We start from the raw sequence: 57,671 nt of genomic DNA on the forward strand, positions 1-57,671 counted from the left end.
GCTGTCGCCGCGATTTGCCAGGGTCTTCAGGACGATAGCCGTGCTGCTCAGGGAGATCATGAAACCCCAGAAAACCCCCTCCTGCCATCCGAGGCCGGTCGGCAGGATGGCCAGACACGCCACGACCAACACCCCGCCGACTTGAATGGGCGCCGCCACCAGCAGCAGCCGTTTCAAGGACGCGAGCTGCACCAATGAGAACTCGATCCCGATGGTGAAGAGAAGCAGAACGACGCCGATCTCGGCCAGAACCTGGACCGTGCCCACGTCCGAGATGAGGTTCAACCCGTGAGGCCCGATCAGCGCCCCTGCGACGAGGAATCCGGCGATCGACGGAAGCCTGAATTGATGAAACACGAACACGACGGCGATCGAGACCGAAAAAATGACCAGCAGATTGCCCAGCACTCCATAATCTGTCATATGGACTCCGAACCAATAATGACGCGGAGGATACCGCAGCATGGCCCCAGGGACAAGGCAAAGCTTGTTCCGGCTGCAGCCGTTTTTGTAGAGTGCCCGGGTGACACCGGACGCGCGTCAGGCGATCGGCGCCATCATTTTCGACTTCAACGGGGTGCTCGCGGACGACGAGACGCCTCACGTCCTATGCTTTCAGCAGGCATTGGCGGAGTTCGGCCTGTCGTTGACGGTGGAGGACTATTACGGCACGTACCTCGGCATGGACGAGCGGACCTGCACCGCAACGCTGCTGCGGGCCAGCGGCGACGCCGGCGACCGACGCCTGCTCGACCGTATCATCGCCAGGAAGGCCCAACTCTTCGCGCTCCGAACCGCCGACGATCAGCTTCCGCTGTTCCCCGGAGCGGCCGACTTCGTGAAGGCGGCCCGATCCGGATACCGGCTGGCCGTCGCGTCGGGGGGCCGGCGTCACCAGATCGACCGAGCCATCCACGGAACCGCGATCGAGGAAATCTTCGACGTCATCGTCGCGGCGGACGACTGTCCGATCGGAAAGCCCGATCCCGCCATTTATCGCATGACGCTCGCTCGCCTCAACGACGGAGCACGGACGCCTTCCCTGTCCGCCTCGAACTGTCTGGTGATCGAAGATTCCCTTGCCGGAATCCGATCGGCCCGACAAGCCGGCATGAAGGTTCTCGCCGTGGCGTCGACCTATCCCGCAGAAAGGCTACGAGAAGCCGATGGAGTCCTGGCCGGCTTCGTGGGTCTGACTCCGGAAGAAGCGGTCCGCATGGTCGCCTAAATCGGTCGGCACGGCCTTGCACGTCCGTCCCAATCGCACGGCTCCGCCACGACCCCCTCGAAAGGTGAATAGACGCTGCGCGCACGGGTGGAATAGCTTGTCGGCACGATGATGGATCGTGTGAATCGACGATCCGTACAGGCCACGCTGATAATCTTTACAAATTCAGGGAGGTGCTTTATGAGGCCACGCGATGTGTACCGGGTCGTGGCGACCTTGGCAATGATTTGGACGGCGATGCCCGCGCTGTCGAATGCCTCTGAACAGGCCGACGTCGATCTCGGCACCATGTGGAGTTGTCCGCTCCCGGATGGAACGGTCCTCTACACCAACAAGGACAGGAAGAACAAGGACGGTTGCACGCCGATGTCATTGAAGCCCCTCTCGGTCGTCCCGTCTCTGGACGCGATGCCGACCTATCGTCCCCCGGTCGCCTCCGCCCCTCAATATGACATTCCCGCGATCGATCGGGGCGCCGGCCCGTCGGGATCCGCGGCTGCGCCTGATTGGGCCAAGGACTGGCACGCCAGCGTGACCTCATCCGGATCGGTGCAGGCGGAAGTCTGCTCCATATATAGCGAATGGCTTCAACTGAATCAGAAGTCGCGCGGAGGATTTTATTTCGGCTCCGATCCGTCCTACGGCGGGGATGTCTCAGCCCAAAACCAGCGGGGACCGAGCTACTCGTTCTACGACAATGCTCGTTATCATACCCTGGCCCGGATCTTCGGCACGGGATTCGTTCCGGTCGGCTGCCTCTAACGATTCTATTGAAGTAGCCGGCTCAATTGCCTGATCGTCGCCGGCTCGGAATGCGTCTGAAACGCCCGGGCCGGCCCCTGAATTCCCTACCCGTCAGACCTTGTAAAACTCCCGATACCATTGTACGAAACGTGGCACGCCGACTTCGATCGGAGTCGCAGGCTTGAAGCCGACGTCTCGAGCGAGGTCGTCAATGTCCGCATACGTCGCCGGAACATCACCCGGCTGCAGCGGCAGCAGCCGCTTCTCGGCCTTCTTCCCCACGGCTTCTTCGAGCACTTCGATGAACCGCAGCAGCTCCACCGGTTGATGATTGCCGATGTTGTAAACCCGCGCCGGAGCAGAACTGGTTCCGGGGTCCGGAGTGTCGCCTGACCATTGGGGATTCGACTCCGCCGGGCGATCGAGCGTCCGCACCACCCCTTCGACGATGTCGTCGACGTAGGTGAAGTCGCGGCGCATCTTTCCCTGATTGAAGACGTCGATCGGTTGCCCTTCCAGGATGGCTTTCGTGAAAATGAACAGCGCCATGTCGGGTCGTCCCCAGGGTCCATAGACGGTGAAAAACCGAAGCCCGGTACAGGGCATGCCATACAGATGCGCGTAGGAATGGGCCATCAATTCGTTGGCCTTTTTGCTGACCGCGTAGAGCGAGACCGGGTGGTCGACATTGTCGTGGATGGAAAAGGGCATGTGGGTATTGCCGCCGTAGACGGAGCTCGACGAGGCATAGACGAGGTGTTCGACCTTGGCATGCCGGCAGCCTTCGAGCACGTTGAGGAACCCTTCGATGTTGCTGTCGGTATAGGCATGGGGATTGATCAGGGAGTATCGGACGCCGGCCTGCGCCGCAAGATGAACGACCCGCTTGATCGGGTGCTCGGCGAACAACTCCTTCATGCCCAATCGATTAGCCAAATCGAGCTTGACGAACTGGAACCCCTCCAACGGGGTCAACTGGGCCAAGCGGGCCTGCTTGAGCCGAACATCATAGTAATCGTTGACGTTGTCGAGGCCGATCACGGAATCGCCCCGTGCGATCAACCGCTTGACGACGTGAAACCCGATGAATCCGGCGGCTCCCGTCACGAGAATCGCTCTGTTCGAGTCACCCATGCGCCATCCTCTCCCCGGCTGTCGACTCCGGCCGCTACGTCCGCCGTCCCGTCTTCGCAAAAGACGGTTCTCCGAACACCGCCGTATATAGGGCCATCGGCTCGAGGCTTGATCCGGTCGACTGGACGTCGATCGTTCCGTCCTGCGTCAGACGATACCGGTCGAATGCCTGGGCGTAATGATATCCGCAACCCAGAGGAGAGAGAAATTCTTTCAGATTTTGCGGAGGCTCCCAATGTGCCGTGAGCAGCGCCGTTCTCGCGGGATTTCTCCGGCTGAACATGAAGGACAGATGATCGGGGTACCAGTCGGCGCCTCCCGTGGCGTAGGAGATGAAGGTCTTCGCCCGCGCCGCTTCGCAGATCGCGGCCAGATAGGCATTGGTCAGGTAGCCGTTCTCGCCCACTTCGAGCCACTGACCCGGATGGGACAGGGCCGCGTGCGCGGCATGGCTCCGAAGCTCGAGCAGTTGCTGCTGCGACGCGAACACGAGCGGAATCGGTCCGTACTGGTCCACCAGACGAGCGAGGACATTTTCGTTCAGTGCGGAACGTCCGTCGTTGGTCGGGCCGCTGTCGGCGTGCACCAGGACGTTGTAGCCTCGGTCGCTGATCAAATAACAGTTGCGCGGCATCCCGAGGTCGCACGGATCTTCTCCGTAAAACGGAACGGAAACGACGGCCCCTCCTTCGAACGACCAGGCCTCGCCGTGGGCCAACTCGACGACGTGAGCGAACCCCAACTCCCGAAGCAACGATTGGTAGTCATAGAAAAACCGTTTGCGGTTGCGCCGGCTCGGCACGATGATGGGCGTTTCCTTTGGAACGTGCAGGAGCGTGCGAGGGTCCACATGGTCGTCATGGTCGTGAGTCAGAAACACGGCGGCGGGCTTGGGCAGCAGCGCACCCCACGGAGACGGCACGGACGATTCCGCATACCAAGGCAACAGCCACGGGTCGAAGAGGAGGACCTGTTCCTGTTGCCGATACAATAAGGCGGCATGGCCGAGGTGGACCGTGTCCTGATCCTGCACGGCGTCGAACCACCGCTGTCGCACCACGGACTGGGGCGAACTGGCAAGACATTCGTATTGATGCAACGCCTCCATCAATCGAATGAGCACGACCTGCGCCTCCCGCGGTGAGGTCGTGACCACCGTCTTGACTTCCTCCACTTGTCGCGTACCGTCCAGCATGCCCAGGACCTTTCCGATCACGGGACCGAGTGGACGCTGGTCGAAGCCGATCGGAATGGCCTGGCGCTTCACGGAATGAAAGATCCGCAGCCCCCCGTTGGTCACCGTGGAGGACCGGGCCGGATCGTTCGGGAAATCCCAGTGAAAGCTCCCGTCGGGCTTGCGCCCGCAGGCGATATGCCGCTGCAGGTACGGCCGCGCGGCGACGAGTTCCGCATAGGCGTCCTCCAATCGCCGGCGACGAGCCGGATCGTCCAGGGGGGCCCGTTTGGAGAATACGTCGCTGATGGCGGTATCGATGGAGCTGGCCAGCAGGCCATGGGCTTCGTGAAGGCTCGCAATGACGTCGGGGGCCGCGCCGCCGACGAAGGGAAAAGGACCGGGTGCTTCGCCGCTTTCCAATTGAACCCACACCCACGGCACCAGGCGAAGATATTGCTGCCTTGGATAATGGTCCCAGATCTTCATGGATGCCATGTGCGGAGCGGCAGGGATACAGACGAACCGACCTGCCTCGGCAGGCCGCTTCCGTCAGTCATGGCTGACCCATCGCAGCCTGCTGATGGTCGGCTCGTACAGCGCTTGGATGACGTTGCCGTCGGGATCGGAGAAGTAAAATGAGTAGCTGCCGTCCCGGTGCTGCTTCGGCTCCTTGGCGATGGCTCCCCCCAATGACACGATCTTCGGCGCCACCGCGGCATACATGCGATCGACCGCTTGGGGACTCTCCACGATCACGCCCAGATGATCCAACAGCTGCCGGGTCGCCGCGGCATAGGCCTGGAGCTCCCCCGGACTGATTTGATGCAATGCCAAGTTGTCCGCCCCCGAACTGAAATACACGTTGTCGGCATCCGGCTCCCACACCACGCTCATCCCCAACACTTGTTCATAAAACGCCCGGGAGCGTTTCAAGTTGGTGACGCGGAGCGCCACATGCCGTAAGCCACGATGCGCGGGAACATCCATACCGGTCTCGCTGCCCGTTATACTAGGTAACACCCGCTCCGCCGTCAATTCGATTTTCGCGTTTGCTGATCCGCTGCGAACGGCCGGATGGCTGTGCTACGATGCGTGCATCAGTCATCCCAATTCATGAAGGAGAATTGCATAATGTGGGGCTCGCTTTCGCTGCTGATCGCCGCCATCGTCTTGGGTCTGCCTCCCGCAATCCGTGCCGCCGACGCAGTGCCGCCCGGAAGCGACGGAGCTCCGATGGTGAAGGTTCCGGCCGGACCCTTCCCGATGGGCGTGCCTCCCGGCGATCGGGACGGAGGCCGGGACGAATATCCCCGCCATGAGGTCTCTCTGGATACCTATGAGATCGACCTGTACGAGGTGACGAATGCCCGATATCAGGCGTTCGTAAAGTCCACGGCCCACCGCGTGCCGCAGAATCCCAACAATCCCACAAGGAATCTCTGGCAAGGCGAGACGGTGTCCGATACGCTGGCCGACCGGCCGGTCGTGAACGTAGACTGGGCCGATGCGGATGCCTATTGCCGGTGGGCGGGCAAACGATTGCCTACGGAAGCCGAATGGGAAAAGGCGGCCAAGGGCAACACCGATCATCGCTTTCCCTGGGGCAACGTCGAGCCCACCAACAAGCATTTGAACTTCAACCAGAAGTGGATAGGCGAAAAGACACTCATGCCGGTCGGGAGTTATGAGGCGGGAAAGAGTCCTTACGGTGCCTACGACATGGCGGGAAACGTTTGGGAGTGGGTCCACGACTGGTACGACCCCCGGTACTACGAGAAGAGTCCCGGCAAGAATCCCAAAGGGCCCGACAGCGGAACCAAGCGGGTGCTTCGCGGGTCCGGATGGCAGAATGAAACCCCGACCGTCCGCATTTTTACCCGCGTCGAGAGCGATCCGACCGTCCGGAACGAATCGACCGGCTTTCGCTGCGCAAGGGATGCGAAATAATCGTTTGCGCTGAGGATCTCTCCGCCGGCATGGTACAAGAAGGCCATGACCCGATCCGACCAGGCTGAACGGCTCCGGACCAAGAGCCGGCAATTGGCCGTAGGCGTGCTCAAACTCTTGGGCGCACTTCCGAGAACCCCCGACATCCTCGCGCTCGAGCCATCGATCGTGAAAGCGGTCACTTCATTGGCCGCAGGTTGCCGGGCGCTCGTTCGGTCTGCTTCACAAACCGAGGAAGCGGTCGGGCGGCTCGATGCGACCAACGAGGCCGACGACTGCCTGTTTTGGCTGGACTTGCTCGTAGCGACCGCGCCGGAACACGAGGCGGCCATCCGTCCGTGGCTCGAAGAACTGGCGGACCTGACGGCGCTGCTGTCGACCGACGTGAAGCTGGAGGAAACGTTCTCCGTTGAACCCTCTCCCGACCGGCAATCAGCCTCCGATCCGGTCGAGCATGGAACGCAGGAGGGGGAAGCGACCGGACGCCCGCTGCGCATGTTGTCGTTTGAGAGCCGGATGGCCAAAGACATGGCCCGATTGATCGAGCACGCCGGCGGCACACCGTTGGTCGCCCCCGCCCTTCGCGAAATCTCCATTCCGCTCCAGGAAAACGGTGCCGTATTTCGGTTCGGCGTCAAACTGATGCTTCATCAGATCGACATTGTGATCCTGCTCACCGGCGTCGGCACCAGGGCGCTGCTCGAAACCCTGCAAATCCGCTATCCCCTCGCGCAGCTCATCGAGGCGCTGAAGCACACGATGATCGTCACGCGAGGACCGAAACCGTTGGCCGCCCTGAAACATGTCGGATTGGAAGCCAATCTCACCGTGCCGGAACCGAATACCTGGCAGGACGTCGTGGCCACACTCGACTATTACAGGCCCGTGCAGGGATTGCGGGTCGCCGTGCAGGAATACGGCGTGTCCAATCCGGATCTGATCAACGATCTCAAAACCAGAGGAGCGGAAGTCTTCGTCGTACCGCTCTACCGATGGGCGATGCCGATCGACACGACACCCATGACGGGCGCAATCGAAGACGTCTTACGCGGTGCAATTGACGTGCTGCTGGTCACGAACGCGGCCCAGATCGACCACGTCATGCAATTGGTGGAACGCGACGGAAAAACCGAGGCCTTCCGCATCGCCTGCCGCCGGCTGGTGATCGCCTCGATCGGCCCCACGGCCAGCGAGCGATTGCGGCATTACGACCTTCCCGTCGACATGGAACCTTCCCACCCAAAGATGGGCATCCTCGTGAAGGAAGCCGCCGCACTGGCGCCGACCCTGCTCCAACGCAAACGCTGCGCGTAGCGCCCAGAAGATCGGGCACGAGGGAAACCCGGGCCACGGGTTTCCCTCATGTCGATCGCGCCGGCTAACCGACTAGCGCATCACGGAAGACACAGGACCGATCCGAGGCGGAGTCTCGGCGTCGGCCTGCTTCACCCCCGGGCGAACGCCCGAAAGGGCCTTGATGCGTTGGTCGCCAGCCGGGAGCACACGCAGATAGCCCCATTGTCCTGACTGCGAATAGGGCAACCGCTGATTGCTCCACACATAATCGCCCGGCATCCGGAATGGGCCTCCGGCGCTGGGGAGGAAGGCATCCAGGGTTTCAGACCCGGAGAACTCCACCACGCTGATCATGTCGGCTCCGCGCATGAAGGGCTCGATCGGCCACTCATGGCGTTCGACGCTGAACATGCCGTTCTGCTCGTTGCTCGCCCCGAACACGTGGATCCGCACGGAATCTCCCGCGTGGGCCTCGATGATCGGGGTCGCGGGGTCTTCGGGTTTGTCCACCACGCAAGGCTGGAAGACCTTGCCCAGGCTGCACCCGGTGTCCTGGCGGAACTTATAGGGTTCCGCGCGGTAGTTGACGGCGGTCAGGCCCGCGGTGTTCTGCACGTAGGGCATGAAGCTCGTCCCGATGATGTTGTCCTCGTCCTGGAAGAACAGGGCGACGTCGCGGTAGTTGACGCGATTCTCATACCCCTGAATGGTCCGGTCGACGATGACGTCGGCCACCCAGCTGTTCTTGGTCGAGATATCCAGACCGGTCTTGGGATCCCGATACTGGGCTCCCCTCGGACCGATCACGACCGCGCCATAGAGCCCGTTCCGCGGATGAAGCATCACGTTGCCCCAATCCCACACCAGCGAAGCGGTTTCTCCCAGGAACGGATCCGCATAATAGGTGTACGTGCGGCTCTCTCCCGGCGCCACCGTCTGCTCGCCAGGATTGTTGCCGACGTTCGCCCCGAGCGAATCCTTGGGGTCGAAGGCCAATCCGATGGCGGAGAACGAAGCGCGTCCTTCCTTCATCTTGTTGGTCAGCTTGATCTTGAGACAGTCACCCACGTTGCCGCGCAACGTCAGCGGCATCGGCTGCACGCCGCCGCTTACCTTGGCGACTTCCTCTTCCAGCGCGTAGATCTTCGCGTTCGGATTCACCATTTGGATCGTCCGCTCGAAGTCGACTTCGATCGCATCAGGCGCCTTCGGATTCAGCTTCATCGAGGGATAATCCATCGCCACGACATTGAAGCTCTTCACCGGGGCGTCCGCCGGACAGATGGGGAGCGGCTGCGGAATGTTGTTCCTGCGGCTGTAGCCGGCAGGCAGCTTCTGCAGATCTGCCGCTTCCTTGTCCAGCACCCGCATGATGCCCCACGCACCTTCCGAGAACTTCGAGGTGCGACCGTTGAAGTGGATGTAGTCTCCCGGTTGGAGCCGCGGTCCGCCGGCCTGCGGCACCACGAGATCGTAGCGCTCCGCAATGCCGATGTGGATCGAGTTCTTCCGGTTCGCATCGCCGGCATAACGTTCGGTCAGATAGGTATGGCCGGACAGCGTCCATACCATCGTTTCGTTCGCCATGGTCTGAAGCAGCCGGAACACGACCGTGTCGCCCAGATATGCCCGCACCATCGGCGTGTACGGATCGCCGTGGACGGCGCTGCTGAACAGCTTGGACGAGTCCGGATTTGCTACCAGGCGGCTGGACACCGGCTCCGCCTTGAAATTCAACCCTCCGCCCGTCGTATGCGTTCCGCCGTTGAGGAACGGCATCGGCGTCATCGGGATCTTTTCCGGCATCGGGAACGACACGGTCTTGCCGGCTTCGAGGGCCACCTCGATGGGCTGCCCGGGAGGATTGCCGGCCGTGACGATGTTCACCGTATGCGGCACGGTGTCATTCAACTGCACGATCAACTCGCGGAAGCTGCCGTTGACTCCGTAACCCACCGGCTCGATGGTCCGGATGTCGGCCAACGGTCCGCTCCGGATCGGCTTGCCCGTCTTCGGATCATGGTAGGTCGAACCCACCGGTTCGATGACGATCGTCCCGAATCCCCCGTGCGGCCAGGTCACCCGACCCAACGCGTGGTCGTGCCAGAAGACCGTTCCCACGTCGGAATCCACCCAGAAGCGCTGACGGACGAATTCGACCGTCACGATATCGTTCACCGGATGATCGTTCTTCAAGGGCCTGTACAACGTGATCTGGTTCCCCTTGATGGATTTCACCCGTCCGATTTCGTTGCCTCCGACATTGTCCGCACCGATCAGCAGCTCCGCGTTCGTGTGGTACTGCGCGGCGTTCTTGAGCGTGATCACCCGCTCGCCTTTCTTGGCGGCCTTGGTGAACGTCGTGTTCATCGGCAGCGGGAGGCCTTTGTTGACTTTTTTCTGCAGCATCGTGAACGGACGCACCGACTGCTCATACGAGAAGCCGGTGATCACGCCGTCCGAGGACTGGTTGTCGAACTGAAGGAAATGCCAATGCGTGTTGATCTTCGACGAATGGAAATTGATGTGGTCGTCGTCCTCCCACTCACTGGTCAGCATCCAATCGATACAGTCGTAAATATTCGCCCGCACGACGAGCGGATACTTGATGGCGCTCTTCCGGACCTGGGCCTCTTCCTCGTGCAGCACGTAGATCAGGCCGTCCTTGTCTTCGATCGCCGGCGTATCGCCCTGCTTGTCGGCCAGGGTCATCGGCGTTTGGATGAAATGCACGTTGTACTTCTTGGAGCCCGCGTTCTCCGGGCACATGCTCCAGCGCCCGTTCTCTCCCGGCTTCGCCGGATAAGAACTGGGCAATCCGTCGTCATCGAGGTGGATCATGTCCAACCAGGGGGACGGATTGTGGTTCTGCGAGAACGGCACGCGCCGGCCGAAGTGCGGCTTCAGGTGAGGCCACGCGACTTTACCGGTCGCGCTCTCGAACAGAATCGGCACGCGCTTTCCGGGAGTGGCGGACTTATACCGCGGATTCTCCACGGTATTTTCACGCTCGGTCATCGCCCGCTCGCCCTGCCAGGCCCAATCCAGCACGCTGGCATCGTACGAGCTGGTCTGCGCCCGCTCGTCGGTCTTGTGGCCCGGCTGCCCCTGGGGAGGCAACTGCATGGTGACCCAATCCTTCACGTTGACGACGGCAGGCGAAGCCTTCCAATCCGTCTTCCCATTCTTGACGATGGTGAACTCCTTGCCGAACCAGTCCACCGTGCGACCGACGAGCTGATCCGACGTCACGCCGGGCTGAATACGACCCGTGCGGTCCGGGAGTTCCCGAAGGGCCGGCATCACGTCATTGTGGACTTCGCCCTGTTGCAGGGTGTTGTACACGCGCCAATACCCCCACATGCCGGCGATATAGTGGTGCGCGACGTGGCAGTGGAACAGAAAATCACCGGCCAGCTGCTGGCAGAGGCCCGATCCGCACTCCGTTTCCAGATCCATCGTCTCGGAGGGACCGATTACTTCCACGTCGACCCGGTCGGACTTGGTGCGGATCACGGGATACTTGACCGGGCCGTTTTTGGCGGCGTGCCACAAGGGCATTTCGTCGATTGCGCGCGGGCTCCGCGGCCAGCGGATCGAACCGCCGTGCGGATGATGGGAGTGAAATACCTCCGATCCGCCGTGTACGAGGCGGAACTTCGCCGGATCTCCCAGATAGCTGCGCGGCACGGTGGTGGCTGGATCACCGAACGTATAGGCGCTGTAGGCCATGGATTCGTCTTCGAATCCGAAATATTCGTGCTGCGTCTGCATGTTGTCGACGCCGAACGGCTCGCTGCGATAGTTGAGTGCGCGGGCGACCGGCCGGTAGACGTCGGTCAACGGATCGCGCTGGGGGAGAAAATCGCCCTTCTTGTTCAGCGGTCTGAACGCTTCATCGCCGACTTCGTGATACATCAGGACGAATTCACGGAAATCCGGTCCCGCACCGTTCTTGATGATCGCCTGCCATCCGCTGGTCATCGGGGTCGGAGTGCCGCTGCCGATCGGATCCAGGTACTCGGATCCCTTCGGTTCGACCACGAACGTTCCGAACAAGCCCATCACCGTCAATTCGCGATCGTTGCTGTAGGAGTGGAACTGCCGTCCGCCTTCCTGCTGCGTCGGCGGAATGTACCATTCGAATTCGACGGTCTTGCCCTGCGGAGCCACGCTGTCGGGGTTGGTCGTGGTTGCGGGCTGTCCGGTCGACGCGACGATCATGCTGGAGCCGTGGATGTTGAGACTGACCTCCTCGCCGCCATCGAGCTGATTGCGCAGCGTCATCTTGACGCAGTCGCCCTGGTTGCCACGGATCACCAGCGGCTGAATCCACTGGCTCTGCAAGCCGTTCTTGACCGCGCCCGGGTCGTAACCTTCTTTTTCGCGGGCCGCGCGATTGGTGGTCTCCTCTTCCCGTACTTTGTCGATGTTCTCGGTGAGGACGTACATGTACCCGGGATAATAATCGAGCCACATGTTGAGCGAAATCTCGACGTTGATCGCCGAAATATCATACTTCCTGACCGGGGCGGATGCGGGGCAGCGCCCGCCCGTCGCGGACACCGGCTCGGCACCGGAATCGGACATGAGGAGCACGTCCTGATTGCCCGCGCCGTATTGATGCATCATATTGACGTTGTTGAAATAGCCGCTGGTGCGCTGCGCCTCGGCGTCCCGCTCCATCTGCTCCATGACCCGATGATGCTGGCGCTCCATCATCGCCGCGCGGTCCGGCCGGCCTTCCATCGAATCCTCGACGATCGTCTGCCCCTTCAGCCGTTGAGTCCACGCGACGGGCGTCGCCGACTCGACCTCCTGATGGGCCTCGTGGGTGGATTCGGCCACCGCCTCGTTACCCATTAGCATGAGGGTCACTGCACATAGAATTCTCGCCCACGAACGATCCTGCTTACCTCTCCTCTGCATTATGGTTCCCCTCTCAAGAGTGTGGATCACACATCTGGCCCAAATGGCCTACAATTCCGGTCTACCGGTCGGCTGCGCCCGTCCAGGCCACGTCGCGGTCCTGTGGCGGCGGCAGAGCCTCGAAGCTGGTCTTTGATGTCTCCTCGTTGGACACATGAATGAGGCCCAGCGCCCCGGTTAACGCGTCCTGCAAGGAATGCGTTACCATCGGGTACATGCCCTCTTCAGGAAGCACGAGATCGAAGGTCGCACCTCCGCCCGGCGGCAGCGTGTACGTCTGGATGCCATGCTCGATATTCTTGGGATTGCCGCTGGCATACACGCGATCGAACACGGCGCCGATGACGTGAAACGCCGAAAAATGATTCGGCCCGGCATTGACGACGTGGAGGCGGATCAACTCACCCGGCTTCGCCCGGAGCGGCTCGTCGAGGTATTTGTTCGCACGGCCGTTGAACACGACGAGCTTCGGCTTGCCAGCCATCATCGTATCGACGTCGTGCGGGGTCGGATAAATCTCACTCTGGACGATGACATACTCACGGTCCGCTTTCACGACAGGCGTTCGCGGTTCCACGATCACCGCGCCGAACATCCCGTTGGCGATGTGCTGGATCATCGGATCGGTGCCGCAGTGGTAGTAGAACTCTCCGGGATAATCGGCCTTCCATCGAAAGCTGGACTCCGATCCGGTGGGCACCCCTTGAAAATGCAGGTTCCACGGGGTCTTGGCCGCGTGGAAATCGATCGAGTGGACGCGGTCGGCCTCGTTCTTCAGCGTAAAATCGACGACGTCGCCCTCCTTGATCCGGATCACGGGACCGGGGAACGTATCGTTGAAGGTCCAGGCTTCACGCTGGTCGTCTTTGGCCACTTCGATCTTCGTGACGCTCGCGCGCAATTGGACGGCGACCTCACCCGCGTCACTCGTCTGCGCGCAGAACAGCCCGACCGCCGACCACGCCAGGAGAGACGTGACGGAGGAGAGGCCCTGCCCTTGCCGAAATGACGGGCCGCGGAACCTTGTGTCGCTCATGACGCTCCCTGTTCGTGATCAGTGACGGATCGCTCGACCGAGGTCGGCGGAGGTCGAACCAAACACCATCGGGGCAGAATGCGAAGCAACAGATGTGCCGAAGGTCCCGTGGAGAGAGTGATCCAAAAGACCTAATAATATTCAATGGAAGGAGAGACGGTTGTCAGCGGTAGGATCGCAATCGAGGAATTGATCCGCGATATTTAGCAGTTGCTCGTGATATGTCGTGAATATTACCGGGTCAGACTACCGGAAAATTCACGGGCCGCTTGAGCCCGAGTTTCTTCATACGGCTTCGCAACGTACTGGGATTCATCCCGAGTTGAGCCGCGGCCCCGTAGGTTCCGTAGATCCGCCAATGTACCGATTCCAGCACGTGCTGAATATGGCGACGCTCGACGTCGATCAGGTTGGACGTCGATTCGGCCACTGCGTTTCCACCCACCAGGGCCTGAGGTTCGATGGTCAGGACCGGCGACTGGGCCAGGATGACGGCCCGCTCGATCACGTTCTGCAGTTCGCGCACGTTGCCCGGCCAGGAGTAGTTGGTGAGCCGCGACATGGATTCCTCGCTCAGCTCCAGCATCGGGCGTTTCAATTTCGCCCGATAAGCTTCAAGAAAATGCCGGGCCAGGAGCGGGATGTCTTCACGCCGTTCCCGCAGCGGAGGCAAAGCGATGGGAAATACGTGAAGGCGATAATACAGGTCCTGTCGGAACCGTCCTTCGTTGACGGCCGACACGAGATCGGAATTCGTCGCGGCGACGATGCGGACGTCGACGGGAATGGGGCGCGTGCCGCCGACGCGGTCCACCAGCCCGTCCTCCAGGACACGGAGCAGCTTCGCCTGGGCTTCAAGCGGCATCTCGCCGATTTCGTCCAGGAACAGCGTGCCGCCGTTGGCCAATTCAAAACGGCCCGCACGCCGTTGGTCCGCCCCGGTGAATGCGCCGCGCTCGTGGCCGAACAACTCGCTTTCGACCAATCCCATCGGCAGCGCCGCGCAATTGACGCGGACGAACGGTTTATCGCGACGGGCGCTCAACTCATGGATGGCCCGCGCCATCAGTTCTTTTCCGGTGCCGGTTTCACCGGTGACCAACACGGTGGTGCCGGTCGGTCCGACGGCCTCCGCCTGCGTCAAGGCGGTCCGGAACGCCGCGCTCAGCCCCACCATTGCGCCGAAGTTGTGCGTGAGCTTCAACTCCTCAACCAGATATTCATTTTCGCGTGCCAGCTGATGCCGCAACCGATCGATCTGTTCGTAGGCTTGAACGTGACCGATCGCATAGGCGATTTGCGTCGCCACGAGTTGAAGGAATTCCAGATCGGTCGGGTCGGGATCTCCGCACTCCACGCTGCCGATGTTCAATGTTCCGATGCAGTCGCTGCCCACCATGAGCGGGGAGTTGATCATACGGCCCAATCCCTCGCGCACGTAGTATTCGTCCTCGAGAAACAGCCGTTGCCGACGGAGATCCGGTCGGACGTGAATCGTCCGATTCTCATAGACCCACCCCACGGCGCTGCCGACCTTGGGAATGACCGCGTCACGCGGCAGCTCCCGGTGCGGCAGGGTCGTTTCCACCGCGTAAAACCTGAATGAATCGCTGTCTGAGTTGTAGAGGGTGACGCCGGCGCGCTCCCATGGAAGGACTTTTCGGATTTGCTCGGTGATCGCGCGCCAGAGGCTGTCGGTATCGCGCTGGGAGTTCAGAACATTGGTGACGGCCAGTAAGGCGCGATAGCTTTCATCGTCGTTCCGCATCCTCGTTCCTCCACCAAATGGAAAGGCTCCCTTCGGAGCCTCGTTTGACAGGATACGCGAGCCCTTCCCTCAATCGCAAGCCGAGGCTCATCGACTGCATCATGCCGTGCGCTTCCGCACATGACGCGCGCTGCCGCCGCTTGTCCGAAAATCCGCGACGCCGCGGAATCGTGCCGATCCCGTTCACGTTTCGACACGACGGGGAACGGCAAAGGCGGCCGACACGACCTTCATGAGGAGGAGCCCGACCAGTACGGCGCCGGCCTGAGCGGCGATAAGTTGCCACATCGCCTGCTTCCAATACCCGTCTTGGGCCTCATCCGTCTCTCGGAATTCACGCTCGATCTTGGAGTCCAAATCGTCGAAGACATTGGCAATCGTTTTCGCCAGCGCCACTCCGTCACCGCCACGAACGTAGTTGAGGACTTCTTGTTCCTGGCCCGACCCGATCTTGAACGTCAGCTGGCGCTTCGTCTCGATCAACTCGGCGAGCCGTCGTTTGAGCACCTGGACGCTTCCCTTAAGCGACGGAGTCTTCTCCGTCAATTCGGTCAACCGGTCCAGCGCCGGGGGAATTTCCGCCTCGGCCGCCACCACCGGCACCAGGAACACGCTCTGGCGCATTAATGCGTACCCGCGAAACCCGCTGTCGATATCGGTGGCCAATCGCCGAAGCTGCAGGACTTGCACCGTGATGGCGTTGCGGAGTTCCTGCGCGTCGGACACTTCGTGCCACTGCTTGAGAATGTAGATTTGCTCCGCTCCAAAAAACAGAAGGAGAAGGACGCCCGTGCACAGGTATGCCCATACTTTGTTCCGTTGTCGCACCGCTCGCTTCCTTCCAATTTCGACGCTCCGCACCGGCTCGAGGCCGTTCGAGCCGATGCCGAGAATGATGAGGGAACAGCCTGCAGATACACGAAGGGCAGAGTATTGAATCAATACTCTGCCCTTCCGCGCTCGACCGCCCGCGGCCCCGAGGCCGCGGGCTCGCCGGGCCGGCCTACAGCCAGTTCACCCGTTCCGCGGGTCTGATGTAGATCGGCTCTTCGACCTGAATGCGCGCCACTTCCTTCCCCGACTTGTTGAAGCCCAGCACGGTATCGTTGTACATCTCGAACCGCTTCCCGTGAATCTGGGTCTCAAACACCTTCGGGCCCGGAATGACGTCATACCGGAAGACGATCTGCTGACTGGCGCGCCACAGCTGCAGCACCGCCAACAACTCCCGGCTCGGCACCAGATACTTCTCAATGGCATTGTCCACGCCCGGACCGAACATCTGCCGGGCATAGCCCCGCGGGCTGTGCCGCGGCGGAATGTAATAGCCATTGGGCTCCGTGCCCCACTGCGGATACAGAGGCAACGCCACCTGCTCCACCCGAATGGTGTAGTACAGGGGGTGCCACCGGTCCTCCGCCCACAGGCCGTCCTCGCCGATGCGCACCAGGCTCTGCATGCGGATCTTCCCCACGCACGCCGCCATACAGCGCGTTTCCATCGGCTCGCCGCCCGTCAGCGGATCCTTCCCCTCGATCCGCGGATAGCACGCAATGCACTTCTCCGACACCCGGGTCGTCCCCCGGTACATCGGCTTCTTGAACGGGCACTGCTCCACGCACTTCTTGTACCCGCGGCAGCGGTTCTGGTCGATCAACACAATGCCGTCTTCCGGCCGTTTATAGATCGCCTTGCGCGGGCAGGCGGCCAAACAGCCCGGATACGTGCAGTGGTTGCAGATCCGTTGCAGGTAGAAGAAGAACGTCTCATGCTCCGGCAGCGAGCTGCCGGACAGCCGCCACGGTTCATCGCGCGAGAACCCCGACCGATCGATCCCCTCCACCAAGGAGCGCATCGACGTGGCCGTGTCCTCGTAGATGTTCACGAAGCGCCATTCCTGGTCCGTCGGAATGTACCCGATCGCCGCCTGGCCCACCTTGGCCCCCGCGTCGAAAATGGTCATCCCTTCGAACACCCCGTAGGGCGCATGGTGCTTGCGGCCCACCCGCACGTTCCACACCTGCCCCCCCGGGTTCACTTGCTCGATCAACTGCGTGATCTTCACGTCGTAGAACTGGGGATACCCGCCGTACGGCTTCGTCTCCACGTTGTTCCACCACATGTATTCCTGGCCCTTCGAAAACAGCCAGGTCGACTTGTCCGCCATCGAACACGTCTGACACGCCAAACACCGGTTGATATTGAACACAAAGGCAAACTGCCACTTCGGATGCCGCTCCTCATACGGATACAGCATCTTCCGTCCCAGTTGCCAGTTATAGACTTCTGGCATTGTGAATCCTCCTTCTCATGATCAGTTGGTTACGTGGTCTCATAGGGCATCGCAGCTCAAGCTGCAAGTCCAGTTGCCTTACACCTTGATCTTGATGTGCTCACCTTTGAGCCACTTGATCATGAACTCGTTCTCCTGTCCCGGGGTAAAGCCGGTGCGCACCGGTTCCCACGGGCCGCGCGCTCCGATGCCGCCGTCTTCCGCCTTGGTGATGCGGATCAAGCATTCCTTCGGCACCGTGTTGACCGCGTGGTGGTCGATTTCGAACCCCCACTTCCATTTCAACCCGTTGGCGTGTTTGCCCGGGAGCGAGTCGGTCTGGTGCATCGGCATCAGCCACGACCGGGTAAAGGACTGTTGGGCCCCGTACCGGAAGTTGGACTGATAGCCGGTGTCCACCGCGATGGCTCGGCCGTCCGGCCGGGTCTCGTGGCCCTTCACCGACTTCGCCGTCGACACGTACGGGGCGTGCTTCGCCATCGTCACGTGGTACGGATAGGCGGGGTTGTACTTCGCCCGGATCATCAGACGGGCGACTTTATAGTAGGGGTCACTCGGCTTCCAGCCACGATAGGGCCGGTCCACCGGGTTGCCGTCCACATAGACGTAGTCGCCGTCGTTGATGCCGCGGTCTTTGGCCGCCTGCGGGTTGATGTGCAACTGGTGCTCGCCGACGCCCGGCGTCCGTTTGTCCATGCGGTACGGATCGCCGAAGTTCGACTCGTAAATCTGCACCCAGTCGTTCACCGACCACTGGCTGTGCACCCGGTGCCGGGTCTTGGGCGTCACGCAGTAGAACTGGTAGCCCTTCTCCCACAACGGGTTGGCGTGTTGCTTGATTTCCCCCCACGGCAGCTTGATGTTGCGCACCGTCTTGTCGTCATGGTGCTGCGCCGTGATCGGAATGCCGTAGTCGTCCGGTCGGACGTACGGGTTGGTCGTGAAGATGGCGTTCGGCAGATACGGGGTCGCCTCCGGGCCTTCCCGGTGAACGATGAAGTTTTCCCCGTACTCGATCGCCTCGGGCTCCACCCGATACGTTTCCAACCGCCCGGATCGCGTCCACTGCGGCTTGCTCTCGTTGACCTCTTCCCAGAGCGGATGGCGCGGATAGGTTCGCACCATGACCATCCAGCCCTTTTCCGACTTCAGCATCACGTCGGCGCTATAGCCGTACAACGTGCTCGACGCATCGAACACGCGCTGCGCATAGACGTCGACGCGATTTAGGTAGACGAAGTGGAAGACGTCCCGTATCTTCGTATCACCGGTCATCTCCGACAACTTGGCCGCGACCCCGGCAAAGGTATCCAGGTCGTTGCGGGTGTCGTACAACGGCCGGATGCCGCCCTTCCAGACCTGAATCCAGGGATTCGACACCGTCGCCGTCATCTCCGGATAGGTGAATTCCATCCAGGAGTTGCAGGCAAACGCGATGTCGGCGTGGTTGACGTCCGAGGTCATCTCGATGTCTTGCGTGATGATCATCTCGATGTTCGGATCCACGTTGCGCACCATGTCATAGTGGTGCTTGGAATTGTTGAGGACGTTCACGTTGACGACCCACCGCACCTTGCTCGGGCTCGGCATGTGCGTCTTACCCGTGAACACCTTGCGTCCGTACTTCGGCGTATTGACGATCAGGGCGGTGTCGCCGTGGTTCCAATAGCCGGGCTCCTCGCCGTAGTAGTAGGTCTTGTAATGGATTTCCTTCCCGTGTGCGTTCGGATCCAGATTCGTGTGCCACGGGTCTTCCGACAGATGGACTCCCGCGCCGGCGCCTGACCACGGCGCCGCGTTCCAGATGCCCACCTTGTAGTTGCCGGACCAAGTATGACAACCCGTGCCGAACTTGCCGACGTTGCCGGTCAAAATCATAACCAGCGCCGCCGCCCGTCCCATCGACGTCATGTGGAAATAGTGACACACGCCTTCGCCGTTGTGAATCGCGGCGGGCTTGACCGTGCCACAGTCCCGCGCCCAGCGGACGATCAGGTCCTTGGGCGACCGGTTGATCTGATGCACCGTGTCCAGATCGTAATCCTGGAAGTGCACCATGTAGAGCTGATAAATCGGCGCGACGTCGACTTCGCGGCCGTTGAGCATCTTCACCCGGTAGGTCCCGGTGAGCGCCGCATCGACGCCCGTTTCCTGGTAGTGCACGCCCACTTGTTCACGATGGAGCGGCACCGCCTGCTTCTTGTTGAGGTCCCAGACCATCATGCCGCCAAGCCGCTGGATGTATTCCGGCTTGAGGCCCTGTATGCGGCCCGAATACGAGTGGCTGAAATCGGGCAATGCATAATCCTTGACGACGTCCCGCGGATCCAAATACTGCAGGGTATCGGTCCGCACGAGAAGCGGCATGTCGGTGAACTGCTTCAGAAAATCGATGTCGTGCAGATTCTCCTCGACGATGATCCGGCTGGCCCCGAGGAACAGGGCGCCGTCAGACTCCGGACGCACCGGAATCCAATAATCGGCGCGGTAGGCCGTCGGATTGTATTCCGGCGTGATGACCACGATGCGGCCGCCACGCTCGATGGACTCAAGCTTCCAGTGGGCTTCCGGCATCTTGTTTTCGGTGAAGTTCTTGCCCCAGCTCGTATTGAGCTTGGAGAAGCGCATATCGGAGAGGTCAGTGTCGCAATTCTGCGTCCCGTTCCACCACGGCTGGGACGGGTCCTGGTCGCCGTGCCAGGTATAGTTGTTCCAATACCGTCCGCCCTGGGCCTGGTCCGGACCGACTTTTCTGATCCAGGCGTCGACCAGTGGCAGAACGCTGTTATTAAAACGGGTATTGCCGTGCTTGCCCAGCAACCCGAGAATCGGCATACCGGCGCGATGCTTGAAGCACCGGACTCCGGCGCCCTTCATCATCTCGATCATTTCCGGCGCATAGCCCTGCTCGCGCAGACGCCGCGCGCCCGCTTCGCCGCTGTAGCGGGTCCCGATGACGATCAGGCCCTTGCCCGCATAGGTGAAGGCCGTATCCCAGGACACCCGAATCATATCGTCGAGGAAGCGGCTGTCGAACTTGTACTTCCGCTTCGTCTCCGGCGTGAGCTCCGGGGAGCCGTCGTCCATCCACTGCTTCCAGCCCTTCCGCATCAACGGTCCCTTCAACCGATACGGCCCGTAGACGCGGCGATGGAACGTGAATCCCTTCAAGCACATGCGCGGATTGTGCGCGAACGTCCCGCGGTTGCCGTAGAGATCTTCGTAGGTTTGATGGTCATAGTTCTGCTCCACCCGCATGACGACGCCGTTGCGGACGAACGCCCGAATGCGGCATGCATGGGTATCGTTCGGAGAGCAGACCCAGGTAAATGACGAATCGTACCGGTACTGATCGTGATACACCCGCTCCCAGGAGCGGTCCGGATAATCGCCCAGCGGGTTCCCGACTTCGATGACCGGCTGTAAGGCCGTCAACGCCAGGACCTTGTCCGCTACCGCCACCGCGGCCACGGTGCCCGCCGAGATCTTTAAGAATTGTCGACGTGACCAAACCATGAGGATAGTCCTCCTTGCTGTGAAAATAAAAAGCCCGATGATATGCGCCCCTACGTATCGAGAACCTTCTCGAACTCCACCTCCTTTCCCTCCACCGTTTTCGGACAGATCGCGCCGATTGCCGGTGGAGCCGTCGGTTTCGATATGGCAACTCCCATACCACCGCCTTATTCCCAAACGTGACTCACAAATTCATGATTACCCTAGGTAAATGTTGTGAACGCGCGGCGTGCGCGGCAGCGCACAGGACGGGCCATGGGCGATATGTCGTGATTTCAGTCGCGACTATCGCGATGATGCGCGGTCGCGAAATATGGCGAGGTCGCGATGCCACACGACCCGATACATGAGCGTGACGCGCCGTGACCTCTAACGGAGGTCAGAGGCTGCGACGAACCGTTGAAGTGCAACGGTCGGCTAGGCGGAAGGATCAGACATGAACAGGATTCACTCGGGGAGAGGATTGATACCGGTGAGAGTGCGGCAACCCGTGCTCGACAGCCGATGCCGACGAAGGCTGTTTCGTCGGCATCGGCTCGGCCTCATGCGTTTCATCTCGGAAGTGCCTGCTGAAGCGCCCTTAGCGGAGACCGGTCTGCTGGGGCTTGCCCTCGGACATCTGGTTTGCGTCTTTGACGTCGCGCGCGCAGCGGAATCCCAGCCAATTCATCGCGGTCTTGGGTTCCGTCCCATTTCGCTGCGAGACCCGTACGCTGGGCGTGCTGTCGATCCAGCCTCCTCCGCGAAAGCCCCGCTGCGTTCCTGTATCGGGCCCTTTGGGATTACGGTCCGGCGCCGTCTTATAGTAATCCTTGTCGTACCAATCGGCGACCCACTCGGCGACATTTCCACCCATCTGGAAGGCGCCGTAGGGACTGACGGCATTATCATACTTGTCGACCGAGATGATCGGCGGATAGAGAATCAGCCGCTCCGGCCTGTCTCGGACCGGACCTGAAAGACCGGTCCTTCCGAAGTTGGCACGCGAGAGCCCCGCCATCTCGTTGCCCCAGGGATAAATCCTGCCATCTTCGCCCCGAGCAGCCTTTTCCCATTCGGCCTCAGTTGGAAGCCGTTTGCCTGCCCATTTGCAATAGGCCTCGGCGTCGAACCAGGTCACGTGCATGACCGGATGGTTCACCATCGTCTCCTGGAAATTGCCTCCGTCGTATTGCCAATCGATGAGGGGATCGCGATTCTCGGCAAGCACGAACTTGAGAAACTGGACGGTCGTGACTTCGAATTTGTCGATGTCGTACGCATCCAGATGGACCTGCCGTTGAGGGAATTCCGGTTGATAAGCGTTCTTGTCGACTCTCTTGTTGCTACCCATCAAAAATGGGCCAGCCGGAACCCGCATCATCTCATCGTGGGCAGGCAGCTTGATCCGCTCCGCCGCCAACGCTTTCCCCTCCGGCGTCCATGTTCTCGTCACATCGGCCACGTCCAATGCGAGCACACTCCCTGCGAGCCCTCCTGCCATCATGAGCACAGCGCACGAAACAGCTCCGACCCTCACGATACGACCTCCCTGGATTTAGCACCCGCCGGCCGATCCCTTCATGGGGTTTGGTTGGAGAGGTCCTTGTGGAACTCTTCGAGCGGATGGAAGTTAAGCGGTAAGTTGAATAAATAGTCCGAGACCGACCTCAGCTTGACGTGCTGATATTCGACGATCCAGCTCCCGTCCTTCTTTGCCAGCTTCATGGGAAAGTGTATGTCTGTCGCGACCCATTGATAATAGTTTTCGATCCGTTCGCCGTGCTTGGTGCTCACTTCGTACAACACCGTTGGATGGCCCTCGCGCACTTCCGTGCCGATCTCCTGCCGTGAAATTTCTCCCTCCAGCTTTTCCGTCACCCGGAGGTCCTGGTCCGGATCGTACGGCACTTCCTTGAAGTGCTTCATCCTGGACAACAGCAGCCAGACAACCTGCTTGTCCTTTCTGACGATGCTCACGTTGACGGGACCCATCGAATGGTGCTCGATGCGCCACATCTGATCGCGATAATAGATGGAAGACTTATGGGTCCGGCCGTCGATTTTGGTGAACTGATCGGCCGTGAACTCCAATGCCGCGGCCGGCTGTCCCTGGCCGACCCATATCCCCGCGATCAATCCGGTCACAATCCATAGCCGCATCGCCTCATCCTAGCATAGCGGAGAGGCGCGCAGCCCGCGCAATCATCGCGATCGTCCGGTTCACCCAACCGTCAAGACCCCCGCCCCGGCGATGGTCCCCGCCTTGAGCGCCTGCAGCGCCTGATTAGCCTCTTCCAACGGAAACTCACGGCTGCGAGGCCGGATCGGAATCCTGGCCGCCTCCTGCAGCAGTTCCGCGGCATCCTGCCTGGTATTGGCCGTGACGCTTCGGATGACCCGTTCGCCGAAAAGGTCCCGGTCATAGTCCAACGGCGGAAACGCCGACATATGAATGCCCGCCAGCGCCAACGTCCCGCCGCGCTGGAGCGCCCGCAACGCCGGCGGCACCAATTCGCCGGCCGGAGCGAATATGATCGCACCGTGCAACGATACGGGAGGCGGCTCCGCCGCGCCGCCCACCCAACGGGCCCCCAGTTCGCGGGCCAGCCGCTGATGCTCCGGCTTCAATGAACAGACATACACCTCACAGCCCCAATGGCGGGCGATCTGAATGGTGATGTGAGCCGATGCACCGAATCCATACAAACCCAGACGCTGCCCCGGCTGAACCGCGCTTAATCGCAAGGCACGGTAGCCGATGATTCCGGCGCACAAGAGCGGAGCCGCTTCCACATCGCTGAACGTTTCCGGAATCGGATAGGCGAACGAGGCAGGCACCGCGGCATACCCGGCATATCCGCCCGGCACCTGATACCCGGTGAACCGCGCGCCGAGGCAGAGATTTTCACGTCCGCTCCGGCAAAATTCGCAGGAGCCGCATGTCCCCTGAAGCCAGGCGATGCCGACTCGTTCGCCGATCCTCCGGCTACTGACAGCGGAGCCCGCCTGTTCGATGATGCCGACCGCCTGATGCCCAGGAATCAGCGGCAGAACCGGATTCCTCAGTTCTCCCTCGATGACGTGCAGATCGGTGCGACAGATGCCGCAGCACCGGATCCGAACCAGCACATCCTGTGAGCCGATCGTCGGGAGAGGGACATCAGCACAGACGAGCGGACTGCTCTCAACGGCTGCCGTCCGATTCAGAATCATGGCCTTCATCGCCGGCGTCGTGGAGGTGTTTGAGGAGATCAGGCCGACGGTCGCCTCACGACTTCTCTTTGATACACTCGATATCGAGCTTGATGAAGACCTCGTCCCCGACGACCAATCCGCCGCTGTCGAGGGTCTTATTCCATACCATGCCGTAATCCTTACGATTGACCTTTCCCTCTCCGGTAAATCCGGCGCGCTGGTTGCCCCAGGGATCCTTGGTCGCCCCGTTGAAGTTTCCGGTCAGGGTGATCTCCTTGGTCACTCCCCGTACGGTCAGATCTCCGACCGCCGTGTAGCCATCACCCGCCTTCTTGGCGCTTTTCATCCGGTAGGTGATGGCGGGATGCTTCTCGACGTCGAAGAAATCGGGATTCCGCAAATGCGCGTCGCGTTTTTCATGATTGGTATTCACGGAGGCCGCCTTGATCGTCGCTTCGATCGTCTTGACCGTCCCGGCGTCCGCATCCATCTCGATGAATCCGGTATAGTCCATGAATCGCCCCGTGGTCTTTGAAATCACCATGTGCGAAACGCGAAATTCGATCGTCGAATGTTCGGGGTCCACGTTCCACCGTGCCGTTTCGGCATGGCCGGACAAGGGAATACCGAGAAACAGCACAGTGATAAGTGCCATGGAGCGGCGCGTCAGTCTTCCACACACCATCGATTGATCCTTTCTGCTTTTAAACGACTCCTACTTTTTCACCCCGCCGCCCGGAGCGTCGGGCCGGCCGGCGGATTGATTCGTCACCGATTGGACGTCGCGAGGCTTCGGCTTGGCTCCAGTCCGCATTCGAACGTGGACATCCACCGCTTCATCGCCCAATTCGTTGGGAAAAGGGGGAAACGGCTGCGCGTTGATGATGGTGTAAATTCCCGCCTCGTCGATCTCACGAGCTCCGGACCCTTTCTCGATCTCGATCAACTGGGCGCGGCCGTTCGGGAACAACTGGAAATGCACTCTGACCGTTTCACCACCGGGCCCGCGCCGCATCTCGCGCACCTGCCGTGCCCAACTACGGCTCACCAGATGGCTCACATGCTGCCAGTAGGCCCGTCCCTGGCCGGGATCCGCAAACGGCATCAGATCTTCTTCGGCCAATGCCTCGCCGGTAACGGGGATCACATCCGGCTGTACTTCGTCCGCGATCAACTCGACGGCCGCCGGCTCCTCCGGTTTGGTCGGCGTCGGATCGACCGAGTCGGCCGATGGTTCTTGCTGGTTCAGCGTGACGTAGACGACCCGGCGCATGAATCGCTCGAACTTGTCCTGCCGAAAGCGTGCGAAGCTGACTTGAATCCGCGCGGACTTGGGACGAACCGACGTCCGGCTCATCGGCATGGGCTCCAGCGTGACGGTCGTCTTGAGCGTCATCGAATCTCCCTCGGGGTCGAGCGTCGCGGTTTGGGACTCGAACAGAACCGACTCGCAGATGGCCACGACGGGGACAGAGCTCTGGACGACCCCTCCAAGGGTGATGTCGAGGGTCAGTGGCTTGCCGGGTTGAAGATCGCCTCCCGAACCGGTCTGGCTGAGTTCAAAGCGGGTCCAGCGTTTGGCCGGGCCGGCTGACGGAGACGTTCCTGAGGAAGAGCCTGGATCGGCGGAGATCGCGATCCCGGGTAGGCCGCTCATGCACACTGCGGCTAGAAGGATCAGGCCCATGTGAAGCAATGTGGCCATCATCGCATCCTACCCAGGGTCCGGAGCCGGCGCAACCCGTTTTTTCCGGATCGGTTAGGCATCCAGGCTCAATTGAGAGTAAGATGTTCGCATGCGGGCCCTCCTCAAGCGCGAAGCGAAGCCGGGTCTCGAGTTCACGACTTGTCCGGATCCCACTCCCGGCCCAACCGATGCCGTCGTCCGTGTGCGAGCGACCTCCCTCTGCGGAACCGACGCGCATATTTACAATTGGGATCCTTGGGCGCACAGCCGAATCCATCCCCCCCGTATCATCGGCCATGAAATGTGCGGCGAGGTAGTGGAGACCGGAGCGGACGTCACGTTGGTGGCCGTCGGAGACTACGTCGCCGCCGAATCGCACCTGACCTGTGGCCAATGCTTTCAGTGCAGGACGGGACAGGCGCACGTCTGCCGGAACTATCGGATTCTCGGGGTAGACCGGGACGGGTCGTTTGCGGAGTATGTGGTGCTCCCCGAGAACGTTCTGTGGAAAACCGCACCGACCGTGCCGCCGGAACTCGCGTCGGTGCAGGAACCACTCGGCAATGCCGTCGACGCCGCCCTCGTGGAAGATCTCACCGGTCACACGGTGCTGATCACCGGATGCGGGCCGACAGGACTCTTCGCGGCCGCCGTCGCGCGCACGGCCGGGGCTGCCACGATCATCGCGTCGGATGTCAGCGAGTATCGACTGGCCCTGGCGAAACAGGTCGGTGTCGATCACGTACTCAACGCCCGAGCGGAGGTTTCGGACACGCTGGCCTCGAACATCCGGGACATCACCGCCGGCGAAGGGGTCGATGCTTCTCTCGAAATGTCTGGGGATCCGAACGCCCTTCACCTGGCGTTCGGAGCGGTGAAGAACGGGGGGCGCGTCACGCTGTTCGGAATTCCCACCGGACTGGTCACCTGCGACTTGGCAAACGAGATCATCTTCAAGGGAATCCGCGTCCACGGCATTACGGGCCGTCGCCTGTTCAGCACGTGGTATCGGCTCGCCGGACTGTTCAAGGCCGGTCTCAATATCAAGCCGGTCATCACCCATACGTTTCCCCTGAGCGGATTCGCGCAGGGGTTCGACTTGATGCGTTCCGGCCAGTGCGGCAAGGTGGTATTGCTGCTGTAGCCACCGCGCCGGTCGTCGTCGGCCAACCGGATCCCGGTCGATCGGTTCCGTGGTACGCCATGGCCTATTCCTCTTTTAAAGACGCCCTCGACCGTGCGCTTGCGGAGATCCGCTCGCGCGGTACCCACAAGTCCGAACGACTGCTCCTCAGCCCTCAAGGATCCGAGATTCTCGTCGCTCAAGGCCTGGTTCTCAACCTGTGCGCCAACAACTATCTCGGTCTCGCCAATCATCCGCAGATCATCGAGGCGGCGATGGACGGACTTCGAACGCACGGATACGGATTGGCGTCCGTCCGATTCATCTGCGGAACCCAGGACCTCCATAAGCGGCTCGAGCGGGCCGTCAGCGCGTTTCTCGGTACCGACGACACCATCCTCTACGGATCCTGCTTCGACGCGAACGGAGGACTGTTCGAAGTACTCTTGGATGAGCGCGACGCCGTCATCAGCGATGCGCTCAACCATGCGAGTCTCATCGACGGCATCAGGCTCTGCAAGGCCAAACGGCTCCGCTATGCCCATTCCGACATGGAGGAACTCGAATCTCGGCTCGCGGAGGCTCAAGGCTGCCGCACGCGGCTGGTCGCCACCGACGGGGTGTTTTCAATGGACGGAGATCTCGCCAAACTCGATCGCATCGTCGATCTGGCCGAGCGGTATGACGCGGCGGTGATTGTCGACGACAGCCACGCGACCGGCGTCGTGGGTCGCCAGGGAAAGGGGACACCCGATCATTTCGGAGTGGCCGATCGAATCGAGATCGTGACCGGCACCCTGGGGAAGGCCCTCGGAGGTGCGGCGGGGGGCTTCACATCGGGCAAAGCCGAAATCGTGGAGCTGCTTCGTCAGCGATCGCGGCCGTACCTGTTTTCCAATACGCTGCCGCCTGCCGTGGCGTCCGGCGCCTTGCGCGCGCTCGAACTCGTCGCGGCCGGCGACGACCTGCGGGCGGCATTGCGCCGCAACGCCGCCTTTTTTCGCGCCAAGCTCAGCACGCTCGGCTTCCGGCTCGTCCCGGGCGACCATCCGATCATTCCAGTCATGGTCGGCGACGCCGCACTGGCGGCGGCGCTGGCCGAGGGATTGTTGGCGGAAGGGGTGTACGTGGTCGGTTTCAGCTATCCGGTCGTGCCGGAAGGCCAGGCTCGCATTCGCGTGCAGATGTCGGCCGCCCACACGCTTGAACAGCTGGAGACAGCGGTCCACGCCTTTGCCAACGTCGGACGGCAATTGCGGGTGATTTCATAGGGGGCCGACCCGCAGCATACAGACGGTTTTATTCCTTGATCTGTCTTGCCCGCTGCTGCAGATAGGCATTGCGGACGGCGGTATAGAGATCGAACGTCGCCTCCTCTACCCCCTGAAACTTCTGTAGATTACGGGAACGGTCGTTGACGATCTCGCCCACGCGCGCACCAAGCTGCACGATCGTACTGGTATTGCGGTTGGGATGGGAGATAACGGAAGGCACGCCTTTGACCTCGATGATCGGCGCGAACAGCCAGTTGATGGGATTGAGGAAGATGTCCCCGACATATCCGATGAGGTCTCTCAAGGTATACGGAGCCAGGAACGGCACGACGATGTACGGTCCCGGTTTGACCCCATAGAACCCAAGAGTCTGTCCCAAGTCCTCCTCCGGCGTCACCAAATTGACGTCCTGGGCCAGATCGAAGAATCCTCCGATACCGACCGTGCTGTTCAAGATGAAGCGACCGACTTCGATACTCGCTCCCTTCACCTTTCCTTGAAAGACATTGTTGAGAAACCGGGGGACGAAGCGAAAATTGTAGAAGATGTTGCCGACACCGATCTGAACGAGATCCGGCACGATGAAATCGTATCCCTGGGCGACCGGCTTCAGCACATACCGGTCCATCTGCCGGTTGAATTCAAAAATTTTGGTATTGACTGGTTCCCAGGGATCGTAGTCCTCCCCCGTGACTTCGTCAGACTTCGCGAACGGATCGAAGATCTCTTCGGCCGGTTCCCGGGAAGAGACCGGCGGTGACGTCTCCGCTGCAGCGCGGATGTCTCGCGAGCCATCCGCGGCGGGACCGTTCGCACTACCCAGCGTGTGATCCGGCGGCATCGCGCCCACGGCGTTCAATAGGCCGCCGTCACCGGTCAACCGGGGAGTTCCGGCGACTTCCAGTTCCGCACAACCTGACGTCACGATCAGCACGAGCCCGAGGACACAGGACACACGTCGAATGAGCACGAAATTCACCGGCCTCCTGATGACTTGTTCAAGTGATTGGACCGGCCCGTGAACGGGATCGGACCATTGGCGGCTCGCACTCTATCAAAACTCTCGCTGGTCGCCAATCACTTCTTCTGTCCTTGCCGACGGTGAAGCGGCGTTAGGAACGGACCGCGCTCAGTGCGAATTCGGCAAATCGGCTGAAATACGCACTGCCGCCGACCACGTAGGTATTATTATGTCCCGCGCCGGGGATGACATAGAACGATTTGGGCGGCAACGAACCGTCGAAGACTTGCCGCCCCAAGGCCAGGGGAATGATGTCGTCCCGATCCCCGTGAATGATCAGTTTCGGCAGAGACAGGCTCGGCAGCCGGTCGATCAGGCGGAATTCCGCTCCCAAAAGCCAGTGAAGCGGCAACCCCCCGTAGTGAACCTTGGCGACGGCCTCGATGGAAGGAAACGACGATTCCAGCACCAGGCCGGCCGCCGGATTCTGAGCCGCCAGATCGCCCGCAACCGCGGCACCGAGCGACCGGCCGAACAGAATCAGCCGCTCGGGACGTATCATCCTTGTTCTGGTCAGATAATCGTAGGCTCCGATGGCGTCGAGATACAGGCCCTCCTCCGAAGGGCGGCCTTGGCTGCGGCCGTATCCCCGATAGTCGAATACAAAGACCGAGAAGGCCGACCTGAACAGCCTTGCAAGGTTGTCCAGTCGGTTGATCACGTTCCCGGCGTTCCCGTGACACCAGAGGATTACCGGGCGATCGGCGAACCCCTCCACGTACCAGCCGAACAATTTGGTCCCATCAGCCGAAGAAAACCAGACGTCTTCCAACGGGATCCCGCTCCGTTGCTGCCAGTCCCGGTCGTCCCAGGGATCGGGGTGAAAGACAAAGAAGCGATCGAGAATGCCGCTCATCGAATTCCTCTACCGTAGGACCCGTCAGACCGTCAGACCTAAAACCGCAGGCCGATGCCGGCCCCCAAATACTGGGATCGATACTCCAAAGACAGCGACTGCCAGTGGTAGTTGGCCGACAAGTATTTGTATTCGCCGAAGAGGAAGATCCGCTTCGTCACGTTGGTCTGCAGTCCCCCGAAGAACTGATACCCGAATGTCGCCGAACTTTCAAAATCCTGATCCGAACGGCCCGGTATATTGGCCCCGCTCAGGACGCCCTGCGACAACCCTCCTCCGATGCCGATATAGGGAATGACGGGCAGGCCGGGATACCGGAGGATGAGATTCGCCATCGAGTTGAACACCCAGAGGTTGGTGCGCCCCACCGACCCCGCGCCAGGGCCGGTCGTGAGCGGAACGGAGAGATTGCTGCTGTTGCCCATGGACTCGAGTTCGATGCCGAAGAATCCCCTTCCCATGACGGGGAATACCGCCACCTTCAGCCCGGCCCCCGCTCCGCTTCCCACACTGGTGCCGGGAGCAGGACCGGTAAGCACAAAGGCGTCGCGGTCGTACGGCCAGCTTCCCAGCGCATACAGACTGATGTACACGTCCGTATGTGTTTCGGTTTCCGCTCGCACGGTAAATGGAAGGCTCAAGAGAGCCAAGAGGCCGAACGCCCAGATGGACCGTGCCATAACAGACGTCGGAGGAAAAGGAGGCCGTGGAACCGGCCGCCTCGGCAGCTCGGGAAAAGGAAGGGGCCCTTAGGAGAATTCTCCCAAAGGCCCCGACATCCGAATCAACGGGTCAAATCAGCTGCCCTTCACGATCGTGCAGTAATCGGCCACGATTCCGAGGATGTTCTTCGCGGTGTGGTCGACGTGGGAGACCGTGGTGATTCCTCCGGCTGCCTTGGCGGCCGTCAAGCTGGCGTCACCGGTGGCAACCCACCCCAGGATGGTCTGGGCGCAAGCCTTTCCTTCCTTCGTGGCTGCGGTGGCCGTCGTCGCCATGAAGCCGTACTTGACTTCGGTGAAGATGATACCGGTCACCGGCGACGCAACCGGCATACAACCGGCCAGGCTCAAACCGAATGCCGTGACGAACGCGGCGGACAAGAGCACATATGCCTTCTTCTTCATAGGTCCTCCTTTGAAAGGAAAGTTGAGTAATGAGTGACGCCCCGAGGAAACCTCGTCGTGGAAATCACCGAGCGCGAGTATATTCGGAGTTGTCTCCAGTGTCAATTTTTTCAAACCCCTGGAGGGTCTTCGCCTTCGGCCGCTCCCCGGTCGAACCTCTTCAGAAAAATCCCTGAACCGAGAAGACCACGTCGTTGTCCTGATCGCGATGACGATATTCCAAACGCAAGGCGACATTCTGCGAGAGCGTGACCCGCTGCCCCACGAACCACCGCACGTCGTCGGATTTGTCGCCGAGGGGATATTTGTAATAACTACCCGACGCCATGATCTTCCATCGCTCGGTCAGATCGGCCAGCAATCCCGCCGTTCCGCCTCCTCCCGCTCGATACCGATCGTCATAGGCCACGCTGTAGTTGGCCTCGACTTCCGCGAATGCAAAAAACACTTCCCGGCGAAGCCACTTGGATTCCAGCGCTCCTCCGATCCCTCCGTTCACCACGCCGTTGCTGCAAAGTTGGCATCCGTTGTACTTGATCGTGTTCATCCCGAGATCGAACTTCCACGACGGTGAATGAAAGACCGAGTCGATCGGTGACAATGACACGATGTTCGCCAGCGTGAAGCGCTCGATCCTCGCCTGGTCGGCCCGGTTGTAATAGCGGGCGGTGACGGACGCCAGTTCGATCTGTGCGTCCGGCGTATAGCCCGGCTCCGGATCGAGCAAGTCATGATAGCCCGCACGCACTGACAGTTCTTCGAACGTGTCGTTGTTGCGCCATCCGCCTCCGATGGAGGCCCGCGAGGTCTTGTGCCCCAGTTCGGGCTGAGTGGCGAAGGGTACGACGGGAAACTCCGGAGATGGAATACGCAAGCGGCTCCTCGCCGCCAAGATCTCCCGGTTACGCTCCTTCAGTTCAGGAATCGCCTTGTCGGTCGTATCCATACGATAGCGAAGATAATCGGACGCAAGGTCGAGGAGGAACGCCTGTTGCGCGGCCGGCAATCCGGCATATGCCGGATCGGCCATGGCGTCCGGATCGCCGGCGAGACGCTGCGCCAGGGCGCGCTGGCCCGAGGGAAGCGACTCGCGCTTTCGCCTGACCACGTTGCTCCGTGAAGGCCGATACGTCACGTTGGTGACCCGGCCTGGATCGGCGGCGATCAGCCGCACCGTATCGGCCGGAACCGTCCAGACAAAGAAGGAATCGGTCAAATGCAACGACGGGTCGGCGTACTCCAGGAGCCACAAGAGCTGATAGGAACAATTTTCTTTCAGAAAGAAGTAGTCGAAATAGGCGTTGCCCATTTCCCACGCGTGTTCGAGTAGCCGATGGACCTGCCGATCCGAGAAGTTCAGGCGATATTCCCATATGTCGCGATTCTCGATGTCCCGGTATTCCCGCACCTTCAGATAATAGGGCGGCGTCATGAAATAACCCTTGAACCCCCCGAACAGCCCTTTGATGGGGTACATCCATCCGGCATCCCGCGGCACTTCGGCCGCGTAGTTGATCGTATAGGCCAGGATTCTGGTTTGGTCCGTCTGCCCTCTCTGGTCCACGCGGAGAAACGTGTGGCCGAAGGACGAGGCGGGATTGTTGACGAACGCGGACGCGAAAATCAGGGTGATGGATTGCGGGTTGAGTTCCGCGAGCCATGCATCGAAACGCGTGCAGGTTTCAGGGGACAACCGCGCGGCGTCGAACGCCAGTTTGTCCTGTAGCCAGCGGTATCGGGCGATGAACGCGCACTGAGCCGGCTGCTTCGAACGTCCTACGGCCTCCGACGAGAAGAACTGGCGCAGGGTCGCTTCCAGCTCGGCTCGCGGCTCGGTCTTCCCGGCCTCGGACAGGAAGAATCCCGGATCGTCCTGCTCGCTGGCGAATCCACCGAAGAGTCCCGGCCGATAGTGCAGGAGGAGGTGCCATTCGCGTTCTTCGAACAGTTTTGCCGAGACGGCCCGTGCGATGAGTTCGTCGGCGTACGACGGATCCGACCGTTCCGCCGCACCGGCCGGCCATGACGACCACGCGAGAAAAAGAGAGAGGATGAGCGCGCAAGGTGCGGCTCCCCATGGCAGGCGGGACGCCCGTTTCGAAGCCGGCGCCCCGCAGTGCCGGACGGTGTCGTTACTTGGCCGCGACGGTGGTCGATGCCGGAGACGATGCCGCGGCCTCATTCAGAGCTTTTACCATGGCAACGGGAGAGGCTTCACCAGCATTCACGAGCGACAGATACCGCTCCTGGGTCACGGCGAAGAACTCGGGCTGCTTATCTTCGGATACACCCATCAGCGCGGCCATCGAGGCAAGATGCTCCCCGCCGCCTTGAGCCATCTCTTGTGTGAGGTTCTCGAAATTCAGGCCTGCAAACATGTTGGCCTTGTGTTCGGCCCAGAACTTCCCGCTGTTCTTGCATCCCATGGTCTGGCTCGTGATTCCAAAAGCCTGAAAGGGAACGATCGTATTGTTGGTCGTGGAAATGAGGATTTGGACACCCCATTTGTCGGTGTTGGGAGAGTCTCGCCAGAGATCCTTTCCGAGTCCGCACCCGGGACCGAGATCCGAGATCCCCTTGGCCTGTGCCGTATCGATCATGCCGGACAGTTCCGCCGTCACAAAGAAGGCGATCAAGAGCACCCATATCTTGCGGGACATACTCCCTCCTTCACATCAGAATTGTTGATCGATTCCCCTACCTCTCCGCGGCAAAGCGTACTCCACAAGCGCGGCGCGACGCCGCACTTTCTTATTCCCTCGTCGCGGATGCGGCCAGCATGCGTCGCTGCGACAGGTCGTGACGGACGGCCACCAACCGTTCCAGGAGAAGAGCCGGCTCCCCATGCGCCGCGAAAAAAGCCTCGCGTTGGACGAGAGAGAAAAAAATCGATTCTTCCTCCTGAGTGACTCCCAACAGGGCGGCCAGCGAGGCAAGGTGCTCGCCGCCTCCTCGAGCCATATCGTCCATGACATTCGCATAGTTGATGTCGATGAAGAGGCCGGCCTTCTGGCTGTCCCAAATGGTGCCGTCATTGCTGCAGCCCGACGTGCCGGACGTAATCGCGAAGGTGTAGCTACCGGTGACATTCGTGGATGCCATGAACAGCTGGGGCGCGATCTGCTTCTTGCCTTTCCAATCTTCCCACAATTGCCTTCCCAACCCGCATCCGGGTCCTGTGTCGGGATTGGTGGTAGCGGAATAGGCGATGGTCGCCGGCCAAAAGCTTGCACTGAGAAGAAATGCGATTGTGCCTTTGAACAGAGGGGTCACGCTTGCCTCCTTTTGCTTCGACTCTACCCGCGCGCTCGGATCGAACGGCCATGTGATTGGACGACGTGATTCGACCGGAGGCCCCCTGCCCCTCGTCCCTCGGCGGAGGGCGGGCGTTCCGCCCGACCGGCCAACGGGACGTGCACGACCTCTCGACCGTCGTTTCGGATCGTCAGCAGGCCGAGGGACCGCGGCAAACTGAATCGTCTCGGACCTGCCGACCCCGGATTGAACAACAGCAGGCGCCCGATCCATTCAATGCACGGCTTGTGCGTGTGGCCGAAGATGCAGATATCCGGCTCCACACGATCCAGAAAACGCCGCGCGTCCCGCCGTATCTTCCCGCCCTCATAGATGACGTGCCGCACGGCGATCCGGTATCCGGCAAGGTCGATCACTGTTTCCGCAGGAAATTTTCCGGCTTGTCCCCTGTCCACGTTTCCGGACACTGCGACGACCGGCGCGATCCGCTGCAGTTCATCGATCACGGCTATGTCCCCGATGTCGCCCGCATGGATGATGCGATCGACTCCCTGAAAATGCCTTCGAAGAGCCGGGTCGAAGAGGCCGTGCGTGTCGGCTATGATCCCCACGTGAACGTCCATGAGGCTCCTTACCGTGAGACGCTCAGTGAACCCTGCACCTGTTTCCAATCGAAAGTAAAGGGTTCGACGGTCTGCTTCGGCAGAGTCGCCATCTCCGCCTTCAGCCGCTCGACGCGCGCGGCACTCATCGGATGCGTCGACAGCATTTCGATCGGATCGCCCTGCTGTTCGGCCATGCGCTCAAAGAATCGCACGAGCCCGTTCGAATCGATCTTGGCCTTCCGGAGCAGTCGCAGGCCGGTCACGTCGGCTTCGGTCTCCTGCGCGCGGCCGAACTTGAGCGTGAGGAGTTCTCCGCTGATCTGTCTCGTCAAACCGATCAGGCCCTGCTGGTCGCCCAGCAGGATCGACAGCACCGCCGTCAATCCGATCTGCTTCACAACCCGCTCCAACCCGTGACGCTGGAGGACGTGATTGAATTCATGACTGAGGACACCGGCGACCTCCTCTCCGCTCTCCGCTTTCTGAAGGAGGCCCGTGAATACCACCACATAACCACCCGGGAGCGCGAACGCGTTGACGACATCGCTCCTGACGACGGTCACTTCGAAACGGTACGGGTCGTCGGATATCTGATCCGTCAAGCGGCGGGTCATTTCCCTGACTGCGTCGACGGCCGGTCCCTCCTTCACCACCGTCTGGCGTCCGAGAAAATCTTGATATGCGGCCTCGCCAAGTTTCTGCTCCCATTCCACCGGGATACGGGCGACCGCCAGATTCACGGCGAGATCCGAACCGAACCATACAGCCGTTCCAAGAGATACCGCCAGCACACTCGCGGCGAACCAGGAGATCCGCCGCCTATGTCGTTTCCGCCGAACCGCGGTAGCCGTCGCTTCCAGATTTTCGGTCACAGCAGTCGGCGCGGCGGCTCGAAGAGCGTGAATGACGGCAGGGTCGTTCAGATACAACACGCGCGCATCCGCCTCGGATCCGTACCGGATAATGAGTTGATCGTGATTGAGCCCGCCCGCCGAGAGGGACAGCCTGTCGAACGGCACCGTGTCCGCATCGTCCTGCGCATCGGTTGATCGGTCTTCGAACCGGACTGCAATGCCGATGGAAATCACCTCGACGCGGCACGGCAAACCCGTGGCGGGATAGTCGGATCCGAAGCAGAGGGCATTGGGATTCATGACGGGTGTCCGGGTCAGGAGGCGAAGACGAATCGATCCTCCTACTCGGAAACGGGGATAAACTGCCTGAGCCAATGGCCGAACCCCCCGGGATTTCGGCTTTGGATGTAAACGACGCCGGGTCCCTGGAATCGGCAGACAAACCCTTCTCCCGACGTGAAACTCGCGACCCACCCGGCGGCAGCCCGTTCGACATGGTAGGAAGTCGTCGCGGACCAAGCGACCAAATGGCTGTTATCGACGATGTATTCCTGATCGGGCTTCAGCTCGATTCGATGAATCGCGCCAAAGCTGTTCAACACCAAGGTCCCCTTGCCGCTGAGTTTGAGGATAAAGAACCCCTCACCGCCAAGCAGGCCGCGGCTGAGGCTTTGCATCTGGCTGTCGATCTTCACCGTTTCGGCGCCGGCGAGAAATCCGTCTTTCTGCACGATATATTCATTGAGCCCGTCGAGCTCGATCACCACGATGTCCCCGGGCACCGTCGGCGCCAGCAGGACTTCGCCCGCGCCTCGGGTGGCTCGCAGCGTCTGAAAAAAGAATTTCTCTCCCGTCAGAAACTTGCGCGACAGGGCCCCCAGGAATCCTCCCTCCATCTTGCTTTCGACGTCGATCGTCGGAGAGGACGCCACCATCGCGCCTGATTCGGCCTTGATGGTTTCACCCGCCGACAATTCGACGCGGACCATCGGAAATGCCCCCGGATAGAGAATCTCGCTTTTCATGTCTTGCGCCTCTTTGTATTCCCGTAACCTTGTTCCGCTAACCCGCCACCCAGCCGTACAGTCTGTGACTGGGCAACGGGCCTTCCTCAAGATAACTCATTCTCATTCGTCCCAGATAATCGCGAGGGACGTCCAGCCGAGTGGCCGTCACGTCGACGTCGAACACCCGTGCCGCATTCAATCCGAAGATCTTGGCTTTCACGTCACGGGTCAACGGCTGATAGCGATACCGCTCGATGAATTCGTCGGGCATCTGAAATCGCCGGAACGCTTCGATCTGCCACTGGGGCGATCCGGACCAAATTGAATCCGTTCCCCACAGGACATGATCGACCCCGAACGCCTCGACGATTTGTCCGATGAGATGAGCGCATGTTCCGGGATGAGCCGTCACCAACTGCGCGAACGTCGAACCAAGTTCCATGTAAATATTGGTCAGTCCCGGCTCATGCTTCTTCATACTGCAAAATTCCGTCGTCCATGGAATCTCACCCGACCGGGCAAAGACGTCGTCGATCCCGGCCACGGTTTTGAAACCGGAGTGATAGACCAAAAACGTGATGTCGGGAAAATCTTTGGCCGCCTTGATGAGATCCTTCGGATGGTTGTAGTCCGGCACGGGACCCAGCGGGAGGCCTTTGTGGACGCAGACCCGTTTGACGTTCAGCTTTCTCGCCTGTTCGAGCATCGGATATGCGACCGCCTCGTCGTCCATCCACCATCCACGTTCGAATCCCTTCGGGCAGGCTCCGGTGTAGCATTTCCAGGCTTCGACTCCCAACGTTTCGGCCTGCATGGCCATGAAGTCGAGGTCGGCCGAGCCCAACTGCGGAGTCGCCAGTCCGTGGGCGAGCATTCGGCGCGAGCCGGCCAGCCGGTTGATTTCGTCGCGGATGTGCGCCATTTCCCTCGGAGGAACGACCGCGGCCTGGGGATAGGGACCGGGGGGCGTGCTGATCAAGCCGATCGACGTCTCACTGTCGAGAAACACTTCCTTCACGAAGTTTCGCCATGACAGATCGTCAATTGTTCCGCGGTCTCCGGTCAAGGCGGGATTGACGCCGGTCTCGCGAACTCGCCGTCTCAGTGCGATCAATGCCTGCTTTGATACCGCGCCCTTCCGTTGACTCTCTGCATCGCTCGGATCGTACTCCGAGCTGACATAGTGATTCTGCACGTCGAAGATAAAATATGGATCGCCCCGTTGCTCGGCAAAAGCCGACGGCTCGAACAGCTCCACAGGTCCGATTCCGAAAAATCGGCCGAACACTCCGTTCATCGCCAACAGCACGGCGGCGAGGCCGCCCGTACCTCGAAGAAACTCGCGCCTGGAGACGCCGAGACGCTGGGCTGCCCGGTCAGCCAGGCGCTGGGCCCGGTATTCGACATGGCGTTGGTGGAGAGTCTGAGGAACGGGAAGGAATTCTCCGTTGGATACGTTGCGTGTGGGAATCGGCGTCTCAGACAACGATCCCTTGATGACTGGGCCCGATGTTCCGGTGCGCTGCGGCGGCATCGTGTTCCTCGTAAGGCGAGTGGACTGTCAGATTTTGTGGAATACCGAGCAGGGTGTCAAGCCGACTTGCGCTGAAGAATGATAGGCGATGTTACCGGGAAGCCCGTTTGGACTCGCCCGCGGGTTGCAGAGATGAAATGGCAACGACCACGTCCTGCGCGGGATCCCCCCCCTGATCCCTTCCGTCTCGACCCACACTGTACAAGAGCCGCCTCTCTTGATTGACCAGCATGGGGAATCCGGTAAACGGGTCATAATACGCCTGTCCGGCCTTGGCAAGACGCGTCATGACGTCTCCTTCCTGAGGCCCCCGGCGAACCCAGACTTGGAGGCTGGCCAGCCGCAATTGCGCATCGGTTTCCACCATACGGCCGACGTACGGTTCCCAGGAGGGCAATGGGTCGATTCCGACGATGTGCTCGAGGGGGTTGGCCCAGTAATCAACGATGCTCGTGGCGGAAGTTCTGACAAACTGCGAACGCTTGGGAAGATTCACGTACCGTCCCTCGGCAACGGCTTTATTGGCAGCTTCATAGTAGTCCGCATAGGCGTTCGCGCGCCGCTGCACCGGCAGAGGCATGGCAGCCGCCATCGACAGGTAGAGCGGATGGTCCTCCTGGGCATACTGCTCCAGGTCGGCCGGAACGCGTCCTGTGGCCCACACAAACTGGCTTTGCATCGGCCATCGAACGGACAATTCCAGTTGATCGAGCGGGCGCACGATCTTCGACAGGCGGTTGATCACCGTCGCATCCGCCTCGGGACGGGTCAAGACCGACGAGGCCAGCCTCACGTCATCCTGCACCGCCCCGACGGCCAACATCTTCATCATGAGCGTCTTGGATTGCCCCAATACCGTTCGCCATGACTCCATGTCTTTCTCCAGTCTCGTCACCCCCGATCCGACATCCTGATTGAAGCCCTCCATGAGATACAATCGGTGGGTCAGAAGAATGTGCGCACAGTTGGGACTGAGGATCTGCCCGAATCCCCAATCGTCAAAGGGCATCCCCATGAATTGTTGATATCGAGAGAGTGCCGTGGCCTCTTTGGCCAGAAGCGATCGGAATACATCCGACCCTGCCTTCGCTTGAGCGACCGGATTGGCGCTCTTGAACCAGCCGCCGACGACACTTGACGGCGAGGAGCCACCGGAAGCCGAGGGCGTGACATCCTGCTCCGACGCACAGACTTGGGATTGGAAGACATCTTGTTCGCCCGGCTTACGCTCATATCCGGCTTTCAGCGGATCACCGTCTGATGGAGTATCGAATCCCAGGAGCAGAAGAAACCCGTTATTCTTGGGGTCGGTGATCGTCCGCTGCGGACCCGCCGTGAGCGCCTGATAGCGCGGCGTTGGGGCCTCTTCCATCGCGATCCATGAGACGGCGAGCAGTCCCACGCCGAGCGCAAGGACGACTACACCGAATATCCCGAGGCTGAGGCACAACACGGCGAAAGCTCTGGTCGTCGAAAAGCTGGAACCGATGAGGGATACCACGGTGAACCGAAGTCGGCTCAAGCGGGCGGACCAACGCGGCCCGGATCTCGGTGGAGTTGTCCGTTCCATCGTGTGGATGGGCTGGCTTTGACCGGTGCTTCCGAAGAGCGCATCAACAGCGGCCGCAACCGGTGAGCGGCCCGGTTCTTCAACGGAGGGGACCGATTCGGACCGAAGCAGCGGGGTCACTGGTGTCTGGTCCACTGACGGCTCAAGGACGATCGCGTCACTGGCTTGCGCCCACTCCGGTCTCATGTCTTGGGGCGGCGGGACTACTTCTTCCACGACAGGTGCCGGAAGGACGGCGGCCACGGCTTCATCCGATCCAGGGGCTTCCCATCCCCGCGATAACTCGGAAACCGGTTCGATGAGTGATTCCGCCTCCGCCGCGGCTCGCGGAGGTTCGGTCACAACGGCCGGCGGAGCTTCCCATTTCTTCTTTTCGATGGTCGGACGATGATGTTGGACCGCGACCTCTCCGGTGCTCCATCGGGGGTCCATGTCGCTTGAGGGCATCATGGACTCGCTCGTCACATCCGTGATGGGAGCATCCGGCGCCGTGCTATTGAGGAGCGCGTCCGGAACAGGAGCCGGATCGGAAGCATCAGGACTTGTTTCATTGCCGGAGGCAAGTCGGAATTCCGGGGGAGTCATTGACGGAGCGGCATCGGATTGGGCCGGGTCCAACGGAACACGACTCATATCTTGCGCCTCTACGATCGGATCGCCGATTGCCGCAGAGGATGCAAGGGAGTCCGTATCCATCGAACTTAGAGTCCGAAGTTCCTCGACCGGACGAGATTCGTCACGCTCCGGACTCGACGGGAAGCTCGTCGACGGGGTCTCAAGGGGCTCCGGATCCGTGCTCGGCCAAAGTGCATCGCTCGACGGCGGCAAGGGATGAGGTGCCGGTTCGATCGAAAACTCCGGCGGTGGCTCGGGCACGGAAAGTTCGACTGCATGGCCACCGGCATGCGACGCTGGCGGCTCCTCGGAACTCTCCGACGATTCGCGCTGCTGCAACAGTGGCAGACTGTCCGGCATGGAGGGCGACGTCAATTCGGATTCTTTCGCCATATCCGGAGTGCTGGGCGCCGTCGTGCCGGCTGCAATCTTCCAGGCGGAATCGAAGATGGCATTCCAGGAAAAAGACAGGGGGGACGATGGCGTCGGAGTGGGCGAAGATTCAGTTTTGGATTCGGCTGGTTGAACGGTCGTCTCGGCTGCTGCCAAGTCTCGTTGCTCGATGGGATCACGATACTCATCAGAAGGAGGAAGCAAAACCGATGACGATTCGATGGGTACGGCCGGCGGCAAGGCCGGTTCGGATTCTGGAAGCACCGGCTCGTCGAACGATGACTCCGTCACGACCAGCTCGTCGGCAACAGGGGGAGGTTCCGGCTCGACAATTTGAAGACCCGCATCCGCCACGTGCTCCCAAGGCATCCGTGACAGCAACGTCTCAGGCTCGGGCATGGACGCATCGATCGAAGCCGCCGAATCTGTGAGATCGTAAACGGACTCCGGAGCGGAGAGGCTTGCCTGGGCAAATCCATGATCCGACTCATCGAGAGGTGCCATCGGGAGCGATGACGCTTCAGGCAGCCGGTCCGACGTCGTCAGTGATTCGTCGACGACTGCCTCATCCGCGGCGAGGTCGTCCATTGGCGTCACGCTCCAGCCGGAAGCGATGTCCGGGGTCTGAATTGGAACCGCGACTGGTGCAGGCGGCGATAATTCGCTCTCGGCGATGTGCTCACCCACATCAGCCACGCGAGGCTCAGGGATTGAGGCAGCCGGATGATCGTCGAGAACCGGAGGATCAAACGGCGATCCTGCGGCTGAAGAAGCCGGCGCGACAGGCTCCTCCAGGTGTTCCCACGGCATGACTTCCACTGAAGAATCCGTTCTATCCGAGAAGGTCGCCGTCTCGACCCGCGAGATCTCTTCTCCGCCGCGCGGCGGCTCGACTTCACGAGGCTGCCGTCGAAATTCGCCGGTCTGGATGTCAAATGAGGAGGCGAACTGAAACGCCACGAGGCTGGCCGGGGCCAGCTCCCTGATTCTTCCATAGAGCTGTGAGGGTTTCTGGGGGTGGTCAGGATCGGGATCTTCCAAGAGAATTTCGACTGCTTTGCCCAGTTCGGCCACGGCCGCCATGGCATCCCCTTTCTCCTCGTACACGTGCGCGAGGAGTTCAAGAAAGGGTATGCATCGAGGACCCGCGGCGAGATATTCCCTTAGAAGCGATTCCGCCAACCAGTAATCCTGTCGGCCGATCGCCTCGTTCGCCAAGGATTCGAACGCTTCTCTCGCCGTCACCAGGCTGCCCAGTCGGAGGTGCAACGTGGCAAAGAGTCGGCGCGCCTCCATATTCTGAGGATCGAGCGCCAGCAGTTCCTTGAGCGAGGCGGACGACCGGCCGTACTTGCCGGCGTTCATGTGGGTGATGGCTTCTTCGAGGAGAGCGCTTTTCTTGCTATACCCGACGACGCCCTTGATCCCCTTAGCCGCGGGTTTCTTATCGGTTTTGTGTGACGTTCGTTTGTCGGTCCGCACGTTTCAACCTTAGCAGATGATGGCTTGCGCGCAGCGGTTCTTGCGTGTGATCGGGCCGCCGCTCGATCACGCAATGGGAACATGCCCGTTGGGAGTGTGGAACCGGATTGGCTTGTGCAATCCTGATGCCATTGTGGTGCGAATATCAGCAAGGATGTGCCTTTAATTCCAGTCAGTTAGGCTGGTCATGTTCTCGCGGTTTCTCATTTTTCTTCCAAAAATGCACATCTCAGTCGAGAATGACCGAGAATCGTTAGACCCTTAGCCATGCAGGTGGCACCCTTCGCACCACGCGGTACTCGTGAACAGTTCTGCCAAAGACGCACCGTTGATGGTTGTGTCACACGGATACATATGGTAGCGTCATACGATTAACCGCTTCCTGAGTGCCATGCTTGAACTGGGTCAATTGCGAGAAACCTATGCGATTCCGCGTTTTTTCATGGTTTACGGTCTTGCGAGGAGCCATCGCTCTCGCGCCGTTGTTCACGTGCGACACCTTCCTGCCACCTACCGCTAGCGCAGAGACCGCGCCATCTTCCTCCGGCCGAGTCAGTCTGGATTTCAACGAAGTCGAATTACCCGTGTTCGTACGGTTTATCAGCGAACTCACGGGAAAGAATTTCGTTCTCGACGATAACGTCAAGAAGGCGGGCGGTAAAATCACCGTCTTCTCTCCGACCAAGGTGAACCAGGAACAAGCGTACAACCTCTTTGTTTCCGCCTTGGAGGTCAGCCGGCTGGCTGTCGTTCCAAAAGGCTCCGTCTATCAGATTGTCCCGATGGGAGAATTGCCGCCCGAGCGAGGCGTCTTCGTCTACAGGCTGAAGCATGCCAATGCGACGGACCTGGCCGCTGTGTTGACCAACCTGGTAGCCCGATCTCAAACGGTAGCTCAAATCGCGCCGGGCACCAGACCGCCCATCAGACCGTTGACGGAATTTGAGGCGCCGGTCCAGGTCTTCGCGGACAAGGCGACCAATGCGATCATCATCAGTTCGACCAAGGCTGCTTACAGCAAGCTTCAATCGGTTATCCGTGACTTGGACAGCCGGCGCAAACAAGTCTTTGTGGAAGCCGTGATCCTTGAGGTCCAGGTCGACCGTCTCAAACAGATCGGAACCGATCCTGTTCAATTGATCGGCGTGGGAAAAAGCGGAAACGTTCAAGGCATCGTCGGAGTCAACACGGCTCCGGAGAACCTCTCCTCGATCGCGCAAACCATTCTAGGCTTGGGCGCAGACGCATCGACCGGGGGAGCGGTGTCGGTATTGAACTCCATCAACGTTCGGGCGTTTCTGCAGGTGCTCATGAACCTCACCGACACGAACATCCTGTCCACGCCGCAGGTGCTGGCCGCGGATAATCAGAAGGCCAAGATTGTTGTCGGAGAAAATCGGCCTTTTCCCACAGGGCAGGCACAAGGCATCACGGGCGGCACCCTCGTCACGATCGAACGCAAAGACGTCGGCGTCACGCTGGAGTTGACCCCACAAGTGCTGGAAGACGACATGATCCGCCTGGAGATCAAGCAGGAGATCACGGCCATCGCGGAAAACGTGGCCCAGACGATCGGAAGCGGCACCTCGAGCGTACCCGTCGGACCCACCACCACCAAGCGCTCCATGGAAACGACGACGGTGGCCAAAGATCAACAGACCCTGGTCGTCGGAGGACTCGTACGGGACAATATCGTCATCAGCGAGCGGAAGATACCGATGCTCGGCGACATTCCCTATCTGGGCTGGCTGTTCAAATTTCAGAGCCGCGCGACCGAAAAACTCAACTTGCTGGTCTTTCTGACACCCACCCTCGTCAGAGATGAAGTCGATATGGTCGACCTGAATGCGAGGAAGGCGACCGAACTCAGCACGTTCCAGCGTGAGAACCGGATCGAGGAACCGACGAGATTGAAGCAGGAAGTCCTGGAGAAACTCGAACGTCAGGGCATACCGACTCGACCGCTTCCTCCCTCCTCCGGCAATTCCCACACGGGTGATGCGCCGCCTGTAAGACCCGAGTGATGCACCCGGAGCCCTGCCCTCCTTTCTTCCGAAGTTGAACCTCTCGTATCGGCGCGCCATCATTGGAGACGAAGATGCGAGAAGCTGAATCGTCAAGGATCGCGGCAATCCAGGGATATCTTGTCCGCAAGTTTCCCGGATGGACGGTCGATCATCATCAGGAAACGACGGACACGAAGCTGGAAGTGTTCACGATCATTGGCGGTCCGACGAGCCAGACTTTCAAGGTCAAGTTCGCGGGGGACTTCCTCGAGGAATGTGACCCCCCGCAGATCGAACAGATCCTGGAACAATGGCAGGTCGGTGATTTTCTCAAGCTCTCCGGATTCTGGCCCATCTTGGTCACACGAGCCGGGCTCCACAGTCTGCGGTGATCGATCGCCCCTCTTGATTAGACTCTTGAGAACAGGTAGCTTCCTTCGTGCTCTGCGAAAGCGGGAGGGAGAAGTGATGCAGCTATTTCTCCTCTGGATTATGGCGCTGCTTGTCTGGCCCCATGATGCCTCGGCATGGGAAAGTCTCGGGCACGAGGCAATTGCCGACGCCGCGCAAGAGCATCTTTCGCCTGAGACGGCGAAATCCATCGCGCAGATCCTCGGCCATGGCGCCACGCTCCCCCCACATGCCTTGGCCAAAGCCTCTACCTGGCCGGACCAGATACGGGACCTCCAACGACACGGAACTGCCGCATCCAAACTGGACGAGCACGGGGTGAAAGAAGCCCAGGCGTTCAATGCTGCGTTTCCCGACAATGCCCAATGGCATTTCGTCAATCTGCCGCTGGGGAGTGCACATTATCCCGATGACGCGGATCTCGACGATCTCCTCACGCCGTTTACGAGTCCTCATGACGTCGTGCAGATGCTCAATGTGTGTATTGAAACACTTGAAACGGTCGGCGAAGTGACTCCCTGGACAAAGACCCAGGCGCTTCGCTGGCTCATCCATCTCGTTGGGGACGTCCATCAGCCCCTTCATGTTGCGACCGGTTATTATCGAACCACGCATCAGGATCTGCCGAACCCTGTCCTGATTGAGAATCCTCATGATGCCGGCCGAGTCGGCGTGCTCGGTGATCGCGGCGGGAACGATTTGCTGTTCAGCGATTCAGCGAGGGACAACCTGCACGCATTATGGGATAGCTGTCTCGTCAAGGCCTTGGCCGGCATCGGCGCCTGCGGAAAGGCCCCTACCGCGGAGGATGCTGCACGACTCGTTCACCGCATTATCCAACGCATGAAGTTGGCCTCCTCCTTCGACTATCGTTCATCGGGTGAGCATTTCAGCTGGGCGGCACATTGGGCAACGGATTCACTCAAGACGGCACGCGAGTCGAAGGCATATGCGTTTGTGCGCCGAAATGGGATCGTGCGAGACAGTCATATGGCGGACGCGTCGATCCGCATGACGATTGACGCTCCTCCCACGAAAACCGAATACAGCACGAACCATGAGCCTGTCGTCGAGACCCAATTGACGAAGGCGGCCGTGCGACTGGCCGACCTCTTGAATCATCTCGCCTGGAAGCCCTAAACGGTCCTCCCTCCAAGAATAATGGGGACTATCCGGAGATCATGCCGCTCGGGCTTGCAGTCGAGCGTCGTACCGGATCCATTCAGGATGGCACCCGCGTGACAGCGGAACTCAACAAAAGTGGGAGCGTGATCGATCTGCACCCCGCATCGGGTCCCGGATCCAAACAGTGATGTGCTGACGAGGGGGACAGAGCCACTTCCATCCCCCTCGGCCTCCAACCCCTCCTTTGTAAAGCCAAGCAGAGCATCCGCAGACGCACGACGCAGATTGACGGGAAGTCGACGGCGCTGTCCCGGTAAAGACAACGTCTCTTAAACTCTCAGATCTATACGTGCATGCCAGTTTGTGAAGAAGAGGCCAATTTGTGTCGAAAACTCGGCTCCAATTTGCCGATCTGTCCCGTACCTGACAGATCGGAATACCCATTGTTTTTAAGAAGATCGGATACACTGTGCCATCACCGTCGACCTGCCCCATTTTCCAGACAGAACAGCCAGACTCTGCTAAATTTAAACGGTGTGATTGATCGAGACCCGACTCATGCCCCACCGTAGGCTGAAAATCACGATGCTCCTGAGTGTGCTCGTGCTGTGCATCGCGCCGTATCTGTTTCAAGTCCTGACCTCCGATGCCTTCCAGCTTTCTCCCGTTCCTTATGTGGTCATAGTTGACGTCGAACCATCCGACCCGACACACGACCAGTACTGGAATACTGTAGATCCGAGCTTTGCACACAGTGCTCTCCTCGAATACCGGCACCCTGGCAGTACAGTGGGCGGTGAACGGCACGTCCCTTTTTTCTTCTTCGCCCGCTTGGGCGGCACTGTCATTTCCCGCCCCCCTCCACTCGCCTAGCACCTTACGTTCCACGCAGCCACGGCACATGGCGGTGGACCTGAATTTCACCGCTCCATCCCTGAACGGATGGTTCATACATAACTCAGCATGAATCTGGAACGCGCGGACAACGCTCCGGTAGGAGGTATTCGGTGAGTACAAGATCAAGATCTTCTGAGTCGACTGTTCATCTCAAGAAAACGCATGCGTTGCTGGATCGACGCGATGCGGAACGCGCACCACTCAATTATCGAGTCACATACACCACAGACAATGGGTCACAGGTCGCCAGCGGAGAAGGGATTGTGCGTGAACTGTCCAAAACTGGCTGCAAAATCCTCAGCACGGATCCTCTCTCTGTCGGTGTCAGACTCACTCTGTTTCTCGATTTTCAAGATGGTAAATCCCCGTTGTGTCTCGTCGGGGCAAAAGTCTGCTGGGTAGAGGGCAACCACTTTGGCGTCAAATTCCCCACCGCGACCCCGGAGGAACGCCAACGACTGCAACACGTAATATTGAAACATCTGACGCGCTCAGGGTCGCCTCAACAACGGACAGCCTTTCGCATCACATGATCGCCACTAAGAATTGACCGCCAGCGGAGCCGAGACGGCCATATGACCAAGATTCTCGTCATCGATGATGATTCTCGAGACCGAGAGCTGCTCGCCACTGTCTTGGAGGAGCGGGGCTATGAAGTCATTTTGGCAGATAGTGGAGGAACCGGGTTGATGTTGTGCCACCGGCGAGATCCTGATGCGGTCGTGCTGGATCTTCACATGCCTGGAATAGACGGTCATCACCTACTGCGCCAATTGCAAACACTGCATCCGTCCCTACCGGTCGTCGTTTTCAGTGGGTGCGGCCCGGGCGAGGTGGAACAAGACGTCTTGAACCACGGCGCCACGGCCTTTATCCAAAAGGCCTTTTCGCTGGATCAATTCGGGTTGGCCTTGCAAGAGGTCCTGCCGGCCCCCAGCAAACGTGACAGCTGAACCATCGCCATGCGGCAGCCGCGCCTTCCTCTCCCTGGGCTCCATCTAACGCCTAGCCCGATACTGATCTAGGTTCGAGCAATGGCTCCTCTACATGTCCGTACCTCCTATCATGTCTCAACACGTGGCCGCCAGCGTACGCATGAATGATTGGTTATATTAAAGTGCTCGGGAAACTGAAAAAGAACCCCTAGTTCCTCTTGGATCATGGACGATCGGCAGCCGCATGATTGAATCATCATTTTGTTTCCTTCCCGGCGTGGGGCCACGGAGCGAACCTCGATTGTGGGAAGACGGCATCACCACGTGGGCTGCATTCCTGGCACGCGACTCAATTCAGGGAATTGGTCGGACCCGTAAGGCGCTCTATAATGACTCGCTGTCTCAGGCCCAGGATCACCGAGCCATAGAGGATGCGCGATACTTTGGAGCGGCGCTCCATCAGCGTGATCATTGGCGACTGTATGATTGGCTGCGTTCCCGCGCCCTTTATCTCGACATTGAAACCGATTCGTTTGGTCAGATTACGGTCGTTGGTTTGTATGGACGAGGCCAATTTACCGCATTGGTCCGTGGCGAATCGTTGGACCGCCGGCGTCTCTTCGACGAATTCCTCCACTACGATCTGCTGGTGACGTTCTGTGGCGGCACCTTTGACCTGCCGAAGTTGTTAGCGTCGTATCCCAGTCTCCCGCTCGATCATCCGCATATCGATCTCTGCTTTCTGGGTAAACGGTTGGGCTACCGTGGCGGCCTCAAAAGCCATTGAGGCACAGCTGGGGATCAGCCGAGCCAGTACGGTACAAGGACTCGATGGGAGCGATGCGGTTGTACTCTGGAATCGCTGGAGGCACCGCCGCGACTCTGACGCCAGAGAGCGACTCGTGGCATACAATCGAGCTGATTGTGTGAATTTGGAGCCGTTGGCGGAGAGGTTCTACGCGTCTATGGCGGGCCTAGTACTGAGAGATGTCTTGCTGAAACATAGCGGAGGAAGCGCTCCCTGAACTACCCCCCTCTTCAACGGTAAGCTCTGTGGGTGATTGGGCAAATTGCCTTCGCGAGGACACCTTGTCCTGCGACATCGCAAGCGTCTCCACCATAATCTTAAGAATCCAGACTTTTATCGGACTCCCCCACTGGCTCTGTCCTTGCACTACCTGGTCGCCAACGTCCTACCTGGACGACATTCACACGGACGCCGGTAACTATTTTCATGAGGGTAGAGCTCCGGAAATGTCTCATTAGATGAAAGGAGAATTATGCGTACATTGATGTGTGCATTCGCATTGGTCGCTTCACTGGGAGTGGCCATTCCCACGATGGCTGGAGAAACATCCGCCACGATGGAGAAGATGAAGGGGGAAACAAAAGCGCTCGGCGAAGAGGCCAAGGGGCAAACGAAGGGTGCGGTGGAGGACCTCAAGGGAAACAAGACGAAAGCAGAAATGGAGCGGGCGAAAGGGTCGGCGAAAGGTGACATGGAACGGGCCAAAGGAAAAGTCAATGAAACGATCGAGAAATCCAAGTAGTGCGATGGGGTGAGTGACGCACCGGTCAGAGACACTCTCTGACCGGGTTCCCTCCTTAATTAAGTGAGTTTCTTCCCGCCTCATTTCCTTCAGGAACGAATCGTGAGGGGCATGAGGGCCTCGCAGGGGGAGGTCTATTCCAGGTGGAGCCAGAGATCCAAGCCCCAGTGACATGACAACCTGTCTATCAAGGACACTTTGTCTATGACATGTTCCCGGCAGTGATGCATAACTGTCCGGTGAATCACCGATTGCGAGTCTGCATCGTTGGCGCCGCCCTTGCAGATTGCCTCGCCCAGCGGTTCATCTTGCTGGCGTTAAGAAGTGAAGAGGGGGTGCGCACGGATGGCACGGAAACTCGAAACCGCACATATCTCCTTCGGTCTGGTGACTATCCCGGTCGGGATCTACTCGGCTATCGACGAACAGGACATTCACTTCAATCAACTCCACGCGCCCTGTGGCAGCCGGATCAAGCAACAGCGATTCTGCCCCGTCTGTAATCGAGACGTCGGCTATGATGAACTGGTAAAGGGTTACGAAGTGGAGAAGGAGCACTATATCCGCATCACGCAGGAGGAACTCGATACGCTCCAAGCCGCCGAATCCGATGCCATGCAAATTTTGGAGTTCGTACCGCTCACGGCCGTCGATCCCATTTATTTCGAAAGCACCTACTACCTCGGGTCCGAAAAGCATGGAGAGAAGGCCTATCAGCTCCTGACTCAGGCCATGGAACAGATGGAGCGGGTCGCCCTGGCGAAATTCGTCTGGCGAGGCAAAGATAGCCTCTATGTGATCCGCGCCGTCCAAGGCCGTCTCCTTCTACATCGGATGCATTACCAGGACGAAATCCGCGAGTTCGAACATGCGCCCAAAAGCGATCAGAAGCCCGGCGCCGGCGAGCTGAAGCTGGCCACTCAACTGATCGAATCGATTTCCAACGACACGTTTGATGCGCCGGCCTACCATGACGAATATCGGAAACGGGTGATCGAGTTGATCGAGGAGAAGGCGAAAGGAAAGACGCTCAAGGTCTCGCCCAATTCCGCGCCACACGCGACCGAGGTGGTGGATCTGATGCAGCGACTCAAGGAGAGCGTGGCGCAGTCGGTGCAGAAAAAGACGGCTCGATCACGCGCCTTGCCGGCCCAGGGGGCTCGGACCTCCGTCAAAAAGGCCGCCGCCGGGAGACGATGAGCGGCGACTATTCGCCAGCCGACCTCTGCCGCATCCTGGGTCTCACTGATGCTCAACTGCGGGCGTGCCTGCGCACCGCCCTCCTCCCTGGGCCTCGAACCACACCGCCCTGCACCTATTCATTTCAAAACCTCGTCCTCCTCCGGACGGCCAAGGGTCTGACCGAGGCGGGCGTCTCCAGCCGGCACATCAGAAAGGTGCTCGAGCGCCTCCTGCCTCAACTCGGCGAGGGGCAGGCCCTCACGAGCTTGAAAATCTATGCCTCCGGCAAGCGGGTCGTCGTCTGGGATGGTGAGTCCCGCTGGCAACCGGATTCCGGTCAATTTGTCCTGAACTTCGACACGGCGCAGATGCTGCCGCCCGTACCGTTGCCCGCCCGACACGACGTCCAGTCCTCACCCTCGGAGGCGGCTCGCCGCTGGTTTGATCGTGCGATCGCCCTCGAACCAGATTCCCCGGAGGAAGCGTATCGGGCTTATGAGGAGGCGCTTCGCTTGTACCCGGGGTTGGTTGACGCGCAGATCAATCTTGGACTGCTGCACCATAACGCGGGGCATCTAGCCGAAGCCGAGGGCTGGTATCGTCGCGCGCTCGAACAAGACCCTACGCGGGCGCTGACCCACTTTAACTTAGGCGTGGTCCTTGAAGATCAACAGAAGCGAAAGGACGCCTTGGCGGCATATGAAGAGGCAGTCAGACTGGCACCGGAGTTTCGCGAGGCGCATTGCAATCTGGCCCAGCTCTACGAAACTCTTGGTCGTCAGCGGGATGCCTTGCGACATTATGCCACGGCCAAACGGCTTCCCGAGAGCCAATGACTCTATGGCTTGAGCGATCGGACTCATTCTCACGAGTAGCCGATAGACTGACCGGGATAGTAGCGTGGCTGTCCGCAGGCTGGATGTTTCTCTCAGCCTGCGGCGACTATTTGTCCATCGGGGGTGCTGATAGCCGATTAGGTGGGTGGCCGTTTACGCTGCCAGCGGAAGCCTTCCGCGAGTCTCTGCGGGAGTTGTTGGAATGGTATAGCGTGACTCAAGACTCAAACGCCGTTTCTCGGCTTCACTCTCTCCGGCCAGGCTATGCGCGAGAACCCAAATCAACGTCGTCATTGTCACCAGTCCGATCATCAGCACCATGTATGCTCCTCCGATTAGTGTATGGTCCAAAAGCCCTAGCTGGCCATGAGTCTCTGTATGGAAAAGTTGCAATGGGGGTGCCATCGAACCCGGATGTCTGTGTAACGCAGAGTCAATGCGGAATTAATGCGGAAGACACATAGAATCCAATTCACACGCGCAAGACGACCCTTTCAAGACCAAAGATTGCACTGCACCCCGACACATGGATGAAATTCCGTGCGCAGTGCCGACCACTTTCTGCCGCCATGCGCTCAATATTGCGCAGCAAGGATGTGCCTTGCGGCCATGATTCGTTCCGAACGACTTGAAGCAGTGGGCCAGCATGCCTAGAATTATCTGCCGGGGATGCACGATCGGCCTATGAACCAGCCGGCGTTCCTAGCGTCGGTGGCGCGGTCTCCACTCTCGGGTCTTGAGCCGCTCGTAGTAATGCTGAAGCACGAGCTGTTCAGGTGCTTGGCTCTCTCTTCGAGCATGCTCTCACACACCTGTACCTGATTTGTCACTGCCGCCAGACCCATTTTCCTTTCCTGAATCGGATTGTTACTGCGAAAAGGTATTAAGGGATTGATCATGTAGGCTCAAGAGTTCGCGGATGCCCTTAGTTTTTCCGGGTGTACGTGATGGGTATTGCCGAAGCGATTTTTCAGCGTCTCGACGATTACGGCGTCCCACCTTGCCGGAAGCACCGTTTCAGCCACACTGTGCCCATGCCGAACTGCCAGCCAACCCGACAAGCCTAACGCCAACGCAGTGGCCAACACGTTCGGCCAAGCGTTCAAGTCCCATTGCAGGGGAGACATGTATTCCCATGTACTGAAAGGATACCAGTACGTGAGGCCCCACCCATGCCCACTGCCGAAGAAATCACAGAGCAAATGCAGGTGAAAGGCGGTTAAGGCCATGAGGGCGACGCGAAGTCGGTCTTTCGCCAACCTGGCTGTCATGACAGCGACGAGTGCAGCCCCCATAACGCCATGAGTAAGCACATGATGCCACTGCCCGTAGGCATCGACACCTGCCAAGAGTGACAGTCCATCGAGGTCGGGGGCTACCCCGGCGTAGGCAACTAAGACACGGTCTCGACGTTCCGAGAGATGTTGGCCGACCAACCAGGACACAATCAGATGACTAGACGGGTGCATAGGGTAACGTCGATGGGCTTTGGATGAAGTGTAGCAGAGGTTAGATGGGTCTTTTCCTGCACTGGTGGCATCATCGAAGGAAAGGCGCCAGGAAGCCAAGCTAAGTACCTGCGTTCTTGACGATCGCGACCCATCGGAGCATCCTGACGCTACATATCTAACACTTTGCCGACGGCCTATTGGACGACGGCCACCGTTATTGTGAGAAAGGCAGTCGAGTATGGCAAATTCTGCCAAGAAGTCTGTTCGCAACCAAATTCCGGCCCTGCCGCTGAACTCAATTGAACTCAATTGGCAATGCAAGGCGAGCTTCGTGCGATGCGATGCTGCGACTAGAGCACCTGTGGCCGTTCAGACGGACTGAGAGCTTCTATGGCTGATGTGCTTGCACTGGGCAGGCTCACCCTCCTGCAATTAAGACAAAGTGCTGTCAAAATCGAAAACTCTTGGGCTTCGCTCCAATGGAACGAGCAATACGCAAAGCAAGGGCATTACCGCCGAGACGTTCCTCTTGCCTCCATCTCAATAGTCTACCGGCCGGCTTCTTTTCTTGTGCAGCCTTCGATCCTCCCATGATGGTATGGGTTGCGGATCCGCCCAGAGCCCTGACCGTGCGTCGCGTGCAGACTGTTCTAATTCCTATAAGGCCAAGTCCTTGGGCGCAAACTTCCGATACCACCAGCACCAGCTATCCTTCACGAGTTCGTTGTTGACGTTTGAGCCATCAGGCAACAGCACATTGGCAATGATGCGGCCGTATTTGTCCATGCCATGAGTGCGTACCGTGACCTCTTTTCCGAACACGAGCGCTGATGCAGCCTGCTTGGCCCTGTCCCGTACGCCTGGCCTTTTTCGGGACAATCGATCCCACGCAGTCTGATTCGCTCCGCTTGCTGACGGTGCATGACTTCGATGGTGTCGCCGTCGAGGACGAAGACAACAAAGAAGAGAGGCTCACCAGCTGCAGAAGGACCCGCCAAAACCCAGGACGGAAAGAATCCAAACCAACCATATGCCCTGTCATTCCCCTCAGGTTTCCCCAGGAATAGGATCATCTAATTGTGTTTGGACGCTTCGTGGATCACTTCAACAAGATTCCTCATGAGCGGATCGCCAGTTCTCGCCGCCACTGTTTCATAACCTTCAGTTCGTACCAAGCGAGAATAAAAGTCGATCATCCCACTCAATTCCTTGGGGCCCAATTCGTCGTATCCGTGTTTCATTCCAACGTTGCGACCATACGCAAAGCTTGCAGCCGCGAAAATGATGATTGCTATCCATTCCATGTTTTCTTATTCACCGTCCGGATCATTACGCACTCTTCAAGAGTCTCGCGTTTGCTCAATACTTCGCGAAGATACTTACCACTTCCCAACATGCCACCATGCCACAAGCCGGCGAGATAGCAAAAGAGGCAAACGATGAGGCCACTTCCGACTGCTAGTAGCAATCCCACTGCTTTGACCCCATACGCTATGGACGCTGTCTTGTCATGCGCACTGGATAATTGCGTGCGGTATTCAGACCGTTGACCGGGCACCGCAACAATGGCAATTCAGATGTCACAAGAGAGGATCCCGCTGTACGCAGATGCCGTAGGTCGGCGCGTATTTGAGCGATGCCGAACGTAGTTGCTGGCTGAGGCGCATCACTGCGCCCATTTCACTCCCGAAGACCCAACAGCAGCGTAGCCATTATGGCTTTGATCTCGTGGGGGACGGCTTGGATACACGATCACATTTCGCAGCCAACACAAAGTCGCTCTCCGTGAGGCCTTTCACCTTGTGCGACCAGATTTCGATCTTACACTTCCCCCAGGCGACATAGAGGTCGGGGTGGTGTTTCTCTGCCTCGGCGATCACTCCGATCTTGTTGGCAAACGCGAGTGCCTTTGCAAAATTCATAAATACATATTGGCTCTGCAAGCGACCGTTTCGGTTAATACGCCACCCGCGTGCTAAGTGCTTCAACACGCCCCGGGCTTGTCTCATCGTCAGCGTCGGTACTGTCACGCTATCGTTGCATTTCTTATTGGCGAGTTTCACGGCATTGTCCTTTTCTTGTAGATGAGCCAGGATGGATGAGCACACAGAGCTAAAAGATTGAAACCCGACCCTTTCAATCTTTCGCGTGTCCTCCCCATCACGCTCATCTGCAGGGCCAACTTACCGCCGTCGCTTTCTTGCCGTTATATGGGTGCTATTTCGCCTTCGTGCCAAAAGACAGAGAACGCTCAGTTGACGGCGCGTGCGCTCTTTAACGCTAACCGTCACATCAGTGTCTTCCTGCTGATGCCGCTGAAGGCATGGTCGTGCCGGCGATTCTTATGAGCCTAGATCGTTAGGTATGAGCGGAGGGAAATTCTAGACTCGAGATCGCTTTGTACAGTTCGTCCGCCGCCGCTTCTTTCGTGAGTAAACAGCGGGCGCCAGCCTGTTTCATGGCATTCTGGTTATGGGGATCGGTCCCATTCACCGAAAGTCCGATGACCGCGATTCCCGGGAACTCGGCAACAATACGGGAGGTGGCCTCAATGCCATCCATACCGGGCATATTAATGTCCATGATCACGACGGCCGGCTGCTGCTCGCGAACGAGTCCGATCGCCGTTTCCCCATCGCTCGCTTCGCCGACTAAGGTCACATCAGAATAGGCTTCAAGGATCGTCCGGAGGCCTTGCCGAACCATGACATGATCGTCCACCAAGAGGACGGTGATCTTTTCCGCTTTAGGTGAGCGAGGACGTCGAGCGCTTGCTGGTGGAACTAACTCGGACCTCAGCTCAGGAAACGGAACTTTGACTAATGGCAACGTCAAGACGGCGGTCGTGCCGAGCTTCGGAGCCGACGTGATGACCAGTGCACCGCCAAGCGCGGCCATGCGTTCGCGAATACTCAGAAGTCCAAACCTTGAGGAAGGCAATGCCGCGTCAGTGCTCGAACTGGCCATCATGGGATCGAAGCCTAGGCCTTCATCGGACACTTCGATTTCGAGCCCGTCTACATCCCATTCCATGCGGACACGGGCCGCATCGGTGCCAGCATGCTTCCGCACATTTATCAATAGCTCTCGGACCGACTGGAACAAAAGAATCGCTTGATCTTCGGGGAGGGCCAATTCCTCTTCGGCGAGAATCACCGTAATCTCCATATCATACCGACGCATATATTCGGCAAGCCATTTGAGACTAGCCGCAAGACCGTGCTCCCGTAGAATTGGAGGACTGAGTTCCGTGACCAAGCTGCGCGTATACTGAAGAGCATTCATGAGCACCTCGTCAGTCGCATTGAGGACCGCCAGGCAGGCCGTATTGTCCATCGACAGGCGTTTGCCCTGCGCGAGCTTCAATTTGCCGAGGACTAACAGTTGTTGCAGGTGGTCATGCAGTTCGGCCGCGAGCTTTTTCCGCTCCCGTTGTTCGGCCAGATTCAGTTGAGTCGCCAGGCTTCGAAGTTGATCCCGCGACCGCTCCAACTCTACGGTACGCTGCGAGACGAGCCGCTCGAGCTTGCTCAAATCTCGCACAATTTTCGAGGCACCAATCACCTGTCCCGACTCATCCCTCACCGGCGAGATGCTGAGCGAGACCGGAATGAGCTGGCCATCCTTGCGTCGTCGAATGGTTTCGTAGTGCTCGATGCGCCGGCCCTCCCGGATCGCACCTAAAATGAATGCCTCTTCATGGTGACGATCGGGGGGAATGATCAGAAGAATTGACTGGCTGATCATTTCGATAGCGGTATAGCCAAACACTCGTTCAGCCGCCGGATTCCAACTCGTGACGATACCGTCTAGGGTCTTGCTTACGATGGGGTCGTCGGACGAGGTGACGATGGCGGCGAGGTAGGCGTTAGCCCGAGCAGACTGCTGTTGTTTGGTAATATTGCGCGCCACTTTCGACGCCCCCACGATCGTGCCATCCACGATGACGGGAGACACGGTGAGCGCCACATCGACGAAGGTGCCGTCCTTACGGCGCCGAACCGTGTGATAATGCTCGAGCCGTTTCCCCGAGCGAATGGCGTCCAAGATGTGATCCTCCTCGGACTGCCGATCATCGGGTATGAGTCGTCGTATGGACTGTCCCAGCATCTCGGTGGCGGTATAACCAAAGAGTCGTTCGGCGCCGTGGTTCCACGTCGTCACCAAGCCGGTAAGAGTCTTGGTGATAATCGCATCATCGGAACTTGTAACGACGGCGGCCAAATATGCCTGCGTATGCGCGGCTCGCTCTTCGGTCGTCACCTGTCGTTCAATCGAGGACAGACCGATAATCTGACCGCTTGCATCGCACACCGGAGACATGGTTAGTAGAACCGATATTTCACTGCCATCGTTTCGCCGGCGGACCATATGATAATGCTCAATCCGTTCACCGCGAAGTAACGTCGCCACGACCCGTTGATATTCATCGAGGTGTTCTTCCGGAACCAGACGCAGGATGGACTGGCCGATCATCTCTTCGGCGCCGTATCCATACTGACGCTCGGCCTCCGTGTGCCAGCTCGTGATGTTGCCAGTTACCGTTATGAGAATGATGGGATCTCCGGTAGACGCGGTGGAGAGCAAGACCCCACGATCTGAGGTCTGTGGAGCGGATTCGTTGGGCATG

At 59.5% G+C, this 57,671-nt stretch carries 49 protein-coding genes (1 of these 49 cut by a window edge); 16 read left to right on the forward strand and 33 right to left on the reverse strand.

Annotation, left to right across the window (positions count from 1 at the left end; genetic code table 11):
* Positions 1-423 carry the start of a cation:proton antiporter domain-containing protein gene (locus tag NSJP_RS03660; protein WP_080888499.1) on the reverse strand. 1,584 nt of this gene lie to the left of the window's left edge, so only the first 423 of its 2,007 coding nucleotides appear in the window; its start codon is at positions 421-423; its stop codon lies beyond the left edge, outside the window.
* Positions 424-523: 100 nt separating this feature from the next.
* Here NSJP_RS03660 and NSJP_RS03665 point away from each other — a divergent pair, with 100 nt between their 5' ends.
* The gene (locus NSJP_RS03665) at positions 524-1,228 is read left to right on the forward strand and encodes an HAD family hydrolase (RefSeq protein ID WP_080885578.1); all 705 of its coding nucleotides are present in this window, start codon (positions 524-526) and stop codon (positions 1,226-1,228) included.
* A gap of 180 nt (positions 1,229-1,408) precedes the next feature.
* Positions 1,409-1,990, forward strand: coding sequence for a hypothetical protein (locus tag NSJP_RS03670; protein WP_080885579.1), 582 nt, complete (start codon positions 1,409-1,411; stop codon positions 1,988-1,990).
* 93 nt (positions 1,991-2,083) lie between these two features.
* On the opposite strand, the gene NSJP_RS03675 is transcribed toward NSJP_RS03670, so the two are convergent.
* From NSJP_RS03675 to NSJP_RS03685, 3 genes are all read right to left on the reverse strand, one after another.
* Entirely contained in the window at positions 2,084-3,106 is a 1,023-nt protein-coding gene (locus tag NSJP_RS03675; RefSeq protein WP_080885580.1) for an NAD-dependent epimerase, read from the reverse strand.
* Between the two features lie 34 nt (positions 3,107-3,140).
* A complete protein-coding gene (locus tag NSJP_RS03680) occupies positions 3,141-4,769 on the reverse strand; it encodes an MBL fold metallo-hydrolase (protein WP_172834134.1) in 1,629 nt (542 codons plus the stop codon).
* Between the two features lie 63 nt (positions 4,770-4,832).
* Positions 4,833-5,270: a VOC family protein gene (locus tag NSJP_RS03685; RefSeq protein ID WP_080885582.1), complete on the reverse strand. Its 438-nt coding sequence runs from the start codon at positions 5,268-5,270 to the stop codon at positions 4,833-4,835.
* A 144-nt stretch (positions 5,271-5,414) separates the two neighbouring features.
* Here NSJP_RS03685 and NSJP_RS03690 point away from each other — a divergent pair, with 144 nt between their 5' ends.
* Together NSJP_RS03690 and NSJP_RS03695 are read left to right on the forward strand one after the other, a co-directional pair.
* Positions 5,415-6,230 (forward strand): formylglycine-generating enzyme family protein, encoded by an 816-nt coding sequence (locus NSJP_RS03690; protein ID WP_172834135.1) that lies wholly within the window; start codon positions 5,415-5,417, stop codon positions 6,228-6,230.
* Between the two features lie 45 nt (positions 6,231-6,275).
* On the forward strand, positions 6,276-7,544 hold the full coding sequence (locus tag NSJP_RS03695; protein WP_080885584.1) for a uroporphyrinogen-III synthase: 1,269 nt from the start codon (positions 6,276-6,278) through the stop codon (positions 7,542-7,544).
* 72 nt (positions 7,545-7,616) lie between these two features.
* Here NSJP_RS03695 and NSJP_RS03700 read toward each other — a convergent pair whose 3' ends face one another.
* The 11 genes from NSJP_RS03700 to NSJP_RS03755 all read right to left on the reverse strand — a co-directional run bounded on the left by NSJP_RS03700 (position 7,617) and on the right by NSJP_RS03755 (position 25,953).
* Positions 7,617-12,395 (reverse strand): multicopper oxidase domain-containing protein, encoded by a 4,779-nt coding sequence (locus NSJP_RS03700; RefSeq protein WP_231989484.1) that lies wholly within the window; start codon positions 12,393-12,395, stop codon positions 7,617-7,619.
* A gap of 121 nt (positions 12,396-12,516) precedes the next feature.
* Positions 12,517-13,491 (reverse strand): multicopper oxidase domain-containing protein, encoded by a 975-nt coding sequence (locus NSJP_RS03705; RefSeq protein WP_080885586.1) that lies wholly within the window; start codon positions 13,489-13,491, stop codon positions 12,517-12,519.
* A gap of 241 nt (positions 13,492-13,732) precedes the next feature.
* Positions 13,733-15,259 carry a sigma-54-dependent Fis family transcriptional regulator gene (locus NSJP_RS19840; protein ID WP_080885587.1) on the reverse strand — a complete coding sequence of 509 codons (1,527 nt, stop codon included), beginning with the start codon at positions 15,257-15,259 and terminating at the stop codon, positions 13,733-13,735.
* A gap of 183 nt (positions 15,260-15,442) precedes the next feature.
* Complete coding sequence (locus NSJP_RS03720; RefSeq protein ID WP_172834136.1) at positions 15,443-16,087, reverse strand: CHASE3 domain-containing protein; 645 nt, start codon at positions 16,085-16,087, stop codon at positions 15,443-15,445.
* A gap of 175 nt (positions 16,088-16,262) precedes the next feature.
* Positions 16,263-17,552 carry a 4Fe-4S dicluster domain-containing protein gene (locus tag NSJP_RS03725; protein ID WP_080885590.1) on the reverse strand — a complete coding sequence of 430 codons (1,290 nt, stop codon included), beginning with the start codon at positions 17,550-17,552 and terminating at the stop codon, positions 16,263-16,265.
* A gap of 78 nt (positions 17,553-17,630) precedes the next feature.
* Positions 17,631-21,068: a molybdopterin-dependent oxidoreductase gene (locus tag NSJP_RS03730; RefSeq protein ID WP_080885591.1), complete on the reverse strand. Its 3,438-nt coding sequence runs from the start codon at positions 21,066-21,068 to the stop codon at positions 17,631-17,633.
* 580 nt (positions 21,069-21,648) lie between these two features.
* Entirely contained in the window at positions 21,649-22,527 is an 879-nt protein-coding gene (locus tag NSJP_RS03735) for a formylglycine-generating enzyme family protein (protein WP_231989485.1), read from the reverse strand.
* 101 nt (positions 22,528-22,628) lie between these two features.
* Positions 22,629-23,210, reverse strand: coding sequence for a hypothetical protein (locus tag NSJP_RS03740; RefSeq protein ID WP_080885593.1), 582 nt, complete (start codon positions 23,208-23,210; stop codon positions 22,629-22,631).
* A gap of 60 nt (positions 23,211-23,270) precedes the next feature.
* Positions 23,271-24,272: a zinc-dependent alcohol dehydrogenase family protein gene (locus tag NSJP_RS03745; RefSeq protein ID WP_080885594.1), complete on the reverse strand. Its 1,002-nt coding sequence runs from the start codon at positions 24,270-24,272 to the stop codon at positions 23,271-23,273.
* 46 nt (positions 24,273-24,318) lie between these two features.
* Complete coding sequence (locus NSJP_RS03750) at positions 24,319-24,900, reverse strand: YceI family protein (RefSeq protein WP_231989486.1); 582 nt, start codon at positions 24,898-24,900, stop codon at positions 24,319-24,321.
* A gap of 60 nt (positions 24,901-24,960) precedes the next feature.
* A complete protein-coding gene (locus tag NSJP_RS03755) occupies positions 24,961-25,953 on the reverse strand; it encodes an energy transducer TonB family protein (RefSeq protein ID WP_080885596.1) in 993 nt (330 codons plus the stop codon).
* Positions 25,954-26,041: 88 nt separating this feature from the next.
* Between NSJP_RS03755 and tdh the strand changes: the two genes are divergently transcribed.
* Both tdh and NSJP_RS03765 read left to right on the forward strand, forming a co-directional pair.
* Positions 26,042-27,076, forward strand: a complete 1,035-nt coding sequence (gene tdh / locus NSJP_RS03760) for an L-threonine 3-dehydrogenase (RefSeq protein WP_080885597.1) — start codon at positions 26,042-26,044, stop codon at positions 27,074-27,076.
* A gap of 59 nt (positions 27,077-27,135) precedes the next feature.
* The gene (locus NSJP_RS03765) at positions 27,136-28,326 is read left to right on the forward strand and encodes a glycine C-acetyltransferase (protein ID WP_080885598.1); all 1,191 of its coding nucleotides are present in this window, start codon (positions 27,136-27,138) and stop codon (positions 28,324-28,326) included.
* A gap of 28 nt (positions 28,327-28,354) precedes the next feature.
* On the opposite strand, the gene NSJP_RS03770 is transcribed toward NSJP_RS03765, so the two are convergent.
* The 12 genes from NSJP_RS03770 to NSJP_RS03825 form a co-directional block, all read right to left on the reverse strand.
* Entirely contained in the window at positions 28,355-29,299 is a 945-nt protein-coding gene (locus NSJP_RS03770) for an MlaA family lipoprotein (RefSeq protein WP_155969856.1), read from the reverse strand.
* A 142-nt stretch (positions 29,300-29,441) separates the two neighbouring features.
* Positions 29,442-30,206, reverse strand: coding sequence for an alpha/beta hydrolase (locus NSJP_RS03775; RefSeq protein WP_080885600.1), 765 nt, complete (start codon positions 30,204-30,206; stop codon positions 29,442-29,444).
* A 38-nt stretch (positions 30,207-30,244) separates the two neighbouring features.
* Positions 30,245-30,886 (reverse strand): outer membrane protein, encoded by a 642-nt coding sequence (locus NSJP_RS03780; protein WP_080885601.1) that lies wholly within the window; start codon positions 30,884-30,886, stop codon positions 30,245-30,247.
* A gap of 117 nt (positions 30,887-31,003) precedes the next feature.
* On the reverse strand, positions 31,004-31,333 hold the full coding sequence (locus NSJP_RS03785; protein ID WP_080885602.1) for a TRL-like family protein: 330 nt from the start codon (positions 31,331-31,333) through the stop codon (positions 31,004-31,006).
* 160 nt (positions 31,334-31,493) lie between these two features.
* Entirely contained in the window at positions 31,494-33,515 is a 2,022-nt protein-coding gene (locus NSJP_RS03790; protein WP_080885603.1) for an Lnb N-terminal periplasmic domain-containing protein, read from the reverse strand.
* Positions 33,466-33,993 (reverse strand): DUF3015 family protein, encoded by a 528-nt coding sequence (locus NSJP_RS03795; protein WP_080885604.1) that lies wholly within the window; start codon positions 33,991-33,993, stop codon positions 33,466-33,468. Before NSJP_RS03795 ends, NSJP_RS03790 begins: the two co-directional genes overlap by 50 nt.
* 91 nt (positions 33,994-34,084) lie before the next feature.
* Complete coding sequence (locus NSJP_RS03800) at positions 34,085-34,606, reverse strand: DUF3015 family protein (protein ID WP_172834137.1); 522 nt, start codon at positions 34,604-34,606, stop codon at positions 34,085-34,087.
* Positions 34,607-34,629: 23 nt separating this feature from the next.
* Positions 34,630-35,211 (reverse strand): metallophosphoesterase family protein, encoded by a 582-nt coding sequence (locus NSJP_RS03805; RefSeq protein ID WP_080885606.1) that lies wholly within the window; start codon positions 35,209-35,211, stop codon positions 34,630-34,632.
* 8 nt (positions 35,212-35,219) lie between these two features.
* Positions 35,220-36,347 carry a M48 family metallopeptidase gene (locus tag NSJP_RS03810; RefSeq protein WP_080885607.1) on the reverse strand — a complete coding sequence of 376 codons (1,128 nt, stop codon included), beginning with the start codon at positions 36,345-36,347 and terminating at the stop codon, positions 35,220-35,222.
* Between the two features lie 41 nt (positions 36,348-36,388).
* Positions 36,389-37,072 (reverse strand): TIGR00266 family protein, encoded by a 684-nt coding sequence (locus tag NSJP_RS03815; RefSeq protein WP_080885608.1) that lies wholly within the window; start codon positions 37,070-37,072, stop codon positions 36,389-36,391.
* A 37-nt stretch (positions 37,073-37,109) separates the two neighbouring features.
* On the reverse strand, positions 37,110-38,588 hold the full coding sequence (locus tag NSJP_RS03820) for an amidohydrolase family protein (RefSeq protein WP_080885609.1): 1,479 nt from the start codon (positions 38,586-38,588) through the stop codon (positions 37,110-37,112).
* A gap of 91 nt (positions 38,589-38,679) precedes the next feature.
* A complete protein-coding gene (locus tag NSJP_RS03825) occupies positions 38,680-42,648 on the reverse strand; it encodes a tetratricopeptide repeat protein (protein ID WP_080885610.1) in 3,969 nt (1,322 codons plus the stop codon).
* 422 nt (positions 42,649-43,070) lie between these two features.
* Between NSJP_RS03825 and NSJP_RS03830 the strand changes: the two genes are divergently transcribed.
* The 10 genes from NSJP_RS03830 (at position 43,071) to NSJP_RS03880 (ending at position 51,590) form a co-directional block, all read left to right on the forward strand.
* The gene (locus NSJP_RS03830) at positions 43,071-44,672 is read left to right on the forward strand and encodes a secretin N-terminal domain-containing protein (protein WP_080885611.1); all 1,602 of its coding nucleotides are present in this window, start codon (positions 43,071-43,073) and stop codon (positions 44,670-44,672) included.
* Positions 44,673-44,746: 74 nt separating this feature from the next.
* The gene (locus NSJP_RS03835) at positions 44,747-45,046 is read left to right on the forward strand and encodes a hypothetical protein (protein ID WP_080885612.1); all 300 of its coding nucleotides are present in this window, start codon (positions 44,747-44,749) and stop codon (positions 45,044-45,046) included.
* A gap of 76 nt (positions 45,047-45,122) precedes the next feature.
* A complete protein-coding gene (locus NSJP_RS03840) occupies positions 45,123-46,205 on the forward strand; it encodes a S1/P1 nuclease (protein WP_080885613.1) in 1,083 nt (360 codons plus the stop codon).
* A 992-nt stretch (positions 46,206-47,197) separates the two neighbouring features.
* Positions 47,198-47,620, forward strand: a complete 423-nt coding sequence (locus NSJP_RS20020) for a PilZ domain-containing protein (protein WP_172834138.1) — start codon at positions 47,198-47,200, stop codon at positions 47,618-47,620.
* Between the two features lie 42 nt (positions 47,621-47,662).
* Positions 47,663-48,040, forward strand: a complete 378-nt coding sequence (locus NSJP_RS03855) for a response regulator (protein WP_080885616.1) — start codon at positions 47,663-47,665, stop codon at positions 48,038-48,040.
* Between the two features lie 226 nt (positions 48,041-48,266).
* Positions 48,267-48,809: a ribonuclease H-like domain-containing protein gene (locus tag NSJP_RS03860; RefSeq protein ID WP_080885617.1), complete on the forward strand. Its 543-nt coding sequence runs from the start codon at positions 48,267-48,269 to the stop codon at positions 48,807-48,809.
* Positions 48,787-49,047, forward strand: a complete 261-nt coding sequence (locus NSJP_RS20025) for a ribonuclease H-like domain-containing protein (protein WP_172834139.1) — start codon at positions 48,787-48,789, stop codon at positions 49,045-49,047. The genes NSJP_RS03860 and NSJP_RS20025 overlap by 23 nt, the downstream gene beginning before the upstream one ends.
* 255 nt (positions 49,048-49,302) lie before the next feature.
* The gene (locus tag NSJP_RS03870) at positions 49,303-49,572 is read left to right on the forward strand and encodes a hypothetical protein (protein ID WP_080885619.1); all 270 of its coding nucleotides are present in this window, start codon (positions 49,303-49,305) and stop codon (positions 49,570-49,572) included.
* Between the two features lie 345 nt (positions 49,573-49,917).
* Positions 49,918-50,772, forward strand: a complete 855-nt coding sequence (gene ku / locus NSJP_RS03875; protein ID WP_080885620.1) for a non-homologous end joining protein Ku — start codon at positions 49,918-49,920, stop codon at positions 50,770-50,772.
* Complete coding sequence (locus tag NSJP_RS03880; RefSeq protein ID WP_080885621.1) at positions 50,769-51,590, forward strand: tetratricopeptide repeat protein; 822 nt, start codon at positions 50,769-50,771, stop codon at positions 51,588-51,590. The genes ku and NSJP_RS03880 overlap by 4 nt, the downstream gene beginning before the upstream one ends.
* Positions 51,591-51,743: 153 nt before the next feature.
* Here NSJP_RS03880 and NSJP_RS19130 read toward each other — a convergent pair whose 3' ends face one another.
* From NSJP_RS19130 to NSJP_RS03910, 6 genes are all read right to left on the reverse strand, one after another.
* Positions 51,744-51,911, reverse strand: coding sequence for a hypothetical protein (locus tag NSJP_RS19130; RefSeq protein ID WP_155969858.1), 168 nt, complete (start codon positions 51,909-51,911; stop codon positions 51,744-51,746).
* A gap of 584 nt (positions 51,912-52,495) precedes the next feature.
* On the reverse strand, positions 52,496-53,059 hold the full coding sequence (locus NSJP_RS20030) for a metal-dependent hydrolase (RefSeq protein ID WP_080885623.1): 564 nt from the start codon (positions 53,057-53,059) through the stop codon (positions 52,496-52,498).
* Between the two features lie 639 nt (positions 53,060-53,698).
* Positions 53,699-53,920, reverse strand: coding sequence for a thermonuclease family protein (locus NSJP_RS03895; RefSeq protein ID WP_080885624.1), 222 nt, complete (start codon positions 53,918-53,920; stop codon positions 53,699-53,701).
* 194 nt (positions 53,921-54,114) lie between these two features.
* Positions 54,115-54,345 carry a hypothetical protein gene (locus tag NSJP_RS03900; protein WP_080885625.1) on the reverse strand — a complete coding sequence of 77 codons (231 nt, stop codon included), beginning with the start codon at positions 54,343-54,345 and terminating at the stop codon, positions 54,115-54,117.
* A gap of 408 nt (positions 54,346-54,753) precedes the next feature.
* On the reverse strand, positions 54,754-55,104 hold the full coding sequence (locus tag NSJP_RS03905) for a 4a-hydroxytetrahydrobiopterin dehydratase (RefSeq protein ID WP_080885626.1): 351 nt from the start codon (positions 55,102-55,104) through the stop codon (positions 54,754-54,756).
* 295 nt (positions 55,105-55,399) lie between these two features.
* On the reverse strand, positions 55,400-57,670 hold the full coding sequence (locus tag NSJP_RS03910; protein WP_080885627.1) for a PAS domain S-box protein: 2,271 nt from the start codon (positions 57,668-57,670) through the stop codon (positions 55,400-55,402).
* Between the last annotated feature and the right edge of the window lies 1 nt (position 57,671).

The sequence above is a fragment of the Nitrospira japonica genome (assembly GCF_900169565.1).
Taxonomy (GTDB): Bacteria; Nitrospirota; Nitrospiria; order Nitrospirales; family Nitrospiraceae; genus Nitrospira_C; species Nitrospira_C japonica_A.

Excerpts from the sequence above, each read along its gene's own strand:
- NSJP_RS03750 (WP_231989486.1), bottom strand. The coding sequence starts at position 24,900 with ATGGCACTTATCACTGTGCTGTTTCTCGGTATTCCCTTGTCCGGCCAT.
- NSJP_RS19130 (WP_155969858.1), bottom strand. The coding sequence starts at position 51,911 with ATGGTGCTGATGATCGGACTGGTGACAATGACGACGTTGATTTGGGTT.
- NSJP_RS03810 (WP_080885607.1), bottom strand. The coding sequence starts at position 36,347 with ATGAATCCCAATGCCCTCTGCTTCGGATCCGACTATCCCGCCACGGGT.
- NSJP_RS03860 (WP_080885617.1), top strand. The coding sequence starts at position 48,267 with ATGATTGAATCATCATTTTGTTTCCTTCCCGGCGTGGGGCCACGGAGC.
- NSJP_RS03910 (WP_080885627.1), bottom strand. The coding sequence starts at position 57,670 with ATGCCCAACGAATCCGCTCCACAGACCTCAGATCGTGGGGTCTTGCTC.
- NSJP_RS03780 (WP_080885601.1), bottom strand. The coding sequence starts at position 30,886 with ATGGCACGGTCCATCTGGGCGTTCGGCCTCTTGGCTCTCTTGAGCCTT.
- NSJP_RS03680 (WP_172834134.1), bottom strand. The coding sequence starts at position 4,769 with ATGAAGATCTGGGACCATTATCCAAGGCAGCAATATCTTCGCCTGGTG.
- NSJP_RS03805 (WP_080885606.1), bottom strand. The coding sequence starts at position 35,211 with ATGGACGTTCACGTGGGGATCATAGCCGACACGCACGGCCTCTTCGAC.
- NSJP_RS03695 (WP_080885584.1), top strand. The coding sequence starts at position 6,276 with ATGACCCGATCCGACCAGGCTGAACGGCTCCGGACCAAGAGCCGGCAA.
- NSJP_RS03765 (WP_080885598.1), top strand. The coding sequence starts at position 27,136 with ATGGCCTATTCCTCTTTTAAAGACGCCCTCGACCGTGCGCTTGCGGAG.
- NSJP_RS19840 (WP_080885587.1), bottom strand. The coding sequence starts at position 15,259 with ATGCGGAACGACGATGAAAGCTATCGCGCCTTACTGGCCGTCACCAAT.
- NSJP_RS03745 (WP_080885594.1), bottom strand. The coding sequence starts at position 24,272 with ATGAAGGCCATGATTCTGAATCGGACGGCAGCCGTTGAGAGCAGTCCG.
- NSJP_RS03840 (WP_080885613.1), top strand. The coding sequence starts at position 45,123 with ATGCAGCTATTTCTCCTCTGGATTATGGCGCTGCTTGTCTGGCCCCAT.
- NSJP_RS03700 (WP_231989484.1), bottom strand. The coding sequence starts at position 12,395 with ATGCTAATGGGTAACGAGGCGGTGGCCGAATCCACCCACGAGGCCCAT.
- NSJP_RS03820 (WP_080885609.1), bottom strand. The coding sequence starts at position 38,588 with ATGCCGCCGCAGCGCACCGGAACATCGGGCCCAGTCATCAAGGGATCG.
- NSJP_RS03900 (WP_080885625.1), bottom strand. The coding sequence starts at position 54,345 with ATGGAATGGATAGCAATCATCATTTTCGCGGCTGCAAGCTTTGCGTAT.
- NSJP_RS03755 (WP_080885596.1), bottom strand. The coding sequence starts at position 25,953 with ATGATGGCCACATTGCTTCACATGGGCCTGATCCTTCTAGCCGCAGTG.
- NSJP_RS03705 (WP_080885586.1), bottom strand. The coding sequence starts at position 13,491 with ATGAGCGACACAAGGTTCCGCGGCCCGTCATTTCGGCAAGGGCAGGGC.
- NSJP_RS03690 (WP_172834135.1), top strand. The coding sequence starts at position 5,415 with ATGTGGGGCTCGCTTTCGCTGCTGATCGCCGCCATCGTCTTGGGTCTG.
- tdh (WP_080885597.1), top strand. The coding sequence starts at position 26,042 with ATGCGGGCCCTCCTCAAGCGCGAAGCGAAGCCGGGTCTCGAGTTCACG.
- NSJP_RS03870 (WP_080885619.1), top strand. The coding sequence starts at position 49,303 with ATGCGTACATTGATGTGTGCATTCGCATTGGTCGCTTCACTGGGAGTG.
- NSJP_RS03725 (WP_080885590.1), bottom strand. The coding sequence starts at position 17,552 with ATGCCAGAAGTCTATAACTGGCAACTGGGACGGAAGATGCTGTATCCG.
- NSJP_RS03815 (WP_080885608.1), bottom strand. The coding sequence starts at position 37,072 with ATGAAAAGCGAGATTCTCTATCCGGGGGCATTTCCGATGGTCCGCGTC.
- NSJP_RS03740 (WP_080885593.1), bottom strand. The coding sequence starts at position 23,210 with ATGCGGCTATGGATTGTGACCGGATTGATCGCGGGGATATGGGTCGGC.
- NSJP_RS03830 (WP_080885611.1), top strand. The coding sequence starts at position 43,071 with ATGCGATTCCGCGTTTTTTCATGGTTTACGGTCTTGCGAGGAGCCATC.
- NSJP_RS03795 (WP_080885604.1), bottom strand. The coding sequence starts at position 33,993 with ATGTCCCGCAAGATATGGGTGCTCTTGATCGCCTTCTTTGTGACGGCG.
- NSJP_RS03880 (WP_080885621.1), top strand. The coding sequence starts at position 50,769 with ATGAGCGGCGACTATTCGCCAGCCGACCTCTGCCGCATCCTGGGTCTC.
- ku (WP_080885620.1), top strand. The coding sequence starts at position 49,918 with ATGGCACGGAAACTCGAAACCGCACATATCTCCTTCGGTCTGGTGACT.
- NSJP_RS03790 (WP_080885603.1), bottom strand. The coding sequence starts at position 33,515 with ATGAGGCCGCGGCATCGTCTCCGGCATCGACCACCGTCGCGGCCAAGT.
- NSJP_RS03730 (WP_080885591.1), bottom strand. The coding sequence starts at position 21,068 with ATGGTTTGGTCACGTCGACAATTCTTAAAGATCTCGGCGGGCACCGTG.
- NSJP_RS03835 (WP_080885612.1), top strand. The coding sequence starts at position 44,747 with ATGCGAGAAGCTGAATCGTCAAGGATCGCGGCAATCCAGGGATATCTT.
- NSJP_RS03785 (WP_080885602.1), bottom strand. The coding sequence starts at position 31,333 with ATGAAGAAGAAGGCATATGTGCTCTTGTCCGCCGCGTTCGTCACGGCA.
- NSJP_RS03675 (WP_080885580.1), bottom strand. The coding sequence starts at position 3,106 with ATGGGTGACTCGAACAGAGCGATTCTCGTGACGGGAGCCGCCGGATTC.
- NSJP_RS20030 (WP_080885623.1), bottom strand. The coding sequence starts at position 53,059 with ATGCACCCGTCTAGTCATCTGATTGTGTCCTGGTTGGTCGGCCAACAT.
- NSJP_RS03685 (WP_080885582.1), bottom strand. The coding sequence starts at position 5,270 with ATGGATGTTCCCGCGCATCGTGGCTTACGGCATGTGGCGCTCCGCGTC.
- NSJP_RS03855 (WP_080885616.1), top strand. The coding sequence starts at position 47,663 with ATGACCAAGATTCTCGTCATCGATGATGATTCTCGAGACCGAGAGCTG.
- NSJP_RS03775 (WP_080885600.1), bottom strand. The coding sequence starts at position 30,206 with ATGAGCGGCATTCTCGATCGCTTCTTTGTCTTTCACCCCGATCCCTGG.
- NSJP_RS03670 (WP_080885579.1), top strand. The coding sequence starts at position 1,409 with ATGAGGCCACGCGATGTGTACCGGGTCGTGGCGACCTTGGCAATGATT.